Here is a 55,162-nt window from a genome sequence, read left to right on the forward strand (position 1 = left end):
CCGCGGCGAAGGCCTCGGGGTTCAGGTCGTTCGGCGGGGTGTTGATGAGGTCGCGGGCGCGGTTGAGCTCCTCGGACACGGCGATGGCGCGCTCGACGGCGGCCTTGTACGCCTTGTCGCGGGGCTTGCCGCCGAGCAGGGCGATCTCGGCGAGCGGACCCTTGGCGTCCTTGCCGCTCTTGCCGTCCTTGCCCTTGGCGGAACCATTCTCCTTGTACGCGTCGAAGGAGTACGCGCCGAGCAGCGCGCCCTCGGCGATCGCGCCGATGTCGTCGGCGTCCTCGGCGGGCAGCGCGAACGCGGCCTTCTTCGAACCGGACAGGGCGCGCGCCGCGGTACCGGCGGCGCGGCGCAGGGCGTCGGTGGCGTACGTCTCGTCCTTCTCCGGCACCGGGCCGAGACCGACCGCGACGACGACCGGCGCCTTGAAGCCGGAAGGCGCGGGGAGCTTGGTCACCTCGCCCTCGCCGCCCGTGGCGCCGAGGGTCTCCAGGACGGACGCGAGCTTGCCGTCGTACGCCTTTTCCACGGCTTCGGCGCCGGGCGCGACAACCGGGCCCTTGGCGCCCTTGGCGACGCCGACGACGATCGCGTCGGCTCGCAGGCCGGACGCGGCGGCGGTGCTGAGAGTCAGAGCAGTCACGGTGGTGAATTCTCGCTTCCGTTGAGTTCTTTGGCCGATGGGTGGGTCGACCCGGCCCGACGCCAGCCTAGAACGGGCCGGAAAAGGGCCGAACATGAGCCTACGCGCGTCGTGCCCATTCGATTGTGTTGGCGGAGATTCATCCGTTCGTGGCTCCGCTTTTGTGTTTCAACAGTCAGCCGAGCGCCAGGACCACCAGCGCCGCCGTGGCTGCGGTCTCGGCGAGCGCGCCGAAGACGTCGCCGGTGATGCCTCCGAAGCGGCGGACGCAGTGCCTCAGGAGGAGTTCGGCGGCGCAGACCGCCAGGACGACGGCAGCCGCGTACCGCACGATCTCGTACGTTCCCAGGGGCGCGGCGGCGATCGCGGCCACCGCGGTGACGAGCGCCCCCGCGAGCAGGGCGGAGCCCTGGGGAACGGTCCCGGCCACCGCTGCCCCCAGTCCCTCCGGGCGGGCCGCGGGGATGCCCTTGCGGGCGGCAAGGGTGAGGGCGAGGCGGGCGGCGCTCGCCGAGACGACCGCGGCGAGCGCACCCCGGGCCCATGAGGCTTCGTACAGCTGGAAGAGGACGGCCACTTGGGCGAGCAGGGTGAAGAGCAGCGTGATGACGCCGAAGGGGCCGACGTCGGACTGTTTCATGATGCTCAGGGCCTGGTCGGCGGGTTTGGCGCTGCCGAGGCCGTCGGCGGTGTCGGCGAGGCCGTCCAGGTGGAGGCCGCGGGTGAGGATGGCGGGGACGGCGGTGCTCGCGACCGCGGCGAGCAGCGGTCCCGAGCCGAGCGCCATGAGCAGGCCGCCGAGCCCCGCCGCGCACAGGCCGACCACCAGGCCGGCGAGGGGAGCGCAGAGCATCCCGGCGCGGGCCGCGTCGCGGTCCCACTTGGTGACGTGGACCGGGAGCGCGGTGAGGGTGCCGAAGGCGAAGCGGAGTCCGTCGGCGGGGGAGGTTCGGGGCACCGCGGAAGATTACCCGGGGTCGGCGGGGCCGAAGCGCTCACCCGTCGCCCGCAGCGAATGCGGCAAGCGGGACCCCGGCCCAGGATGGCCCCATGGCCGACTGGTGGTACCGGAACATCACGGAGCCGGGAAAGCTGCCGCTCCTCCTGGCCCTGCTCTCCTTCGTGGGGTCCTTCCTCGTCACCCGGACCATCACGCGCCTCATCCGTGCGGGGAAGGGCCCTTTCCGGAACATCAGTTCGGGGGACGTGCACATCCACCACGTCGTACCGGGCATCTTCCTCATGCTCGTCGGCGGATTCTGGGCGGTCGCGGCAGGCAGGCACAGCCTCGCCGCGATGTTCGCGGCGGTCTTCTTCGGCGTGGGCGCCGGTCTCGTACTCGACGAGTTCGCGCTGATCCTCTACCTCGACGACGTCTACTGGAGCGAGCGGGGCCGCAAGAGCGTCGAGGTCGTGATGCTGACCGCGGCCCTGGTGGTGCTCGTGCTCACCGGCTTCACCCCGCTCGGGGTGGACGACCTGACGCCCGAGGAGCGGAACAACCGCGCGGGCCTCGCCCTGAACATCGCCGTCAACTGCTGCTTCGCCCTGATCGCCCTGGTCAAGGGCAAGTTGCGGACGGCCCTGATCGGCGTGGTGATCCCGCTGGTCGCGATGGTGGGCGCGATCCGCCTCGCCCGCCCCGGATCGGCGTGGGCCAGGCGCTTCTACCGCAACCGGCCCCGCGCCCGCGCCCGCTCTGGCCTGCGCGCTTTCCGCCACGACCGCCGCTGGGCGGGCCCGCGCCGCAAGGTTCAGGACTGGATCGGCGGCAAACCGGACCCGGAACTCGCGCGCCCGCGCCGCTGACGCACCACCGAGCAGGCGCACAGCACGAGGACAGCGGCGATCGCCGCCAGATGTTCCCTCCCCGCGAGATTGTTCTTGACGAACACCTCGACGACCATCAGGGCGGTCACGAACGCCGCCGTGAACCATGCCCGGTAGCGCCAGCACACGTAGACCGCGAGCCCGACCACCGCGGCGGAAGGACCGGCGTCGACGACCTGCGCGTCGGACGCGGGGAGCCCCAGCGGGCTGTCAGGACCCCACGCGATGCCCACGCGCGCGTAGAGCGTGCCCGCCAGGGTGGCCACGTAGGCGATGACGAGCGTGCGCCACCAGCCGACGCAGATCTCCGCGATGCCGAACACCAGCAGGATCTGCGCGAGCGCGCCCCAGACGGGCAGGTCGAGCGCGGGCACGAAGAGCGAGAGCGGAGTGCGGAGCAGGGCGAGCCAGAGCGGCTCCTCGGCCCGTACGGAGCCGATGTTCTGCACGAACTGGTAGCCCCAGGACTGGTTCTGGACGAACTGGAGGAGAGCGGTGAGGCAGACGGCGGCCAGCGTCATGGGCGCCGCCCGCCACCGCCGCTCGGCGATGCCGCCGCGCACAGCGGCGTACAGCGGCCCCCACTCGCGCCGGGCCAGCCGGGTGAGGCGGGCCGGGACCGGGGTGCTCATCGTCGGGACTCCAGGTGCTTGCGGTGCAGCCACTTCGGCAGGCCCGGCGCTTCGAGGAAGCCCTCCGCGCGGGCCGACGCGATGCCGATGCGCGGTAGGTCGCCGCTCTTCTCGAAGAGAAGGAAGCGCGGCTCCCAGATCGGGCGGTACTTCGCGTTGGCGCGGTACAGCGACTCGATCTGCCACCACCGGGAGAAGAAGGTGAGCAGTGAGCGCCACAGCCGCAGGACCGGGCCCGCGCCGAGCCGCGAGCCACGTTCGAAGACCGACCTGAACATCGCGAAGTTCAGCGAGACCTGAGTGATCTTGATCTCGGCGGCACGCTGGAGCAGCTCGATGACCATGAACTCCATCAGGCCGTTCTCGGAGTCGCGGTCGCGCCGCATCAGGTCGAGCGAGAGCCCGTGCGGCCCCCAGGGGACGAAGGAGAGCACCGCTCTCAACACGCCGTCCCCGTCGGTGCATTCGAGCATCACGCACCGCCCGTCGCCCGGGTCGCCGAGCCTGCCGAGGGCCATGGAGAAGCCGCGCTCGGTGGCCCCGTCACGCCAATCGTCGGCCCGCTCGAGCAGGTACGCCATCTCGTCGGCCGGAATGTCCTCGTGGCGGCGGATCCGCACTTCGTACCCCGCCCGCTGGACCCGGTTGTAGGCCTGGCGGACCGTCCGCATGGCCCGCCCCTGGAGCGTGAACTCACTGGTCTCGACAATGGCTTCGTCGCCCAGTTCGAGCGCGTCGAGGCCGTGCCGGGCGTAGATGGTGCCCGCCTCCTCGCTCGCGCCCATCACGGCGGGGAGCCAGCCGTGCTCGCGGGCGTCGGCGAGCCAGGGTTCGATGGCGCCGGGCCAGGCCTCCGGATCCCCGATGGGGTCACCGGAGGCCAGCGAGACGCCCCCGATCACCCGGTAGGCGACCGCCGCCTTGCCGCTCGGCGACCACACGACGCTCTTCTCGCGGCGCAGCGCGAAGTAGCCGAGCGAGTCGCGCTCGCCGTACTTGTCGAGCAGCTCGTGCAGCTTGTGCTCGTCGTCCTCGGTGAGCGGGTCGACGGCCCTGCGCGAGCGGAACGCGGCGTACAGGACGGCCAGGAGGAGGAGCGTGCTGAGCACGTTGATGGTGACGTTGACCCAGCCGGGCGTGGTGATGCCCTCGAACCGCGTGTCGTCGGCGGCCAGCGAGACAAGGCGCATCGTGCCGTAGCGCCAGCGGTCGAGGAACGTCGAACGGTATTCGTCGTGCGCGCGGTTGGTGAGGGCCACCAGGAGCGCGGCGATCAGCGAGGTCACCAGGAGACCGCCGACCGCGACGGCCGCGGCGAGCTTGGGGTTGGAGCGGTCGCCCTTGGCGTAGAACTCCCGCCGCCCGACGATCAGTGAGGCCACGAAGGCGGCGGTCAGGGCGAGGGAGATCCAGTTCTGCGCGTACCGGCGGATCTCCGGGAAGACCATCGCGAACGCGAAGAGGAGCAGAAAGAGTCCGCTGAGTACGAGGTTGAGGATCCAGGCGGCGCGTTTGCGGCGGCGCATCGTGATCGCCAGGAACATGGTGAACGCACCGGAGGCGAAGCCCGCGGTGAGCATGTACGGCGTGAAGTAGTTCTCGGTGTTGTGCCGCCGCAGATCCTGCCCCAGGGAGACCCAGACCGCGCTCAGAAAGTTGATGAAGGTGACGGCGCGTAGGTACCAGACACTGAAGGCCGCGGCGAGACGCTGACGGCGCCCGGCAGCAGCAGTTTGCTCATCTCCCATGAAAAGGGATCATATGGGCCATGTCGGTCCATACCGGGCCAGCCTTGGCTGCGTGCGACCGCGCCGCCTACTCCGCTTCGGCGTCACCTTCGGGCTCCGGCTCGGCGCCAGCCTCGTGCTCCGCCTCCGCCTCGGCCTTCCGCTCGGGCAGTTCGGCGGAGAGTGCCGCGGCGGCCCGCACCAGTGGCAGCGCGAGGAGTGCCCCCACGCCCTCGCCCACCTGCACGCCCTGCTCGAGCACGGGGTCGAGCGCCATCCGGTCGAGGGCCTTGGCCTGCGCGGGCTCCCCGCTGCTGTGCCCCGCCAGCCACCAGTCCGGTGCCCGGAAGGCGACCCGCTGGGCCACGAGCGCCGCCGCCGAGGCGACGACGCCGTCCAGGATGACCGGCGTACGCCGCACGGCGCTCTGCAGAAGGAAGCCGGTCATGGCGGCGATGTCCGCACCGCCCACCGTCGCGAGCAGCTCCAGCTGATCGCCGAGTACGGGTCGCGCGCGCCGCAGCGAGTCCCGGACCGCCGCGCACTTGCGCATCCACGCCAGGTCGTCGATCGGCGCGCCGCCGCGCCCGGTCACCACGGACGCGTCGGTCCCGCACAGCGCGGCGACAAGCGTCGCCGCGGGCGTCGTGCCGCCGACGCTCACGTCGCCGAGCACGACCAGGTCGGTCCCGGAGTCGGCCTCCTCGTCCGCGACGGCCATCCCGGCCCGCACCGCGGCCTCGGCCTCCTCGGCGGTCAGCGCGTCCTCGATGTCGGTCCGCCCCGAGCCGCGCCGCACCCGATGCCCCGTCACCTGCGCGGGAAGCTCGGCCGGATCGCAGTCCAGGGCCACGTCGACGACCCGGACGGGCACGTCGAGGCGGCGCGCGAGAACGGCGACGGGGCTCGCCCCGGAGAGCACGGCACGCACGAGCTCGGCGGCGCTGCCCGCGGTCCTGGCGGACACATCGAGCTCCGCGACCCCGTGGTCGCCCGCGAAGAGGATCACGCGTGGCCGCTCGATCGGCTTGACCGGCACCGAGGACTGGGCCGCGGAGAGCCACTCGCCAAGGTCGTCCAGACGGCCGAGCGCCCCGGGTGGCACGCTCTGCCGCTCCCTGCGCTCCTCGGCGTCGCGGCGGATCCCGCCGTCGGGCCGCTCGATCAGGTCGGTGAAGTCGTCGAGATTCAGCGAGCTCATTCGCCGAACAGTACCGGCAGGGCCCGGGCCCGGGTCGGACGGCCCGGCAGCAGGCATCCGGGCCACCTCCACGGTGTCGTTGCGCCGGTGCCGATGTCCCTTTACGTACCGTGATGATCCTTTACGTACGATGTGAGGAGACCGTCACGTCCATGGACGCCGCCCAGGCCGCCGCCGCCCAGGCCGAGAAGATCCTCACCGTCCCGCGGGCCGCCCGCCGTCACCGGGCGCGGGCCAGGGCGATGGGCCGGTTCATCGAGGCCGAGAGCTGGCTGGACATCGAGACCGGGCACGGGCACTTCCCCGCCGTCGCGCGGGAGGTGCACCCGTACACCGCCTTCGACGGCCTCGACCTGACCGAGCGCGTGGAGGAGGGCCGCAGGGCAGGCCGCGTGGAGGAGGCCCACCGCGGGCTGCTCGCCGATCTGGCGCCGAAGCTCGCGGGGCGCTACGACGCGCTGAGCATGTTCCACTACCTGGAGCGCAGCGCCGACCCGCGCATCGAACTCATCGCCGCCCGCACGGTGTTGCGGCCCGGCGGCCATCTGATGATCGAGGTCCCCGTACCCGAGAGCCGGTACGCCAGACTCCTCGACAAGGGATGGCTGCGGACCGAGCCCCACCACCGCATCCCGCTCTCCACCCTCCGCCGAGAGTTGGAGAGCCTCGGCTACACCGTCGTGGCCACCGACCGGCGTGAGCCGCACATCCCGTTCGACCTGAGCGCGGGCCTGGCCCTCGCGCTCGGCCGCGTCCGTGCCGTGGCCCGCGTCGCGGCCCCGCTCCTTGCCGCCGCGGCCCTGGCCGACCGGCTCCTCGCCCCCCTGATCAGCCGCACCCGGTTCTCCAACGCCTTCCGGGTCATCGCCCGCAGGAACCCCGACGCCTGAGGCCAGAGGAGGCCGGGTCAGTCCCGCAGGGTGAGCGCCTGGCCCGCCACGACCATCAGCACGTGCTCGCACTCCGCCGCGAACGCCACGTTGAGGCGGCCCAGTTCATCGCGGTAGCGGCGGCCCGACGCGGTCGCGGGCACGATCCCGGAACCGACCTCGTTCGACACGGCGACGACCGTGCGCCGAGTCGCGCGCACCGCGTCCGTGAGCTCGGTGACGCGCTTGCGCAGCGCCCGCTCGCCACCGCCCGCCCATTCGGCGTCGTCCCACGCGTTCACCTCGTCCATGGCGTACGTCAGCCACAGCGACAGGCAGTCGATGAGCAGGGGAGGGCCGCTCTCGGCGAGCAGCGGCACGAGGTCACAGGTCTCGGTGGTGCCCCACGACCCGGGCCGCCGTTCACGGTGGGCGCTCACCCGGTCCGCCCACTCCGAGTCGCCGTTCCTGGTCCCGCCCGTGGCCACGTAGAGCACCTCGGGGAAGGCTTCGAGGCGCCGCTCGGCCTCCACCGACTTACCCGATCTGGCGCCGCCGAGGACGAGGGTGCGGCGCGGCACGTCCGGTACGTCCTCGTAGGCGCCGACCGTCAGGGTCGTACCGTCCGGCACGGCCCGCGCACCGGCGGCCGCCAGCCTGCGGGTCAGCTCCGCGCCCGGCGGCACCTCATGGCCCAGATGGACGGCGATGATGTCCGTGGTCGGCCCGATCGCACCGGCCGCCCGCAGCCGTGCGAGTCCGTCGGGGCGCCCGATGACATCGGCGACGACCATCTCGTAGCCGGGATGCTCGTCCGGCAACCCGGCGGGCGCACCGCCGGGCGGCAGATACAGCAGCCGCTCCCCGTCGGTGCCCACCACCTCGTACCCCGTGCCCGGATGGTCCATCGCCACCGCCCGCACCCGGTGCCCGGTGAGCAGCGCGAGCTCCCGCCCGTCGGGCACCCGGCCCGGCTGCGGAAGCCCTGCCGGTACCTCCACCGAGGGGCCGTCGTGCGGATGGGAGAGCAGAACCTGGCGTACGCCGCCGAGCGAGTGCCCCGAACGGGCGGCAGCGAAGGCGGCGCCAGGAGTGAGGTCGAGCAGCAGGACGCCGTCCACCAGGAGCGCGGTCGCGGCGCGCGCGCCGACGCCGAGCGCGGTCGCGCAGGCGGCGCAGGGGCAGCCGGGGCGGGGCAGGCCTTCGGGAGAGCCGGTGCCGAGCAGAGTCAGTTCCACGAGAAGATCCTCCCGCGTCACCGCGAGCGCCGCTCGCCCGGCTACGCTTCAAGCGGCTTCACACAGCTGTCGGACCATCGGGAGGCTGGCATGGCGGCATGGACGTGGCGGTTCGAGAAGGCGGACGGGACGGAGGTCCAGCCCGCTCTGACGCCCGAAGAGTTCACGACTCAAGGGGACGCGGAGTCCTGGGTCGGCGAGTACTGGAAAGAGCTCGCCGAGGGCGGCGCCGACCAGGTGTCGCTCTTCGAGGACACGAACAAGATCTACGGGCCGATGAGCCTGCACGCGGAGGACGCGGCGCAGGGGTGAGTGACGCCTGAGCGAGAGGGGGTGGCCGCAGTTGCGGCCACCCCCTCACGTCGTGCTCGTGATGCCTAGGTCTACATCTCACCCAGCGTGAGGTCGGCGGTCTTGTCGGCGCCGTCCCGGGTGTACGTCACCTTCGCCTTGTCGCCCGGCTTCTCCCCGGCGAGCGTCTCGGAGAGCGAGGTGATGGTGGTGATCTCCGTGTCCCCCAGCTTGGTGATGATGTCGCCGGCCTCGATGCCCGCCTCGGCCGCGCCGCCGTCCTTCTGCGCCTCGACGACGGCGACACCCGCGGGCTTGTAGTCGTCACCGAGGACCGTGCGCCCCGTGATGCCGAGGGCGGCCCGGCCCGAGTCGGTGACCTTGCCGTCCTTGATGATCTGATCGGCGACCGTCTTCACCATCGAGGAGGGGATCGCGAACCCGATGCCGGGCGCCGCGCTGCCGCCCATGTCCGGGTCGGTGGCGGCGAGCGTCGGAATGCCGATGACCTCGCTGTCGAGGTTGACCAGGGCGCCGCCGCTGTTGCCCGGGTTGATCGCGGCGGACGTCTGCACCATGTTCGCGATGGTGGCGCCGGGGGAGCCCTCCGAGCGGCCCTCGCTCACGGTCCTGCCGGTGGCGGAGACGATGCCCTGCGTGACACTGGACGACAGGCCGAGCGGCGAACCCATGGCGAGCATGATCTGCCCCACCCCGGCCTTCGTGGAGTCCCCGAACTTCGCGGCCTTGAGCCCGCTCGGGGGGTTGTCGATCTTGATCACGGCGAGATCCTGCTCGGGGTAGGAGCTGACCAGCTTCGCGCTGAGCTCCTGCTCCCCGGTGGCCGTCGTGACCTTGAAGGTCCGCTCCTTGCCCACGACGTGGGCGTTGGTGACGACATGGCCCTTGTCGTCGTAGACGACGCCGGAGCCGAGGCTGTCGGAGGCGTCGATCTGGACGACCGACGGCAGGACGTTCTTGATCACCTGCTGGTAGTCGCCCTGCAGATCGTTCGCCGCCATGGGGGCGGCCTGCGTGGTGGACTCACCGGAGTTCCCGGAGCCGGAGCTCGAGCAACCACTCATGAGAAGCCCGGCGACGAGAGCGGCGGCGGAGGCGTTACGGGTACGCGAGACGTTCATGCCCCGAGTGTCGCGTTCGCCCCCCTACGTCGCCCTGAGATGCGGGGCAATCGGGTGGGTGGGTGGGAGAACACCCGCCGCGAAGCGGCGGTTCAGTCAGTCCCGCACGCCGCAGACATGCAGCAACGCGGCCACCCGCCGATAGGGATCGGTCCGCCCGGCCCGCTCCTCGGCGGCAAGCAGCGCCGCCAACTCCGCGTCCTTGGGCGGAACCGCGTCGTCCGCCGCGCCGTCGGTGAAGACCCGCACGCCGTACCAGGCATGCAGCGGCGCGGCGATCCCCGCGAGCGACGCGGTCACCGCGTCGAGCCGGTCCGCCCGCGCCTCGATACCGAGCCGATTGCGGTACACCGTGGAGTCGAAGGCGCCCATCGCCCCCGCCCAGTCCCCGGCGAGCCCCGGCCGCATGGCAAGGGCGTCCGCGTTCCGCACGAGGAGGGAGAGCAGCCCGCCGGGTGCCAGCATCCGGGCGAGGCCGGCGAGCAGCGCGTCAGGCTCCTCGACGTACATCAGCACGCCGTGGCAGAGCACGACGTCGAAGCTGCCCGGCAGGAAATGCACCCCGGTGTCGCGCCCGTCGCCCTCGACGATGCGCACGCGCCCCTGGATGCCCTCGGGCTCGGCACCGAGCGCGGCACGCGCCGCTGCCACCATCGACGAGTCCTGCTCGACGCCGGTCACCTTGTGCCCGGCACGGGCGAGCCGCAGGGCCTGCGTGCCCTGGCCCATGCCCACATCGAGCACGCGCAGCCGCTGCCCCACGGGGAAGCGCCCGGCTATCTGCTCGTCGAGCTGCCGGGTCACCAGCTCCTGGCGTACGGCGTTGCGAAGGCCGCCCAGTATCTCCAGCCACGCGGCGGCCCCGCCGGCGAAACCGCTCAGGGCCGCTCTCCGCGCTTGACCTGCGGCTTCGGCAGACGCAGTCGGCGCATCTGGAGCGTACGCATCAGGGCGTAGGCGACGGCGCCGTTCTTGCGCTCGCTCGGGAAGCGCTCGTTCAGGCGCTTCTTCAGGCGGACCGCCGTCGTCACCGAGTCCACGATGATCAGGACGATCACGAAGAGCCAGAGCAGCAGGGCGATGTTCTGCAGCTGCGGGATCCGGACCATGCTCAGTACGAGGATGATCACGGCGAGCGGCAGGAAGAACTCGGCGATGCAGAACCGCGAGTCGACGAAGTCGCGGGCGAACTTGCGCACCGGACCCTTGTCGCGGGCCGGCAGATAGCGCTCGTCACCGCTGGCGAGCGCCTGACGCTGCTTGTCCATCTGGACGCGGCGTTCACTGCGCTGCCGCTTCGCCGCCTCCTTGCGCGTCACAGGCGTGTTGGCCACGCTGCGGCGCTGGGTCTGGGCCTCACTGCGCTTGGGCGTGGGGCGGCCCTTGGGGGCCTCGGGGTCACGGGGCTGCTGGGAGTCGGTCACCGGGGCCTTGCTCGCCGGGGCCTTCTCGTCCTTGGATCGGCTACGGAACACAAAACCCAAGGGTACGGGGTGCGAACGTGTGGACCCCCGCCCGATGGGGAACGATCCGGCAACACCGAGCGTCTTGATTGTGTGTCTAAAGGGACGTTCCGTGTGGTTTACAAGCGGTTTTCCGGCGGTTCCCGGGGGTGCACCTACTCCCTACGCCGGAGCCGGGCCGGACGCAGTCGTCCTTGGGGATGAGCGCATCCGCCCGCGAACAGTGCGGTAATGGATGCAGGGCCCGTACTGTGGGTTCTGGCAGTACCTGGAGCTGGAAGTCCGTCAGAAGGGGGCGCGCGAAGCCCATGAGCGGTGTCATGAAGCGTATGGGGATGATCTTCCGCGCGAAGGCGAACAAGGCCCTTGACCGGGCCGAGGACCCGCGCGAAACCCTCGATTACTCGTACCAGAAACAGCTTGAGCTGCTGCAGAAGGTGCGCCGCGGTGTCGCCGACGTGGCGACCTCGCGCAAGCGACTCGAGCTGCAGTTGAATCAGCTTCAGAAGCAGTCCTCCACTCTTGAGGACCAGGGCCGCAAGGCCCTCGCCCTCGGCCGTGAGGACCTGGCCCGCGAGGCGCTCTCGCGCCGTGCGGCGCTTCAGCAGCAGGTGACCGACCTGGAGACCCAGCACCAGACGCTCCAGGGCGAGGAGGAGAAGCTCACCCTCGCGGCGCAGCGACTCCAGGCCAAGGTCGACGCCTTCCGTACGAAGAAGGAGACGATCAAGGCCACGTACACCGCGGCCCAGGCGCAGACCCGGATCGGCGAGGCCTTCTCCGGCATCTCCGAGGAGATGGGCGACGTCGGCATGGCGATCCAGCGCGCCGAGGACAAGACCGCGCAGCTCCAGGCGCGGGCGGGTGCGATCGACGAGCTCCTTGCCTCCGGTGCTCTCGACGACTCCTCCGGGCTCGCCAAGGACGACATCCAGTCCGAGCTGGATCGCCTCTCCGGTGGTACTGATGTAGAGCTGGAACTGCAGCGGATGAAGGCCGAGCTCGCGGGCGGGTCGACGCCGAAGCAGGCCATCGAGCCGGGTCAGGGACAGCCCCAGACCCAGCAGCCGCAGGACACCCCGCGCTTCGACAAGCAGTAGTAGCCCTACGCAGTACACCGCTCACGTCCGAGGAGGGCGACATGATCGTACGGATCATGGGGGAGGGGCAGGTGAAGCTGGCCGACAGCCACTTCACCGAACTGAACAAGCTGGACGACGAGTTGCTCGCCGAGATGGAGAGCGGCGACGAGTCCGGCTTTCGCCGAACGCTCGGCGCGTTGCTGAACAAGGTCCGGGAGCTGGGCGAGCCCCTCCCGGACGACGCCCTCGAACCCTCCGAGCTGATCCTCCCGGGCCCGGACGCGACGCTGGACGAGGTCCGGGAGATGCTGAGCGACGACGGCCTGATCCCGGGTTGACGCGGGGCAATCGGGTGGGTGGGCGGGAAAGATCCGGCGCGAAGCGCCGGGACAGGATCCTGCAGCAGGGCCGAGCGGCCAGACCCGGTCCCAGCAGCCCGCAGGGCCCCGTACCGTTCAAGGCGTGAGCACTCTCGTGCGAGGCCGATGCTGGGCCGAGGCGCACCCCCTGGCCGTGGACGCCGCCCTCGCGGCAGCCGTCCTCGTATGCATGGTCACCGGTTCCTTCGTCGAGCCGTACGGCCACGACGGCGGCCCCAGCTGGGGCGCCCGCACCCCGAGCGCGCTCAGCCTCGTCCTGATGGTGCTCGGCGCCGTCGCGCTGATCTTCCGCCGCCGCGCCCCCTGGGTCGTGCTCGCCACGACCTGCGGTTTCACCGTCGTCGACCTGGTCACCGGCGAGTTCCGCGGCGGCGTCGTCATGAGCGCGGTCATCGCGCTCTTCACCGTCGCCGCCCGCACCAACCGCCCCACCACCTGGCGCGTCGGCCTGATCACCATGACCGGGCTCACCGGAGTCGCGATGCTGGCGGGCCCGCTGCCCTGGTACGCCCAGGAGAACCTCGGCATCTTCGCCTGGACCGGGATGGCCGCCGCCGCCGGTGACGCCGTCCGCAGCCGCCGCGCCTTCGTGGACGCCATACGCGAGCGCGCCGAACGCGCGGAACGCACCCGCGAGGAGGAGGCAAGGCGCCGCGTCGCCGAGGAGCGGCTGCGCATCGCCCGCGATCTGCACGACGTGGTGGCCCACCACATCGCCCTCGTCAACGTGCAGGCCGGGGTCGCGGCGCACGTCATGGACAAGCGGCCCGACCAGGCCAAGGAAGCCCTCTCCCACGTACGGGACGCCAGCCGCTCCGCCCTCAACGAACTGCGCGCCACCGTCGGCCTGTTGCGGCAGACCGGCGACCCCGAAGCGCCCACCGAACCCGCCCCCGGCCTGGCCCGCCTCGACGACCTCGTCGAGACCTTCCGTCACGCGGGCCTCCCCGTGGAGGTGACCAGCGGCGACGCGGCCACGAACCTGCCCGCCGGAGTCGACCTGGCCGCCTACCGCATCATCCAGGAGGCCCTCACGAACGTGCAGAAGCACGCGGGGACGGGCGCCAAGGCGGAGGTCAGCATCATCCGCGTAGGGCCGAACGTCGAGGTCACGATCCTGGACGACGGAACAGGAGACAAGGGCGAGGAAGGCAGGAAGGAAGACGGGGAGAGCGACGGCGGCGGGCACGGGCTCATCGGCATGCGCGAGCGCGTCAGCGCCCTGGGCGGCCGCTGCACCGTCGGACCCCGCTACGGCGGCGGATTCCGCGTCCATGCGATCCTGCCCGTCACGGCAAAGCCGGTCACCCCGGCAGAGGGAGGGACCGCGTGACGATCCGGGTGCTGCTGGCCGACGATCAGGCCCTGCTGCGCAGCGCGTTCAAGGTGCTCGTCAACTCCGAGCCCGACATGGAGGTCGTCGCCGAGGCGTCGGACGGCGCGGAGGCCGTCGAGCTCGCCAGGACCCGGGCCGCCGACGTCGTCCTGATGGACATCCGCATGCCCGGCATGGACGGCCTCGCCGCCACCCGCCTGATCAGCGCCGACCCCGCCCTGGCCCACGTACGGGTGGTCATGCTGACGACCTTCGAGGTCGACGAGTACGTGGTGCAGTCGCTGCGCGCCGGCGCCTCCGGCTTCCTCGGCAAGGGCGCGGAGCCGGACGAACTGCTCGGCGCGATCCGGATCGTGGCCGCGGGCGACGCCCTCCTCTCCCCGGTGGCGACGAAGGGCCTGATCGCCAAGTTCCTCGCGCAGGGCGACGGTTCGGACGACGACGGCGGGGTGCGCGGCGAGCGCCTCGACGCGCTCACCGGGCGTGAGCGCGAGGTCCTCGTCCAGGTCGCGGGCGGCCACTCGAACGACGAGATCGCCGAGCGCCTCGAGGTCAGCCCGCTCACCGTGAAGACCCACGTGAACCGCGCGATGGCGAAGCTGGGCGCCCGCGACCGGGCACAACTCGTCGTCATCGCCTACGAATCGGGCCTGGTACGTCCAAGGGTGGAGTGATCGCGGGTGCGACGTACTGCGCCCGCAGTATGCGTCACATAAGAACGGGTCCTCGGAGTGACGATTCCTGCCCTGGACATGGCAGATCGTGTAGGGGGCACCGGCCAGCCGGTGCCCCTTCCTGCGTAGTACGCCACAGAGAGAGACCACCATGTCCTGGCTGTCCCGCTTCAGCCTCGCCCAACGGGCCCTGATCGGGCTGATATCCATCATCGCGCTTGTCTTCGGCGCGATCGCGATCCCTCAGCTCAAGCAGCAGCTGCTGCCCTCCATCGAACTGCCGATGGTGTCCGTCCTCGCCCCGTACCAGGGTGCGTCCCCCGATGTGGTCGAAAAGCAGGTCGTCGAACCCCTCGAGTCCTCGATCGACGCGGTCGACGGCATCACCGGCATCACCTCCACGGCGAGCGAGGGCAACGCCGTGATCATGGCCCAGTTCGACTACGGCAGCGGCTCCAAGCAGCTCGTCGCCGATGTCCAGCAGGCCGTGAACCGCGCCGGGGCCGAGCTCCCCGACGACGTCGACCCGCAGGTCGTCGCGGGCTCCACGGACGACATCCCGACCGTGGTCCTCTCCGTCACCTCCGACAAGGACCAGCAGGCGCTCTCCGACCGGCTCGACCGCACGGTCGTGCCCGCTCTGAAGGACATCGACGGCGTCGCCCAGGTCACCGTCGACGGCGTACGCGACCTCCAGGTCGACGTCACCCCCGACGACAAGAAGCTGGCCAAGGCGGGCCTGACCCCGGCCGCGCTCGGCCAGGCGCTCCAGGCCGGCGGCGCCACGCTCCCCGCGGGCTCCTTCGACGAGGACGGCAAGAACCGCACCGTCCAGGTCGGCGGCGGCTACACCTCCCTGAAGCAGATCCAGTACCTGATGGTCACCCCGGAGGCCAAGCCGGGGGAGCGGCCGGGCAAGCCGGTGCGCCTCGACGAGGTCGCCACCGTCAAGCAGCAGCCGTCGGACGCCACGTCCATCACGCGCACGAACGGCAAGCCCAGCCTCGCCCTCTCGATCACGATGGACCAGGACGGCAGCGCCGTCGCCATCTCCGACGAGGTCAAGGACAAGCTGCCCGACCTGCGCAAGGACCTGGGCGCCGGATCGGACCTGACGGTCGCCAGCGACCAGGGCCCGGCGGTCTCCAAGTCCATCGACGGTCTCACCACCGAGGGCGCGCTCGGCCTGGTCTTCGCCGTCCTGGTCATCCTGGTCTTCCTGGCGTCGATCCGCTCGACGCTGGTCACCGCGGTCTCCATCCCGCTCTCGGTCGTCCTCGCCCTGGTCGTGCTCTGGACGAGGGACCTCTCCCTCAACATGCTCACGCTCGGCGCGCTGACCATCGCCATCGGCCGCGTCGTCGACGACTCGATCGTGGTCCTCGAGAACATCAAGCGCCACCTCGGATACGGCGAGGAGCGCGAGGCCGCGATCCTCACGGCGGTCAAGGAGGTCGCGGGCGCGGTCACGTCCTCGACGCTGACCACGGTCGCGGTCTTCCTGCCCATCGGCCTGGTCGGCGGCATGGTCGGCGAGCTCTTCGGCTCGTTCTCGCTGACGGTCACGGCGGCGCTCCTGGCGTCCCTGCTCGTCTCGCTGACGGTCGTGCCGGTCCTCTCGTACTGGTTCCTGCGTCCCCCCAAGGACGTGCGCGGCGCCGACCCGGAGGAGGCCCGCCGCAAGGCCGAGGAGAAGGAGGAGAAGAGCAGGCTCCAGCGCTTCTACGTCCCTGTCCTGCGGTTCGCGACGCGGCGCCGTCTCACCAGCCTCGCCATCGCCCTCGTGATCCTCGTGGGTACGTTCGGCATGGCACCGCTCCTGAAGACCAACTTCTTCGACCAGGGCGAGCAGGAAGTCCTGACCATCAAGCAGGAGTTGAAGCCGGGCACCAGCCTCGCGGCGTCCGACGCCTCGGCCAAGAAGGTCGAGAAGATGCTTGACGGCCTGGACGAGATCAAGGACTACCAGGTCACGGTCGGCTCTTCCGGCTTCATGGCGGCGTTCGGCGGCAGCACGGACACCAACCAGGCGTCCTACACCCTGACGCTCAAGGACAAGTCGTCGTACGACACGACGCAGGACAAGGTCGAGGAGGAGCTCGGCAAGCTCTCCGGCATCGGGCAGACGTCCATCTCGGCCGGTGACGGCTTCGGCAGCCAGGACCTGAGCGTGGTCGTGAAGGCCGCCGACGGTGACGTGCTGCGCAAGGCGTCCGAAGAGGTGCGTGACGAGGTCGCGAAGATCGACGACGTCACGGACGTGCAGAGCGACCTGTCGCAGAGCATCCCGCGCATCTCGGTCAAGGCCAACTCCAAGGCGGCGGCGGCCGGGTTCAACGACACCACCCTCGGCCAGGCCGTCGCCCAGACGGTCCGCGGCACCGAGAGCGGCAAGGCGACCCTGGACGACACCGAGCGCGACGTCGTGGTGAAGTCGGCGCAGCCCGCGAAGACGCTCGCCCAGCTGCGCGAGCTGAACCTCGGCTCCGTGAAGCTCGGTGACATCGCCTCGGTCAAGCTGGTCGACGGGCCCGTCTCGATGACCCGCATCGACGGTGCGCGCGCCGCGACGATCACCGCGAAGCCGACCGGCGAGAACACGGGCGCGGTCAGCGCCGACCTCACCAAGAAGCTCGACGCGCTGAACCTGCCGGACGGCGTGACGGCGTCCATCGGCGGCGTCTCCGAGGACCAGGACGAGGCGTTCGCCTCGCTGGGCCTCGCGATGCTCGCGGCGATCGCGATCGTCTTCATGCTGCTCGTGGCGACGTTCCGCTCGCTCGTCCAGCCGCTGATCCTGCTGGTCTCGATCCCGTTCGCGGCGACGGGTGCGATCGGTCTCCTGATCGCCACCGACACCCCGATGGGTGTCCCCGCGATGATCGGCATGCTGATGCTGATCGGCATCGTGGTGACGAACGCGATCGTCCTGATCGACCTGATCAACCAGTACCGCAGGCAGGGCCACGGCGTGGTCGAGGCGGTCATCGAGGGCGGCCGTCACCGTCTCCGTCCGATCCTGATGACGGCCCTGGCGACCATCTTCGCCCTGCTCCCGATGGCCCTCGGCGTCACGGGCCAGGGCGGCTTCATCGCCCAGCCGCTCGCGGTGGTGGTCATCGGCGGCCTGATCACGTCGACGCTCCTGACCCTCCTCCTCGTACCGACGCTGTACGCGATGGTGGAACTCCGCAAGGAACGTCGCCGCGCGAAGCGCGAGGCGAAGCGGGTCAAGAAGACCGGCGTCTCGCCGCAGGCCGACGCCGAGTCGGACGACGTGGAACCGGCTCAGGTCTGACCCTGCGGGCCGGTGGGGGCTGGTCGCGCAGTTCCCCGCGCCCCTACGGGGCCCGGTCTCTCAGCTGACGGGGTGCTCCTCAAACAGAGGGGCACCCCGTCCTCGTACGCCCAGCGCAAGAGCGAGAACCGCAGCCCCGCTGCAAAGAGTCATCCCCAGGAACAGCGGCACCGCGGTGTCGTCGCCGCCGAGCCCCACCAGCGGCGCGACCACCGCGCCCAACGCGCTCTGCGCTGTCCCGAGCAGGGCGGACCCCACCCCGGACGCGTAGGGAACGCGCGCGAGGGCGAGCGCCGCCGCGTTGGCCACGACGAGCCCGAGCCCGCCGCAGACCAGGGCCATCAGCGCCAGGCACACCACGATTCCCAACAGCCCCGCCAGGGTGAGGGCGAGCAGCAGGGACGTACCGGTGAGCATCGCGAGCAGCCCGCTCCGCAGCAGCGCATCGGGAGAGACCCGCCCCACGAGGCGGGCCCCCACCGCACTGGACAGCGTCGCGACCACGGCCCCGCCGGAGAAGGCGACGGACGAGGTTCCCACCCCCATCCCCAGCACGTTCTGCAGCAGGAACGGCGACCCGGCGATGTAGCAGAAGAGCATCCCGAACCCGAAGGTGAAGGCGAGCGTGTACCCCACGTACGCCCGGTCGCCCACGACCTCACGGACCGAGGACACCACCTGCCGCACCCCGCCCTCGTGCCGCCGCTCCTTCGGCAGACTCTCCGGTACGCCGACCAGCACCGCCAGGGTCACCAGGAGCGACACCCCGGCGAGCACCCAGAACACGCCCCGCCACCCCGCGGCCCCGATCACCGCGCCCCCGGCCAGCGGGGCGATGATCGGCGCGATCCCGGCCAGCGTCATGAGGATCCCGAAGAGGCGTGCAGCGGCGGCCCCCCGCAGCCGGTCCGCGACCACGGCCCGGCTGATCACGACCCCCGCCGCCCCGCTGAACCCGGCCACGAACCGCAGCGCGACCAGCCACCCGAGAGAGGGCGCCACGGCGCACAGCGCGGTACCCACGGTGGACGCGGCCGCCCCCGCGAGCAGCGGCCCCCGTCTGCCGTACCGGTCGGAGAGCGGCCCGAACACGAGATGTCCGAGCGTCATCCCGACCAGGAACGCGGTCAGCGTGAGCTGCACCCCGGAGGCGTCGGTGTGCAGTTCGCCGGCCATCCGTGGAAAGGCCGGGAGGTACATGTCGGTGGAGAGCGGACCTATGAACGAGAGCAGCGCGAGCGCGGCGGTGAGCAAGGGCATGACAGAGGAACCCCCGGCAAAATAGAGATAGTTATATATCTATAGGTGACGCTAGCATGGGAGCGTGACCGAGCAGAGGAATGCGCAGAACGACGGGCAGAGGGACGCGGGACGGGGTGCGGAGAGGCGCGCGGAGAGCGTCGATGAGGCCGACCGCAGGCTCCTCCGGCACGCCAGGGAGCTGACCCCCGCGCTGTACGCGCTCTCGCGGGTCCTGCGCTTCCAGGGCATGGAGGAGGCGGGGCTGTGGCGGCTGCCGCCGTCGGAGCTGGAGCTGATGCGCTACGTCCACGCGGAACCGGGTGTGACGGTGGGCGTCCTGGCCCGTGAACTCGGCCTGCACGCCAGCAATGTGAGCGCCACGGTCCGCGGTCTGGTCAACGCGGGACACCTGGAGCGCGAGAAGGACCCGAACGACGGCCGGGTGGTGCGCCTGAAGCCGACCCTCAAGGCGGAGCAGGGCATGGCCCTGATCGAGAACGCCTGGGCGGAGATCTTCGCCGACGCGCTCGCCACGCTCTCCGAGGAGCAGATGACGGCGCTGATCGCGTCCGTACCGGCGCTGGAGGCGCTGGGCGGTGCGCTCAAGGAGCGTAGAACGCGGTAAGGGGCACCCGCAATAGCGGGCGCCCCTTACGCGCGGGACCTACGAGATCAAGGCAGGGCAGGGCTACGGAAGCGTGAGCATCCGCTCGAGCGCCAGCTTCGCGAACTGCTCGGTCTCGCGGTCGACCTCGATCTGGTTGACCAGCTTGCCCTCGGCGAGGGACTCCAGCGTCCAGACCAGGTGCGGCAGGTCGATCCGGTTCATGGTCGAGCAGAAGCAGACCGTCTTGTCGAGGAAGACGATCTCCTTGTCGTCCGCGGCGAAACGGTTCGCCAGGCGGCGTACGAGATTCAGTTCGGTCCCGATCGCCCACTTGGAACCGGCGGGAGCCGCCTCCAGGGTCTGGATGATGTGCTCCGTGGAGCCCACGTAGTCCGCCGCGGCCACGACCTCGTGCTTGCACTCGGGGTGCACCAGGACGTTGACGCCGGGAATGCGCGCGCGCACGTCCTCCACGGACTCCAGCGAGAAGCGCCCGTGCACCGAGCAGTGTCCGCGCCACAGGATCATCTTCGCGTCCCGCAGCTGCTCGACGGTCAGGCCGCCGTTCGGCTTGTGCGGGTTGTAGAGGACGCAGTCCTCCAGCGTGAGGCCCATGTCCCGGACCGCGGTGTTGCGGCCGAGGTGCTGGTCGGGCAGGAAGAGGATCTTCTCGCCCTGCTCGAAGGCCCACTCAAGGGCCCGCTTGGCGTTGGACGAGGTGCAGATCGTCCCGCCGTGCTTGCCGGTGAAGGCCTTGATATCGGCCGAGGAGTTCATGTACGAGACGGGCACGACCTGCTCGGCCACTCCGGCCTCGGTCAGTACGTCCCAGCACTCCGCGACCTGCTCGGCGGTGGCCATGTCGGCCATCGAGCAGCCGGCGGCCAGGTCGGGAAGGACGACCTTCTGGTCGTCGGTGGTCAGGATGTCCGCGGACTCGGCCATGAAGTGCACACCGCAGAAGACGATGTACTCGGCCTCCGGCTTGGCGGCAGCGTCCTTGGCCAGCTTGAAGGAGTCGCCGGTGACATCCGCGAACTGGATGACCTCGTCGCGCTGGTAGTGGTGGCCGAGCACGAAGACCTTGTCGCCGAGCTTCTCCTTGGCGGCGCGGGCGCGCTCCACGAGGCCGGGGTCGGAGGGCGACGGCAGATCGCCGGGGCACTCGACGCCGCGCTCACTCCTGGGGTCGGCCTCGCGGCCGAGCAGCAGCAGGGCGAGCGGCGTCGGCTGGACGTCGAGATCCACGGGGGACTGGGCGGTGGTCACGAGACACGCACCCTTTCTTCTCTGCAGACGACTTTTCGTCTAATTGACGTTATCTATCATAACCGCTTCACGTCAGTTTGACGATGGCCATAGTGTCGATGTGACGCGTTCGCCTTCGACGGGCCGCTGCCCCTCGCGACGGCATGTGCGAGCATGAAGGGACAGACAGTCGAGAGAACAGCACTTGGCCGGGAATGAATCCGCGGCCCTGACGGTTGCAACCGTCGGCAAGCAGTCTCCGTACAACCCGGGAGAGAAGCAGATGTCCGTATCGGACGAGACCACCACCGTGAGCGACGGCATCCTCCTGTCCGACGCCGCCGCGGGCAAGGTCAAGGGCCTTCTTGAGCAGGAGGGCCGGGACGACCTGGCGCTGCGCGTCGCCGTTCAGCCCGGCGGTTGCTCGGGCCTTCGCTACCAGTTGTTCTTCGACGAGCGCTCGCTCGACGGCGACGTGGTCAAGGACTTCGACGGCGTGAAGGTCGTCACCGACCGGATGAGCGCTCCTTACCTCGGCGGCGCCTCCATCGACTTCGTCGACACCATCGAGAAGCAGGGCTTCACGATCGACAACCCGAACGCCACGGGCTCCTGCGCCTGCGGCGACTCGTTCAGCTAGATCTGCCAGATCTGCACAGATAGATCTGCACAGACGAAAGGCGGCCCCCGGAGAACTTCGGGGGCCGCCTTCGTACGTATACGTACTACGGGTCCGCGTGGGTGCTACTTGCGCGGCACCGTCCCGCCGCCGTCCGCGTCCACGACCTTGCGGTCGCCGAGCGCCTTGTCCAGGGTCACGGTCTGCGTGAACTCCTTGGCCATCATGATGCAGACCTCGCCCTTCTTGCGGGTCTCGGTCACCTTCACGCGCACGCTGTCCTTGCCCTCGTCGGCCGACGCCGAGTACTTACTGCAGGCGCCGCCCCAGAAGTGCACCGTCAGGGACTTGCCGTCCGCGCGGTAGGACTCCACGTGCAGGGTCGGGTCCTTGGGGTCCTTCTGGCCCGCGCCCGGCTCATCGCTCGGCTTCGAGGTGGGCGTGGGGTCGGACGGCGGTGTGCTCGGCGAGGTGATGAACTTCGGCTCCACCGCCGGATGCGTCACCGTGAAGGTGTCCTTCACGCCCTGCGGCTTCACGTCGAACAGCCAGGAGGGCACGAGCGTCTGGCGCCCGTCCACGAAGTGCGTCGCGAGTCCGAACGTGGCGCCCTTCACCGTGACCGGCTGCGGCTTCGGAGGCGCGGACGAGGGCTCGCACGGAGCCTGCTTCTTGCCTTCCTTGCCCGACGCGTCCTCGGGCATGGCCGTGGCGCAGCCGCCGACACCGACGCGATCATCGCCGCCGCCCGACTCGTTGAGCTGCTTCAGCGTCTCGGCGGCGCTGATCACCGGGTACGTCGCGCCCTTCTCCGGCGCCTTCAACTGGCCGCTGCCGCCGACCACTTGGCCGTCCGAGCCGACCTGGATGCCGGTCGACCAGCCGTACGTCGGGAGTCCGCCCACCTTCGGGTCGGCGTTCACCACCCGTACGCCGCCCATGAGTTGGCCCGCGTCCAGCTTCGCGTCGTCCTGGCCCGCGGCCTTCAGGACCGGGGCCGCCGCCTTCTTCGCCGCGTCCGCGCCGACCGGGTCACCCGCGCCGTTCGGGGCGGTGGACGTCTCCGAACAGCGCTTGCCCTTCGCGCAGTTGTCGCTGCCACCGGTGGCGTACCGCGAGAAGGTCCAGGTGCCCGGCGCCTGCTTGCTCACCTGGAGCGAGGGTCCTGAGCCGTCCTTGGCGGGGCCGATCTTCCAGGCGCCGCCCTCTGAGGCGGGCTTTCCCTTGACGCCGAGTGCTTTCGCGAGATCGGTGACCTGGTCCTCGGCGACGGTGCCCCGCGCGTGGTACACGGCCGCCGATTCGGGGCCGCCGGGCAGCTTGCCCTCGGCGCGGTAGGTGGCGCCGCTCGGGTCGGGCTCTCCAGGGGCGATGCCCTCGGTGCCGCCTTCGGTGCCGCCCTTCTGCCGGTCGCCGTCCGTGTGCCCGTCGAGGGCGAGTGGCGGTGGCGCGCCGCCGCCGGCGGGAGAACTGCCGTTGCCGCCGCTGCCGCCTGAGGCGGTCGCGGCGAAGTAGGCGCCGCCGCCACCGACGAGCAGCACCGTGGCCGCCACCGACGCGACGGCGAGGCGGGAACGCCGCCGGTGCTGCTCGGCCGCGTCATGGTCGGATCGCTCGGTGCTCACCGCATCGCTCCTTTGACTGCACTGCTGTCCCTGGAGGCCCGCGTGTGGGCCTCGTTCGTATTCCGCGTCCCCTTTACGGGGGACAGCGGTGGGACGCAGCGGGGGAGCGCACGGTTCCCTCGGTATGCGCCGAGGGGCGTCGCCTCAGTCGCCGTATCCGGTCGCCGTACTCAGTCGCCGTACTCGGACATGCCGTCGATCAGTCGCGCGGACGCGGGCGGGACGCTGATGCCGTGGATCAGCGCGGGCGACACCGGGGCGGTCGCGGCGGACGCGGGGGACACCCAGTGCGGGGCCATGCGGGCGCAGTCGCCGCGCAACGTCTCCAGGGACTCGGAGGGCAGCTCGACGGGACGCGCGCGGACGACATGCTTCGAGATAACGGCCATAACCGCACCGTACGCATCGCAGACCTCGCGAAAAAAGACCTACTAACGGGTAGTTTGGCCTCTTCAGCGGGGGTGCACCGACCCGGTAGCGTGAAGTGTCAACCCCTCGCCTCTCCTCCACAGGAGCATGCCGTCGTGCGTATCGCAGTCACCGGCTCCATCGCCACCGACCACCTGATGACCTTCCCCGGCCGCTTCGCCGACCAACTGGTCGCGGATCAGCTGCACACGGTTTCTCTCTCTTTCCTGGTCGACGCCCTAGACGTACGCAGGGGAGGTGTCGCCGCCAACATCTGCTTCGGCATGGGCCAGCTCGGCTCCGACCCGATCCTGGTCGGCGCCGCGGGCTCCGACTTCGGCGAGTACCGCGCCTGGCTCGACCGGCACGGCGTGGACACGGCATCGGTCCGCATCTCCGAGACGCTGCACACGGCCCGCTTCGTGTGCACCACGGACGCCGACCACAACCAGATCGGCTCGTTCTACACGGGCGCGATGAGCGAGGCCCGCCTCATCGAACTGAAGACCGTGGCCGACCGCGTGAGCGGCCTCGACCTGGTTCTCATCGGTGCGGACGACCCCGAGGCGATGATGCGCCACACCGAGGAGTGCCGGGCGCGCGCGATCCCCTTCGCCGCGGACTTCTCCCAGCAGATCGCGCGCATGGAGGGCGAGGAGATCCGTACGCTCCTCGACGGCGCCACGTACCTCTTCTCGAACGAGTACGAGAAGGGGCTCATCGAGTCCAAGACCGGCTGGACCGACGCCGAGATCCTCTCGAAGGTCGGCCACCGCGTGACGACCCTCGGCTCGCGCGGCGTACGCATCGAGTCCGTCGGCCAGGACCCGATCGAGGTCGGCACCCCCGAGGAAGACGCGAAGGTCGAGCCGACCGGCGTCGGCGACGCCTTCCGCGCGGGCTTCCTCTCGGGCCTCGCCTGGGGCGTCTCCCACGAGCGCGCGGCGCAGGTCGGCTGCATGCTCGCCACCCTGGTCATCGAGACCGTCGGCACGCAGGAGTACGAGCTGCAGCGCAGCAACTTCATGGACCGCTTCACCAAGGCGTACGGCCATGCGGCGGCGTCCGAGGTCAAGGGCCACCTGGTCTAGTTCGCAGACCCGGATCCCCGGGCCCCACCCGGCCCGGTCAGGAGCTCCGGCGGACCACATAGGCGCAGCCGTGGTCCGCCGGCTCCTCGCCCACGTACTCCTGCCCCCGCATCTCGCACCACGCCGGGATGTCGAGCCGCGCCGCCTCGTCGTCCGCGAGGACCGTGACCGTGCCGCCCACCGGGACGTCCCCGATGACCTTCGCGAGCTCGATGACGGGGAGCGGGCAGCGCTTGCCGAGCGCGTCCACGACGAGCGAAGCGGACTCCGCACGCGCCACCGGCGCCACCGGCGCGCCCAGTTGTTCACGTACCGAGGCCACCACGCCCGGCAGCACCTCCAGGAAACGCTCCACGTCCGCCTCCTGGGTCCCCCGTGGGAGTGAAACGCGGACGTTGCCCTCGCTCAGTACGCCCATCGCCTTCAGGACGTGGCTCGGGGTCAGCGTCGAGCTGGTGCAGGAGGAGCCGGACGAGACCGAGAAGCCGGCCCGGTCCAATTCGTGCAGCACGGTCTCGCCGTCGACATAGAGACACGAGAACGTCACCAGGTGGGGCAGGCGCCGCACCGGGTCGCCCACCACCTCCACGTCCGACACGAGCCCCGGCACCCGCGCCCGGATCCGCTCCGTCAACTCCCGCAGCCTGGCGCCCTCCTCGGCGGCCTCGGCCTGTACGGCACGGAGCGAGGCCGCCGCCGCGACCACCGCCGGAATGTTCTCGAAGCCGGGTGCACGCCCCGACTCCCGCTCGTCGGCGGGGCCCTGCGCGGCGAACCGCACCCCCTTGCGCACGACGAGCAGCCCGGCTCCCGCGGGCCCACCCCACTTGTGGGCGCTCGCGGCGAGCAGCGACCACTCCCCGTCCACCCTGCCCCACGGCAGCGACTGCGCCGCGTCCACGAGGAGCGGCACCCCGGCGGCGCGACACGCCGAGGCGACCTCGGTCACCGGCTGCTCGGTGCCCACCTCGTGGTTGGCGGACTGGAGGCAGGCGAGGGCCGTGTCGGGGCGCAGACCGGCGGCGTACGCGACCGGGGACACCGCGCCCGACCGGTCCACCGGGATCTCCGTCACCGTCCCCCCGTCGGCTTCGAGGGCCGCCGCCGCATGGAGCACCGAAGAGTGTTCGACCGCGGACGCCACCAGATGCCGCCCGACACGCCGACGCCCGGCGAGGGCCCCGGCGATCCCGGAGTGCACGGCCCGCGTACCCGAAGAGGTGAAGGAGAGCTCGTCGGGGCGGCACCCGACCGCCTCCGCGGCGGCCTCCCGCGCGGCGTCGAGCAGCATCCTGGCCCGCCGCCCCTCGCGGTAGAGCCGCGCCGGATCGGCCCACCCCTCATCGAGCGAGGCCTGCAGCGCCTGCCGGGCCACGGGGTGGAGGGGAGCGGAGGAGGCGACATCGAAGTAGGACACGGCCCAACGCTAGAACGTCAGCCCTAGGAAGCACCCCGGGGGAGCGCCCCGAAGGGGCGCGAGGAACGGCGCGACAAGCCGCAGCGAACCCGCAGCCGCGCATCAACAGGCCGCCCCGAGCCATCGGGCGGCCAGACCCCCCGTCAGAAAGCAGCCGCAGGCCCCGCTTAACACCCTTCGGAGTGACCCGCGGCGCGTTAGGCACCCTCCCCGCGCGACCCCAAATAGCGTCCAGTAAGGTTTGGCCCGCATAAACATCCAAACCCCTGCCCGCCGCAGGGCGGCGACCGACGACCGAGAAGGCCGCACCCGACCGCGCGGGCCGAGACTCTCGGGAAGGCGCTACGTGAGTCCCAACGGCTCCGACCGCTCGTCGCGGCGCCCGATGCGGCGGAAGCTGCCGCAGGTGCTGACTGCGGGCCTGATCCTTGCGACCGCTACCGGTTGCACCTACAAGGATTTCCCCCGCCTTGGAATGCCGACCCCGGTAACGGAAGAGGCACCTCGGATCCTCTCCCTCTGGCAGGGCTCGTGGGCGGCAGCGCTCATCACGGGCGTGCTGGTGTGGGGGCTGATCATCTGGAGTGTCATCTTCCACCGGCGCAGCCGCACCAAGGTGGAGGTACCTCCGCAGACGCGTTACAACATGCCCATCGAGGCGCTCTACACGGTGGTCCCCCTCATCATCGTCTCGGTGCTCTTCTACTTCACGGCACGTGATGAGTCGAAGCTCCTCCATCTCGACGCGAAGCCTGCCCACACGGTCAACGTGGTCGGCTATCAGTGGAGCTGGGGCTTCAACTACATCGAGGACGTGAAGGGTTCCGACAAGGACGACGCGAAGTCGGCCAAGGAGCTGGAGGCCATCCCGGACAAGTTCCGCGATGCGTTCCCGTCCAACGCCGGCGGTGTCTACGACGTCGGTACGCCCGGCCAGCGGAACCCGCAGAACAACAACCCCGGTCCGACCCTCTGGCTCCCCAAGGGCGAGAAGGTCCGGTTCGTACTGACTTCGCGTGACGTCATCCACTCCTTCTGGGTGGTGCCGTTCCTCATGAAGCAGGACGTCATCCCGGGCCACACGAACGCCTTCGAGGTGACTCCCAACCGGGAGGGCACCTTCATGGGCAAGTGCGCCGAGCTCTGCGGTGTCGACCACTCCCGGATGCTCTTCAACGTCAAGGTCGTTTCCCCCGAGCGCTACCAGAAGCACCTCGAGGACCTGGCGAAGAAGAACCAGACCGGTTACATCCCGGCCGGCATCGAGCAGACGAAGCACGAGAAGAACCGGGAGACGAACAACCTGTGAGCATCCTCAACGAACCTCAGGGTGCCTCGGCAGCGGAAGACTCGTCCGAGAACGAGCTGCCGGTACGGCGCGCACAGCCGGGCGCTGTGGTCATCAAGTGGCTGACCACCACTGACCACAAGACGATCGGCACGCTCTACCTGGTCACGTCGTTCGCGTTCTTCTGCATCGGCGGAGTGATGGCGCTCTTCATGCGCGCCGAACTCGCTCGCCCCGGCTCGCAGCTCATGTCGAACGAGCAGTTCAACCAGGCGTTCACGATGCACGGCACGATCATGCTGCTGATGTTCGCGACGCCGCTGTTCGCCGGATTCGCGAACTGGATCATGCCGCTGCAGATCGGCGCGCCCGACGTGGCGTTCCCGCGGCTGAACATGTTCGCGTACTGGCTGTACCTCTTCGGCTCGCTCATCGCGGTGGCCGGCTTCCTCACCCCGCAGGGTGCGGCCGACTTCGGCTGGTTCGCCTACTCCCCGCTGTCGGACGCCGTCCGCTCGCCGGGCATCGGCGCCGACATGTGGATCATGGGTCTGGCCTTCTCCGGCTTCGGCACGATCCTCGGCTCGGTCAACTTCATCACCACGATCATCTGCATGCGTGCTCCTGGCATGACGATGTTCCGGATGCCGATCTTCGTGTGGAACGTCCTGCTGACCGCCGTACTGGTCCTGCTGGCCTTCCCGGTCCTGGCCGCCGCGCTGTTCGCCCTGGAGGCGGACCGTAAATTCGGTGCCCATGTGTTCGACGCGTCCAACGGCGGCGCGCTGCTATGGCAACACCTCTTCTGGTTCTTCGGCCATCCAGAGGTGTACATCATCGCTCTACCATTCTTCGGAATCATTTCCGAAGTGATCCCGGTCTTCTCCCGGAAGCCGATGTTCGGCTACATGGGCCTGATCGGCGCGACGATCGCCATCGCGGGTCTCTCCGTGACCGTGTGGGCGCACCACATGTACGTCACCGGTGGCGTGCTCCTACCGTTCTTCTCCTTCATGACGTTCTTGATCGCCGTGCCAACGGGCGTGAAGTTCTTCAACTGGATCGGAACGATGTGGAAGGGCTCACTGAGTTTCGAGACACCGATGCTCTGGGCCGTCGGCTTCCTGATCACCTTCACCTTCGGTGGTCTGACCGGCGTCATCCTGGCCTCGCCGCCGATGGACTTCCACGTCTCCGACTCGTACTTCGTGGTCGCGCACTTCCACTACGTCGTCTTCGGCACCGTGGTCTTCGCGATGTTCTCCGGCTTCCACTTCTGGTGGCCGAAGATGACCGGCAAGATGCTGGACGAGAAGCTCGGCAAGATCACCTTCTGGACGCTGTTCATCGGCTTCCACGGCACGTTCCTGGTGCAGCACTGGCTGGGTGCCGAGGGCATGCCGCGTCGTTACGCGGACTACCTCGCGGCCGACGGTTTCACCGCGCTGAACACGATCTCGACGATCTCCTCGTTCCTGCTCGGTCTGTCGATCCTGCCGTTCTTCTACAACATCTGGAAGACCGCCAAGTACGGCAAGAAGGTCGAGGTCGACGACCCGTGGGGCTACGGCCGTTCGCTCGAATGGGCGACGTCCTGCCCGCCGCCGCGGCACAACTTCCTCACCCTGCCGCGGATCCGTTCCGAATCCCCGGCGTTCGACCTGCATCACCCTGAGATCGCGGCTCTCGACCAGCTCGAGAACAGCGGCCACGGTGACAAGGCGCTCGCGGGCGGCAAGGAGGCCGGCAAGTGAAGGTCCAAGGCAAGATGTTCATCTGGCTGAGCGTCTTCGTGCTCGTCATGGCGATCGTCTATGGCGTGTGGTCGAAGGAGCCGGCCGGTACGACCGCGCTGTTCCTGGCTTTCGGTCTGTGCATCATGATCGGCTACTACCTGGCCTTCACGGCCCGGCGTGTCGACGCTGCCGCACAGGACAACAAGGAGGCCGACGTAGCGGACGAGGCCGGCGAGGTGGGCTTCTTCAGCCCGCACAGCTGGCAGCCGCTCTCGCTGGCCATCGGTGGCGCGCTCGCCTTCATGGGCGTCGTCTTCGGCTGGTGGCTGCTGTACTTCTCGGCCCCCATCCTGATGATCGGCCTCTTCGGCTGGGTCTTCGAGTACTACCGGGGCGAGAACCAGACTCAGTGAGTCTGTGATTCACCGCACCACTGCTCCACCGCTTCACCGAGGGGCCCGGATACTCCGTCAGGAGCATCCGGGCCCCTCGTGTGTGGGGTCCTCACCCTCGGACGGGTCACTCGGCGCGCCGAGGCCGGTGAACCTTCATACCGTGTGTTCATGAACCACTCACCGCGAATCCGTACGGTACTGAGCTGCACCATGCTGGTGGCCGCCCTCGGGGTGGGAACCACTGCCTGTGGTGCCTCCGACAGCCATCCGCTCTCGGCGAAGCCGTACGACGCGGCGGGCCAGATCGCCTTCAACGGGCCTGTGGGCAGCCAGAAGGCGGATCCGGACAAGCCCCTGGAGGTCACGTCCCAGGGCGACGAGGGGCGCATCACCGATGTGACGGCCACCGACGAGATGGGCCGTTACGTGGCCGGTGAACTCTCCGCCGACGGCGCCCGTTGGCACAGCACCACGCCCCTCGCGGCGGGCGAGCACTACACGGTGCGGGTCAGCGCCGAGGACGAGGAAGGTTCGCCGGGCCGCAAGGTCATGACGTTCGACACGAACGCCCCGCAGAAGAAGAAGCGCCTCGACGTCACCTTCGGCCCCGACTCGGGCAAGTACGGCGTCGGGCAGCCGGTCACGGCCAAGCTCAGCGCCAAGGTGAAGAACAAGAAGGCCAGGGCGATCGTGGAGCGCGCCCTGAAGGTCGAGACGATGCCCGCCACGGACGGCGCCTGGCACTGGGTGGACAGCAAGACGCTGCACTACCGGCCCAAGGAGTACTGGCCCGCGGGCGCGAAGATCAACGTACGGAGCAACCTCGAAGGCATCAAGGTCCGCGAGAAGCTCTGGGGCGGCGACGCCAAGCCCCTGAAGCTGACCATCGGCGACCGCGTCGAGGCCGTGACGGACGCCGGTTCGCACTACATGACGGTCTATCGCAACGGCGAGGAGATCAACTCCATGCCGGTGACGACCGGTAAGCCCGGCTACTCCACGCGCAACGGCGTCAAGGTGGTGCTCGGCAAGGAGTACTCCGTACGCATGACCAGTGCCAGCATCGGCGCATCGGACTTCTACGACAAGATGGTCTACTACGCGACGCGGGTCACCGACTCGGGTGAGTACGTGCACGCCGCTCCCTGGTCGGTCGGCTCGCAGGGGTACGCGAACACGAGCCACGGCTGCACCGGCATGAGCACCGACGACGCCGCCTGGTTCTACGAGACCGTCCGGCAGGGTGACATCGTGAAGGTCGTCAACAGCGCCGGAGCGGACATGGATCCGTTCGGCAACGGCCTGGGCGACTGGAACGTGGGCTGGAAGGACTGGCGGGACGGCAGCGCCCTGTTGGGCGGCGTCAAGAAGGGCCCCACGGCGGTCGACGCGGCCCGGCTGCGGCCGCAGGTCTAGCGGCCTGCGCGGAGCGGCGCGGAACAGCACAGGAGGCCCCACACCGAGGTGTGGGGCCTCCTGTCGTGCCGTCAGGCCTGGATGGCGAGCCTGTCGCGCAGCAGAGCGGCCAGAGAGCCCGCGAACTCGACGGGATCGACCGGAAGGGTCACCGCCGCCTCCGCGCGGCTCCAGGTGGCCAGCCAGGCGTCCTGCGGGCGTCCCATGAGCAGGAGCACGGGCGGGCACTGGAAGATCTCGTCCTTGAGCTGACGGCAGACTCCCATGCCGCCGACGGGCGTCGCCTCGCCGTCCAGGACGCAGACGTCGACTCCGCCCCGGTCGAGTTCCTTCAGCACGGCGGGCAGTGTCGCGCACTCGATGAACTCGACCGCGGGAACGTCCGTCGCCGGCCTGCGTCCGGTGGCCAACCGGACCTGCTCGCGGGTGCTCGCGTTGTCGCTGTAGACCAGCACCGTGGCGGTCGGCTGCATTGTTCCTCCGCTTCGTTGAGGGCATTCGGCCGGGGACCGATGCGCGGATGCTACTCCTCCGGACACCCCGTCAACAGCGGTTCGGACAGCCCTTCGATGGGCCATACGGGCAGGACACACCCCTCAGACACTCCGAACGGCACCCCCCGGGGTGAGGGCGGGATAAGCGACCGACATAATGTCGGTCGTGGCGACAGCAACGACAGTAGATACCGGGCACGCGCACCCGCCGGTCAATCGGCCGAACCTCACCAGCGTCGGAACCATCATTTGGCTGAGTTCCGAGCTGATGTTCTTCGCGGCCCTCTTCGCGATGTACTTCACCCTGCGATCGGTGACAGGACCTGAGCACTGGAAGGAAATGGCGTCCGCGCTGAACTTCCCGTTCTCGGCGACGAACACCACGATCCTGGTGCTCTCCTCCCTCACTTGCCAGCTAGGCGTGTTCGCCGCTGAGCGTGGTGACGTGAAGAAGCTCCGGATGTGGTTCATCGTCACCTTCATCATGGGTGCGGTCTTTATTGGTGGTCAGGTGTACGAGTACACCGAGCTGGTCAAGCACGAGGGCCTCTCGCTCTCGTCAGACCCGTACGGCTCGGTCTTCTACCTGACCACCGGCTTCCATGGCATGCACGTGACAGGCGGGCTCATCGCCTTCCTGTTGGTCCTCGGCAGGACGTATGCGGCCAAGAGGTTCACCCATGAGCAGGCGACCGCAGCCATCGTCGTGTCCTACTACTGGCACTTCGTCGATGTTGTCTGGATCGGTCTCTTTGCCACGATCTACATGATCAAGTAAACGGAGCCGGGCTCACGACGGGCCCGACAATCCGACTCATTCCAGAAGCATCGACGCAGAAGATCCTGACACCGGGGTAATCCGTGAAAAAGCTCTCCGCACGACGACGCCACCCGCTGGCGGCGGTCGTCGTCCTACTCCTCGCGCTGGCGGCCACCGGGGGGCTGTACGCCGCGTTCGCGCCGGCGGACAAGGCGCAGGCCGACGACACCGCCCAGTCCCTCGCTATCGACGAGGGCAAGAAGCTGTACTCCGTGGGCTGCTCCAGCTGCCACGGAACCGGCGGTCAGGGGTCCTCCGACGGTCCTAGCCTGGTGGGCGTCGGCGCAGCCGCCGTCGACTTCCAGGTCAGCACCGGCCGCATGCCGCTGCAGCAGCCGGGCGCCCAGGCGCCGAAGAAGAAGGCCATCTACAACCAGGCCCAGATCGACCAGCTCGCGGCGTACATCGCCTCGCTGGGCGCGGGCCCGACCGTCCCCACCGAGAAGCAGTACAGCCCGGACGGGGCGGACATCGCCAAGGGTGGCGAGCTGTTCCGCACCAACTGCGCGCAGTGCCACAACTTCACCGGTGAAGGCGGCGCGTTGACGAAGGGCAAGTTCGCTCCTTCGTTGGAGGATGTCTCCCCGAAGCACATCTACGAGGCCATGCAGACCGGCCCGCAGAACATGCCGTCCTTCCCCGACACGACGATGCCGGAGAAGAACAAGAAGGACATCATCGCGTACCTCGACGCGGTCAACGGCGAACAGACCGAGAGCCCTGGCGGTCTCAAGCTGGGTGGCCTGGGTCCGGTCAGTGAAGGCCTCTTCGGCTGGATCTTCGGTCTCGGCACGCTGATCGCGGTCGCCGTGTGGGTCGCCGCTCGGACCGCAAAGGCCAAGAAGTCATGAGTAGCAAAGAGAATCCAGAAGAGAACCTGCCCAGCGTGCAGGAGACCGAGCACGGCTCGGTGGCGGTGGCGGACGAGAACCCGTTCGCCGACCCGGGGCTCCCGCCCCACGAGCATCGTGTCCAGGACATCGACGAGCGGGCCGCAAGGCGTTCCGAGCGTGCGGTCGCCTTCCTGTTCACGCTGTCGATGCTGGCCACGATCGGCTTCATCGCCTCGTACGTGGCCTTCCCGGTCGACAAGAGCGTCTACATCTTCCCGATCGGCCACATCAGTGCGCTGAACTTCTCCCTGGGCATGACCCTGGGCGTGGCGCTCTTCTGCATCGGCGCGGGCGCGGTCCACTGGGCCCGCACCCTGATGTCCGACGTGGAGGTCGCCGACGAGCGACACCCGATCGAGGCCGAGCCCGAGGTCAAGGCCAAGGTCATGGCCGACTTCAAGGCCGGTGCCGCGGAGTCGCAGTTCGGTCGGCGCAAGCTGATCCGCAACACGATGTTCGGCGCGCTCGCCATGGTGCCGCTCTCCGGCGTCGTCCTCCTGCGTGACCTCGGTCCGCTGCCCGAGGACAAGCTGCGGCACACGCTGTGGTCCAAGGGCAAGCTGCTCGTGAACATGAACACGAACGAGCCGCTGCGCCCGTCGGACGTACAGGTCGGCTCGCTGACCTTCGCCAAGCCCGAGGGCCTGGAGGAGCACGATCACGACTTCCAGGTGCAGATCGCCAAGGCGGCCCTGATGATCGTCCGGATTCAGCCGGCGGACATCAAGGACAAGCAAGAGCTCGAGTGGTCGCACGAAGGTGTCGTCGCCTACTCGAAGATCTGCACCCACGTCGGGTGCCCGATCTCCCTGTACGAGCAGCAGACGCACCACGTCCTCTGCCCGTGCCACCAGTCCACCTTCGACCTCTCCGACGGTGCCCGAGTGATCTTCGGCCCGGCCGGTCACGCGCTGCCGCAGCTGCGCATCGCCGTGAACGAAGAGGGCTACCTCGAGGCGCTCGGCGACTTCGCCGAGCCCGTCGGTCCTGCATTCTGGGAGCGCGGATGAGCACTACGACGACTGATACGCGTAAGAAGGAGGCGCCCGCCGGTGAGCGGGTCGCCGACTGGGCCGACGGCCGCCTGGGGATCTACTCCCTGGCCAAGGCCAACATGCGCAAGATCTTCCCGGACCACTGGTCCTTCATGCTGGGTGAGGTCGCGCTCTACAGCTTCGTCATCATCATCCTCACGGGTGTGTACCTGACGCTGTTCTTCCACCCGTCGATGAACGAGGTGGAGTACCACGGCAGCTACATCCCGCTGCAGGGTCAGCTGATGTCCGAGGCCTTCAACTCGACCATGCACATCAGCTTCGACGTCCGCGGCGGTCTGCTCATCCGGCAGATCCACCACTGGGCGGCGCTGATCTTCGTCGCGTCGATGATGGTCCACATGATGCGCGTCTTCTTCACGGGCGCGTTCCGCAAGCCGCGTGAGATCAACTGGCTCTTCGGCTTCCTGCTGTTCGTCCTGGCGCTGTTCACCGGCTTCACCGGTTACTCGCTCCCGGACGACCTGCTGTCGGGTACGGGTGTCCGGTTCATCCAGGGTGTGCTGCTGTCCATCCCGGTCGTCGGTACGTACATCTCGATGTTCGTCTTCGGCGGGGAGTTCCCGGGCGGCGACTTCGTGGCCCGGTTCTACTCGGTCCACATCCTGCTGCTGCCCGGCATCATGCTGGGCCTCCTGGTGGCGCACCTGATCCTGGTCTTCTACCACAAGCACACGCAGTTCGCGGGCCCCGGCAAGACGAACAAGAACGTCGTCGGCATGCCGCTGCTTCCGGTCTACATGGCGAAGGCGGGAGGCTTCTTCTTCCTGGTCTTCGGCGTCATCGCGATCATCTCGGCGATCGCGACGATCAACCCGATCTGGGCGATCGGCCCCTACCGTCCGGACCAGGTGTCCACCGGCGCCCAGCCCGACTGGTACATGGGCTTCGCCGAGGGTCTGGTCCGCGTGATGCCGGGCTGGGAGATCAACGCCTGGGGTCACACGCTCGTCCTGGGCGTGTTCATCCCGATCGTGATCTTCCCGCTGGTGCTCGTGGCGATCGGCGTCTACCCGTTCATCGAGTCCTGGGTGACCGGCGACAAGCGCGAGCACCACATCCTGGACCGCCCGCGCAACGCCCCGACCCGTACGGCCTTCGGTGTCGCATGGCTGACCGCGTACTTCATCATGCTGGTCGGTGGTGGCAACGACCTGTGGGCCACCCACTTCCACCTGTCGATCAACGCGATCACCTGGTTCGTCCGTATCGGCTTCTTCGTCGGACCGGTCCTCGCCTTCATCGCCACCAAGCGGATCTGCCTGGGTCTGCAGCGGCGCGACAAGGACAAGGTCCTGCACGGACGCGAGTCCGGCATCATCAAGCGCCTGCCGCACGGTGAGTTCATCGAGGTCCACGAGCCGCTCAACCAGGAGCAGCTGCACACGCTCACCGCGCACGAGCAGTACGCGCCGGTCGAGATCGGCCCCTCGGTCGACGAGAACGGCGTCGAGCGCAAGGTGTCGGGGTCGCAGAAGCTCCGGGCCAAGCTCTCCAAGGGCTACTACGGGGAGGACAACCAGATCCCCAAGCCCACCACCGAGGAGTACAAGGAGATCACGAGCGGCCACGGCCACCACTGATCGTCTGACGTACTGAGGTACGTACTGAGGTACTGACCACAAGGTCGCCACGGCGAGAGCCCCGTCTCATGCATCCAGTGCATGGACGGGGCTCTTTGCCGTCCCCAGGGCTGGATAAGGTGTTCCTGTCCTACGCCTATACGAACCCAGGAGCGGCAGATGAGCGCTGTGACCCCCGCAGGAGGCAACACCGCGGCGGCCCGTTCCTGGCCCGGTGTACTGAACGGTCTTCTTGAGGGACGCGACCAGAGCACCGACGACACGGCCTGGGCCATGGACCGCATCATGCGCGGCGAGGCGTCCGACGCGCAGATCGCGGGCTTCGTGGTCGCGCTGCGGGCCAAGGGCGAGACCGTGGAGGAGATCTCCGGCCTCGTCCGCACGATGTACGAGCACGCCAATGTGATCGAGGTGCCTGGCCGGACGGTCGACATCGTCGGCACCGGCGGCGACGGCGCCAAGACCGTCAACATCTCCACGATGTCCGCGATCGTGGCCGCCGGCGCGGGCGCGAAGGTCGTCAAGCACGGCAACCGCGCCGCCTCCAGCGCCTCGGGCGCCTCCGACGTCCTGGAGAAGCTCGGGGTGAACCTGGAGCTGCCGCTGAAGCGGGTCGTCGAGGTGGCCGAGGAAGCCGGGATCACCTTCTGCTTCGCCGTGAAGTTCCACCCGGCACTGCGACACGCCGGTGCGGCGCGCAGCCAGCTGGGGATCAGGACCGTCTTCAACGCCCTGGGTCCGCTCACCAACCCGGCCAAGGTACGGGCCCAGGCGGTCGGGGTCGCCGACGCGCGGATGGCGCCGATCGTGGCCGGGGTCTTCGCCGAGCGCGGGCACTCGTCCCTCGTCTTCCGCGGCGACGACGGGCTCGACGAGCTGACGACCACGGCGACATCGCGGGTCTGGGTCGTGCGGGACGGCGCCGTGCGCGAGGAGGCCTTCGACCCGCGGGACGTCGGCATCGACCTGGTCCCCGTGGAGGCGCTGCGGGGCGCTGACGCCTCGTACAACGCCGAGGTGGCCCGGCGCCTCCTGGACGGGGAGAGCGGCCCTGTGCGGGACGCCGTGCTGCTCAACACGGCGGCGGCCCTGGTGGCCCTCTCGCCGGGCGAGGGGAGCCTCGTGGAGCAGATCGGCGCCGGTATCGCCAGGGCGGCGGAGTCGATCGACTCCGGGGCCGCGAAGAAGTCCCTGGAGCGCTGGGTGGCGGCCAGCAACAGGTGAGCGCGGCGTGAGCGTGGCTTGAGTGTGGCTTGAGTGTGGCGTGAGTGTGGCGTGAGTGTGGTGCACACCGCAGTCCGGATCGCGGACTGCGGTGTGCACCGAGAAGTTCGTGTGGCAAGATGCTGAGCAGGTCATGAGTGACAGCGATTAGGCCCCGGCTCGCTGTCCGGCAACCCTCCGTCCGTGGCGGGGTGCCCCGGGTGAAGACCAGGCCGTACGCAGCAAGGCGTATGGCAAGCGCGGACCCCTGCGCACTCGATGAGTGTCGTATCCCTGGGGTCCTGGTCCTCAAGGGAGCAGTCTCGTGAGCAAGCGAATGCGATAGGGCTTCCCGGCCCCTTTTCCGCACCCCCTTTTCTTTCATCACTGCGAGCGCCCTATGTGCGCGCTCGCAGTGAACTCGCCTGCCTTCCCACGGGAGTTCGCCATGTCTGTTCCCACCGCTGTCGCCGACCGATCCGTCTGTGCCGAGCCGCTGCCCGTCCTCGGCCGTGACGTCACCGTGCCGCTCGTCACCGGCGGTGAGGTGACCTACGCGGCGCTCGACTACGCGGCGAGCGCCCCGGCCCTGCAGCGCGTGTGGGACGACGTGGCCGCGTACGCGCCGTACTACGGCAGCGTGCACCGGGGTGCCGGGTACCTCTCGCAGCTCTCCACCGACCTCTTCGAGAACAGCCGCGTCACCGTCGCCGAGTTCCTCGGCTGCCGCGAGGACGACCAGGTCGTCTTCACCCGGTCCACCACCGACTCGCTGAACCTGCTCGCCGCCGCCCTGCCCGCCGACTGCCAGGTCTTCGTCTTCGAGACCGAGCACCACGCCTCGCTACTGCCGTGGCGCGACGCCCGCGTGACGTACCTGAACGCCCCGCGCACCGCCGAGCAGGCCGTCGCCACCCTGGAGCGCGCCCTCGCAGAGCGCGATCCCTACGGACCCGCCCTGGTGTGCGTGACCGGCGCGTCGAACGTCACCGGTGAGCTGTGGCCGGTCAAGGAGCTCGCCGCCGCCGCCCACGCGCACGGCGCCCGCATCGTCCTCGACGCCGCGCAGCTCGCGCCTCACCACCCCGTCTCCATCGACGACCTCGACGTCGACTGGGTCGCCTTCTCGGGTCACAAGCTGTACGCGCCCTTCGGCTCGGGGGTCCTCGCGGGCCGCTCCGACTGGCTGCGGGCGGCCGAGCCCTACCTCGCGGGCGGCGGCGCATCGCGCAAGGTCGCGCGGCGTGAGGACGGCGGTGTGGACGTGGAGTGGCACGACACCGCCGCGCGGCACGAGGCCGGTTCGCCGAACGTCATCGGCGTGTACTCGATCGCCTCCGCCTGCAAGGCGCTGACCGATGCGGGCTTCGACGAGCTCGTGGCCCGCGAGCGCCACCTCATCGCGAAGGTGCAGGAGGGTCTCGCCGATGTGCCCGCCGTGAAGGTGCTCTCGCTCTTCGGCGACGACGCGCCGCGCGTCGGCGTCATCTCCTTCGTCGTCGAGGGCTGGAACAGCTCGCACTTCGCCGCCGCGCTCTCCGCCGAGTACGGCATCGGCGTGCGCGACGGCCTCTTCTGCGCCCACCCGCTGGTGCGCACCCTCCTCGGCAGTGACCCGCAGACCCAGGGCGAGTGCGGCGCACCCGAGGCCGCGCCCGGCGAGAAGTCCCTCAACGCGATCCGCGTGAGCTTCGGCGCGGGCACCCCCGACGAGCACGTGGAGCGTTTCGTGCGCGCCGTGAAGGAGCTGGTGGCGGACGGCGCGCGCTGGAACTACCGCACGGAGGAGGGGCGCTGCGTCCCGGACACCACGGCCGCCTGAGCCTTGCTCCCCTTGGTACGTCCCTTCAGCCTTGACCCCAGAACGATCATCCGCAGGGCCCGCTCGGTCGCGTCGGTGAGGAACTCACCGCCACGGCCGAGCGCCTCGGTGAGCGAGACCGGGGCGGGCAGGATCGCGCTGTAGGCGTCCACGCCCTCCGCCCGTACGTGGTGCGCGCCCTGGCCGATCGTGCCCGCGAGGACAAGGACGGGGCGGCCGAACCGCTTGGCGCGCCGTGCCACCTCCGCGGGGACCTTGCCGCGCGGCGTCTGGTGGTCGAGGGCGCCCTCGGCGGTGACGACCAGGTCGGCGCGGGCCAGGCGTGCGTCCAGGTCCAGATGGTCGAGCAGGACGTCGAAGCGGGGGAGCAGTTGGGCGCCGAGCGCCGCGAGACCGGCGCCAAGTCCGCCGGAGGCGCCCGTTCCGGGGCCTAGGGAGAGGTCCGCCGTGACACGCAGGTCGCGGGTCAGGACGTACGCCCAGTGTTCGAGGGCCGCCGCGAGCTGTTCGACCTGCGTGGGCGTCGCGCCCTTCTGGGGGCCGAAGACGCGGGCGACGCCGCGCTCGCCGGTCAGGACGTTGAAGGGGTTGCAGGCGACGCGGATCTCGGTGTCCTTCAGGCGGGGGTCGAGGCCCGAGGGATCGATACGGCTCAGGCGTGTCAACTCCCCGCCCCCGCGAGGGAGTTCCCAGCCGTCCGCGTCAAGGAGCCGGGCGCCGAGCGCCTGGAGGGCCCCCGCGCCCCCGTCCGACGTGCCGGAGTCGCCGCAGCCCACCAGGATGCGGCGGGCGCCCGCGTCGAGCGCGGCGCTGATCAGCTCGCCGACGCCGTACGTCGTCGTGGCCCCCGGGTCGCGCAGATCGCGCGGGACCAGTGACAGTCCGGCGACCGCGGCCATCTCGACGACCGCCGTGCCGTCCGGAAGCAGCGCGAAGTGCGTGCCGATCCGCTGGCCGACGGGCCCTGTGGCGGGCAGCGCGACGAGACGGCCGCCGCCGGTGATGGCCAAAGCGCGGGCTGTGCCCTCGCCGCCGTCCACCAGGGGGATCAGATCGGTCTCGGCGCGTGGGACGACACGGCGTACTCCTGCGGCGATGGCCTCGGCCGCGGACTGCGCGGAAAGGGACTCCTTGAAGCCGCTGGGGGCGATGGCGAAACGGGTCAGCATGAGGGTCTCCAGTGCGGGCGGGGATCAGCGGACGGGTACGCCGAGCAGCGGCCAGAGCGTGACGGCGAAGAGCAGGACGAGCGCGGCGGTCAGCGGCGCCAGGACCGCGGAGAGGCGAAGCAGGTCGCGCGGGGTGTAGGTGGGGGTGCCCGGGATCTCGGCGAAGAGCGTGACGGGCTTCGCGGACGCGGGCAGGGTGTGGCAGAAGCCGGCGGCCGCCGTGGAGGCGAGGGCGGCGGCGACCGGGTTGACGCCCGCGCCGACGGCCGCCGCGACGACCAGGGGTACCAGGACGGACGAGCGGGCCGAACGGGACTGCAGGACCAGGTGCGCGGCCGTGCTGACCGCGATGACGACGGTCAGGAAGAGCCAGGGCGGCACATCGAGCGGAACCCCGCTCACCAGCCACTTCGCCGCCCCCGAATCGGCGAGCGCGACCCCCATCGCCATCGTCGCCGCCATGAAGAGCAGCAGCGACCACGGCACCGTCTTCAGCGCGTCCTTCAGGCGTACGGTCCCGAGGGCGGGGGACGAGGCGACGACCGCGCCGATCAACGCGACCACGGCGGGCGGCACCTGGTGCAGCGGTTCGCTGCACCAGAGCGCGACGACCGTGGCGAGCAGGAGGGCGCAGCGGGTCTCGGCGGGCTCCCAGGCTCCGGTGACCGGCTGCTCGCTGTGCTCCTGGAGCTGCTCGACGGTGATGTGGACGGGGCCCTCGCGGTCCGTACGGCGTGTCGTCGTCAACAGGACGGCCTCCGCCGCCAGATGGGACGAGGCGACGGCGAGCGGCAGGCCGAGCAGCATCCACTGCGTGAAGCCGATCCGCTCCCCGGTGGCCTCCCACAGCACGGACACCGTGATCAGATGGGCGCCCGCGCCGATCAGGGTCGCGACGGCGGAGAGCAGGATCACGGTCGGGAACAGCAGGGCGAGCATCACCACGAGGCGCCTGCGCTCTGCGAGGACCTTGGCGAGCGCGAGGAAGACGGGAAGGGCGAGCGCGGCGCGGCCCGACGTGGCGGGCACCGCGAACGCCGTCACGACCAGGGCGGCCGTCGTCAGATGCGTCAACTGCCGCACGCTGCGCGCCCCGCTGACGAGAAAGGCGGCAGCCCGCCCCGCGAGACCGCTGCGGGCCACCGCCGCCGCGAGCACGAAGGCGCAGATCAGCAGCCAGACCGTCTCGTCACCGAGGGTGCCGAAGAGCGTGTCGCTGCTGATCACTCCGGTCGCGGTGAGCGCGAGCCCGGCGCCGAGCGCGATGTACGTGTCGTCGATCGGCGTACCGATCCACGCGCAGGTCGCCAGGGCGAACACGCCGAGGGTCAGGCGTGCGTCGCCGCTCAGGCCGGGGAAGTTGCCGGGCACCAGGAGCAGCGCGCACAGGCTGAGCGCGATGCAGAGGGTGATGCCTTGCCGGGGATTCAGGGTCACGCAATGAGCCTCGGGCCCGGCCGTGAGCCCTCAATGAGCCGCGGATGAAAGGAAATTCACCGTGGCCCCGTTGGTCACCCCGGCAGCCGGTACCCCATCCCGCGCACCGTCTCCACCCGCTCCGCGCCCAGCTTCTTGCGCAGCGCCCGTACGTACACGTCCACGATGTTGGACCCGGGGTCGAAGTCGTAGCCCCACACGTGCGAAAGGATCTGTTCCCGCGAGAGCACCTGGCCCGGATGGCGCAGGAAGAGTTCGAGCAGCACGAACTCACGTGCGGTCAGATCCACCGTGCGCTCGCCCGCACGTGCCCTGCGCGTGCGCAGATCCAGCGTCAGATCCCCGCCGCGAAGAACCGTCACCTCCGGTGCCCCCGCCGCTGTACGCAGCCTCAGGCGCACCCGTGCCAGCAGCTCCTCGAAGCGGAACGGCTTGGTCATCCAGTCGTCGGCGCCGCCCTCGAGGCCCGCCACCGTGTCCCTGACCGAGTCGCGCGCCGTGAGCACGATGACCGGTGTGCTCACACGGGCCTCGCGCAGCTGCCGCAGGACGGTGAAGCCGTCCTTGCCCGGCAGCCCGATGTCCAGGACGACCAGGTCGAAGCCGCCGGTCAGGGCGTAGTCGTAGGCCGCTTCGCCGTCGCCGACGACGCTGGTCGTGAAGCCGTTGGCGCGCAGGCCCTTCTCGACGAAGGAGGCGATGCGCTCCTCGTCCTCGACGATGAGTATCCGGTTCATTGCTGCCCCGATTCCTGTTCCGGCAGTACGAGTACGAAGGTGGCGCCGCCGCCTTCCGTGGACCGCGGTTCGACCTGCCCGCCGTGACCTTCGGCGATCGCCCGCACGATGGCGAGACCGAGTCCCGCGCCGGTGGCACGGGCGCCCCGGCGCGCGGTGCCGCGCCGGAACCGCTCGAAGATCACCGCGACGTCCTGCGCCTGGACGCCGGGCCCGCTGTCGGCGACGTACAACTCGATCCGTCCCGCCGAGCCGCGCGAGCCGATGCCGATGTGTTGGCCGGGGACGGTGTGCTGGACGGCGTTCTGGGCCAGTTGCACCATCGCCTGGGTGATGCGCTGCGGGTCGAGCGCGGCTTCGCCGTCTGCCACCTCGGCCAGCTTCCAGTCGCGGTCGCCGAGCGCCCGCGCCTTGACGAAGACGTCCGCGGTCAGCTCGGCGAGCTGCACCGGCTCCGGGGTGACGAAGTCGGGGCGCTCGGCCTTGGCGAGGAGGAGGAGGTCCTCGACGATCCGGCTCATCCGGTCGAGTTCCTCCATGACGATCCGGGTCGTCTCCTCGCGCTCGCCCGGCTCGTCGCCCATCAGCTCCAGATGGCCGCGGACGATGGTGATGGGGGTGCGCAGCTCGTGCCCCGCGTCGTCGACGAACTCGCGCTGCGCCGCGAACGCCCGCTCAAGGCGGTCGAGCATGCCGTTGAACGTCTCGGCGAGCGCCGCGACGTCGTCCCTGCCCTGCACCGGGATGCGCCGGGTCAGATCCTGCTCGGTGATCTTGGCCGCCGTCGTACGCACCAGGCGTACGGGCTTGAGGATGCGGCCCGCGACCGCCCAGCCGATGCCGGTCGTCATCAGGAGCGCGACCCCGGAGATGGCGAGCAGCATCGTGAACACGTCGCCCGCCTTGGCCTGTTCGCCCGCCGGATGGAAGGCGACGACGAACGCCGCCCCCGGCTGCCCGCCGCTCGCCCCGATCTCCACCTTCGCCCAGCGGACCTCGCCCTGGTCGCGGTGCAGGGTGCCGGTGGCGGCGGGGGAGTCGAAGACGGCGGACAGGGCCGCGGTGTCCTTGGCGAGCGGATGGTCGATGCGCAGCTCGCGGGACTGCTCCTTCTTGGCGGGGGCGCCGCCGGGGCGTTCGACAAGGCCGAGGAGCTCCTCGTCGGGATCGGCGTACTGCCGCTCCAGGAAGAGGCGCAGGAGCGGGTCGGGGGCGGTGAACTTCTTCCCGGTGTGCGGGTCGACCCCTTGGTCCACGAAGTTGGTGAACTCGCCGGTCTCCTGGGCAAGGAGCCGGTCGATGCGGTGGTCCACGTCGCGCAGGAGCACCGAGCGCGTGGTGGCGGCCACCGCGGCGAGAGCGACGGCCATCACGAAGAGGAGCCACAGCAGGATGCGGACGCGGGCGGAGACCCAGCGGCGCGCCGACTCAGCCGTCGTCACCGGGGCCGTCGTCGTCGTTGTCGCCCTGGCCGTCATCGTTGTCGTCGTCCGAGGGGTTCTCGCTGACCGGGGGCGGCGACACCGTCTCGTCGCTCGGCGTCGGCCGGGGGGAAGAGGGCTTCGTGGAGGGCGAGCCGCTCTCCAGCTCCACCTTGGGCGGCACTTTGGGGGGCGCGGGGCTGTCGGTCAGGGCGTAGCTGGTGGCGGCGATGCCGAGGGGTATCGCCACGACGGCGGCCAGGGCGGCCATGCGGTGGGAGAAGACCATGAGGGCGAGCGTGCGGGGCGAGGTGCGTCGGCAGCATGAGCGGCGGATGAAGAAACCCTCATCAGGCGCCCGGCGACAAGTGCCGGGCGACGGCTCAGGAGTCGAGGCCGATGGCGAACGCCGCTTCGAGGTCGTGCTGGGAGTACGTGCGGAACGCGACGTGCGTGTCCGTGCCTTCCACACCCGGGATCTTGCTGATCTTGCCGGGGATGACGTCGGCCAGGTCGTCGTGGTGCGCGACACGCACCATCGCGATGAGGTCGTACGTGCCGGTCACCGAGAAGACCTCGCTGACGCAGTCGAGGGCGGCGATCGACTCGGCGATCTCCGGGATCCGGTCCACGCTGGTCTTGATGAGCACGATCGCGGTGATCACGGCTGACTGTCTCCCTCGATGACGGGTGCTGGCTTCTTCACTCTAGCCGTCCTGACATACCGCACCCACGCGTAGAGAAAGCCCAGCGAGAACCCCACGATATGGGCCAGATAGGCGACACCGGGGCCCTGCCCGCCCTGTAGGGCCGCGAGCCACTGCAGCGCCACCCAGAACGGAAGCACCACCCACGCGGGGAAGCGCAGCGGCAGGAAGAAGAGGAACGGGAAGAGGCTGGTGACCCGCGCCTTCGGGAAGAGCCGCAGGAACGCGCCGAGCACCGCGGAGATCGCCCCCGACGCGCCCACCAGGGTCTGGTCGGAGCTCGCGTGCGCGAGCGCGTAGGCGAACAGGGCGAGATAGCCGCAGCAGAGGTAGAAGAGCGCGAACTGGAAGTGCCCCATCCGTTCCTCGGCCATCGCCCCGAAGACGAAGAGGAAGAGCATGTTGCCCAGGAGGTGCAGCCAGCTGCCGTGCACGAAGAGCGCGGTGGCCGGGGCGAGCACCGGCCGCAGCGCCCCGCTGAACAGCTCCGAGGGGACCACGCCCCAGCGCTCGAAGTAGGCCTGCTGGGCGGCGATCAGCTTGTCGCCGGTGCCGTACGTGGGATTGAAGCCGGACATCGGTGAGATCAGGAACACCAGACAGCAGACGGCGATCAGTCCGTACGTCACCGGGGCCGACTGCCCCCTGAGCATCCGGCCCGCCGTCGTACCCCACGTCTTGATCATGAACAGAGCATGACGTAACGGCGGCAAACCGTACAGAGCGCCCCGCCGCGTGGGAGGCCGCCGCATGGAGCCCCTTACAGGCCGTAGGGTTACGGGCACCACGCACCATGGAATTCCGAAGGAAAGCGATCAGCCACGATGACGGTTCCTCTGCCGACCGACACCACCCGGTGGCGCTGCGCGCTCTGCGGCAACCTCACGCGCTTCGACGTGACCCGCAGTTCGAAGGTTGTCGAATATGTGCACCTCGACCTGGCCGGTGAGTCGAACATCGAGGAACGCGAGGTGGTCAGTGAGACCATCGAGTCGGTGCGCTGCCGTTGGTGCAACGCGGTGGACCAGGTGGAACTCGTGGACAGGCCGGGTGCCGGCTCCTGAGGGAGCGGGGCCCGCACAGCTAGTGGGGTGACGGATGGTGGAGAGCGCGAGCGGGGAGCCGGACGACGGCACCGCTGAGGTGCTCGACCGTCCGCTGCCGGACGGAGTGCGTCGGCGGGTCGTCCAGATCGTCTCGGACGGCTTCGGTGGCCTCACGGTCAGCGAACTGCCCGCACAGCTGAGGCAGTACGCCCGCTTCACGCCGACCCGGCGCACGAAGTTCGCGGGCAACGCGATGGCGACGGCCCTGGAGGGCGACGCGCTCTTCCGCCAGCGCATCGGCGAACGTCTCAGAGAGGCGCAGCCCGAGCTCACCGGCGCCCTGGACGCGGGATCACCACCCCCGGCCGCGGACCCCCTCGATGTGGCGGCCGCGGCCTATGTACTGCGCCCCACGGGGTGGGTGAAGCTGGTGACCGCCGCGGGCGAGGAAGCCCTGCGGGCGGACGCCGAGCGCGTGGACGACGAGACGCGGGCCGAGCTCGAACGGCTGCGCGAGGAACTCTCCGCGGCGCGCGGCCAGACGAAGGCCGACACCGAACGGCTGCGCGCGGAGATGGAGTCGGCGAAGAAGGAAGCCGAATCGATGCATCGCAAGCTGCGCGGTGCCCTCAGCGACGTCAAGCGCGGCGAGGCGGCCCTGCGCAAGGCCACCGCCGAGTTCGACGCGTCACGCGCCGACGGCCAGGCGCAGCTGTCCGCCGCCGAGAGCGAGTCCCGGCGGCTCAAGGCGCGGCTCAGCGAGACCGAGGCCGCCCTCGAGGCCAGCCGCAGGGCTGCGCGCGAGGGCCGCAGCGTCGAGGACATGCGCGTGCGTCTGCTGCTCGACACGGTCCTGGAGTCCGCCCAGGGGCTGCGCCGTGAACTGGCCCTGCCGCCCGTCTCCGTGCGGCCCGCCGAGACCGTGGACGCCGTCGAGCCGGGCCGGATGACGCCCAAGGACATCGCCGCCCGCGCGCTCTCCGAGAACGACCCGGCGATCCTGGATCAGCTGCTCGCGCTGCCGCAGGCGCACATGGTCGTGGACGGCTACAACGTCACCAAGACCGGCTATCCGACGATGCCCCTGGAGAAACAGCGGCTGCGGCTCCTCGGCTCGCTCTCGCAGCTCGCCGCGCAGACCGGCGCCGAGATGACCTGTGTCTTCGACGGGGCCGAACTCGCCGCGCCCGTCCTGCTCGCGCCGCCGCGCGGGGTCCGTGTGCTCTTCTCCAAGCCCGGCGTCACCGCGGACGAACTGATCCGCCAACTGGTGCGCGCGGAGCCTCCAGGGCGCCCTGTGGTCGTCGTGTCGACCGACCGAGAGGTGGCCGACGGGATCGCGAAGGCGGGGGCGCGTCCCGTCGCTTCGGTCGTGCTCCTGAAGCGGCTCTCGCGCGGCTGACGCAAGGGGCTCGCGCACGGCTGACGTGCGCCCCGTTCGCGCCGCAAAAGATGCGCAAGTAACTCCTGTTCCGTATGCCCGAATTGGGGCGTCGGCTACGCAACGTAGCGTCAATTGATCATTACAGCCTGTGCGTTATCGGTAAAATATGCGCCCGGCACCCCTCTTTTTACCCGTCAGGATTTGAACTGATCACAAGAAGGTCACTAGGGTCTCGCCTCGAACCTCCGCTCGGTTGATCACCCATCCGGGGTGACAGCGGTGGTACCCGCCGACCGGGTCTCGGTAGGCGGCTGGAGGAAGAAGGAGCCGCCTTCGTGGCGTCCCACCGTCGACCCAAGCAGCCGAGCCGCGCCCGCGTGACCGTGCTCACCGCGACCGCCGCAGCTGCCGTCGCACTCACTTCCCAGGCGGCCAACGCGGCGCCGAGCGAGAAGCCGAGCAAGGACGAGGTCAAGTCCAAGGTCGACAAGCTCTATGAGGACGCCGGTCGGGCCACCGACCACTACAACGGCGCCAAGGAGAAGCAGGAGAAGCTCGAGAAGGAGATCGGCGAGCTTCAGGACAAGGTCGCCCGCGGCCAGGAGGGCCTCAACGACCTGCGTGACGGCCTCGGTTCGATGGCCAGCGCGCAGTACCGCTCCGGCGGCCTCGACCCCTCCGTCCAGCTCTTCCTCTCGGCCGACCCGGACGACTACCTGGACAAGGCGTCGACCATGGACCAGCTGAGCGGCCAGCAGGTCGAGGCGCTCAAGAAGGTCCAGGAGAAGCAGCGGACCCTCGCGCAGGAGCGCAAGGAGGCTTCCGACAAGCTCAAGGACCTCGCCGACACGCGCAAGGAACTGGGCAAGAAGAAGAAGGAAGTCCAGAGCAAGCTCGGCGCCGCCCAGAAGCTGCTCAACACCCTCACCGCCAAGGAGAAGGCGGCCCTCGCCCAGAAGGAGACGCGCGCCAGCCGCGACGCCGGCGACCGCGTGGACCTCGGCAAGGAGGTCCCTGCCTCGCAGCGCGGCCAGGCAGCGCTGAGCGCCGCCGCCACGCAGGTCGGCAAGCCGTACGTCTCCGGCGGCAGCGGCCCCAACTCCTACGACTGCTCCGGCCTCACGCAGTGGGCGTACAACCAGGCCGGTGTCCAGATCACCCGGACCACGTACACCCAGCAGAACGACGGCACGAAGATCGGCCGCGGCGAGCTGAAGCCCGGCGACCTGGTGTTCTTCAACAGCCTCGCGCACGTCGGCTTCTACGCGGGCAACGGTCAGGTGCTCCACGCCCCGAAGCCGGGCGCCGTGGTGCGCTACGAGTCGATGTCCACCATCGGCTCCTTCCAGTTCGGCGTCCGCATCTGAAACGACCGGAACACCGCCCAAACGGGCGAATTCCGGTAACTCCCGCTGACCCCGCGCCCCGTCGGTGACCTGCGTCTCCGGCGGGGCGTCACACTGTGTACACGGCAGGGTCTTTGGCCGTGACGTGATCCCAGGGCTACTGTCGCGCGCATTCCCCCGACGCATCGGGGGACTTTCCCCCGGGCTCGCCCGGGGGTCCGTCATGCGGAGGGAGAGCGGCTTCCCGTGGGGTCCCATCGTCGTCTCGCGCTGTCCGGCCTGGACCGGAGCACGCGCGTCACCATCCTTTCGGCCGCTGCGGCCACCGCCGCCGCGGCACTCGGCGCCGCACCGGCGGGCGCCGCGCCGCACGACACCCCGGCCACCACCAAGGCCAAGGTGGACCACCTCTTCGAGCAGGCCGAGCAGGCCACCGAGCTGTACAACAAGGCCGATGAGCGCGCGGACACCCTGCGCGGGCAGGTCGCGCGGGCCAAGGACAGCGTCGCCCGCGGCCAGGAGCGCATCAACACGATGCGCGGCGCGCTCGGTTCGCTCGCCGGAGCCCAGTACCGCTCGGGCGGCATCGACCCCTCCCTGGCCCTGCTGCTCTCCTCCGACCCGGACGGCTATCTGGACAAGGCGGCGGCGCTCGACCGCATCAGCGTCCGGCAGGCCGGTGAACTGACCGACCTCCAGAAGGCCCAGCGCAGCCTCGACCAGGAGCGCACGGAGGCCGGCCGCAAACTCTCCGAGCTGGAGAAGAGCCGCACCGCCGTGGCCCGCCACAAGCGCGGCGTCGAGCACAAGCTCGCCAAGGCGCGCAAGCTGCTCAACTCGCTGTCCTCGCGGGACCGGGAGCAGTACGACAGGGCGTCGCGCTCGGGACGCGGCGACATGCCCGACCTCGGGAACGCAGCCCCGGCCTCGTCGCGGGCCGCCGCCGCCATCGCCGCGGCACGCTCCGCGGTGGGCCGCCCCTACGTGTGGGGTGCCAACGGTCCTTCCGGCTTCGACTGTTCGGGCCTCATGCAGTGGTCGTACGGGAAGGCGGGCGTGGGCCTGCCGCGCACCTCGCAGGCGCAGCGGTACGCCGGGCAGCAGGTGCCCCTGTCCCAGGCCGAGCCCGGTGACCTGGTCGCCTACCGCGACGACGCCAGCCACATCGGGATGTACGTGGGCAACGGCCAGGTCGTGCACGCGCCCTACCCCGGAGCGGCCGTGCGCTACGACCCGGTCGGCATGATGCCGGTGTCGTCGGTGACCCGGGTCTGACCGGCGCTCCGCGGCGCGCTGGCCGTACGATCTGAAACGTGGCTGGTCGAGGGCGTGGCTCGTGGGTGCCGGGGATCTGTGTCGCCCTGCTCGTCGGCTGCGGCCTCGTCGGGTGCGGCGGTCCTTCGGCGTCCGATGCCGCGCCCGCGGAGGTGCGCGGCCTGCTCGACCGGCGCGCGGACGCGGTGCTCGACCGGGACGCGAAGGCGTACCGCGCGACGGGCCGGGAGACTGAGGCCTACAACAACCTCCGCGCGGTGCCGTTGAAGTCCTGGGAGTACCGCCTGACGGCCTTCGAGCGCAGCGGCAAGCGGGCCACGGCGACCGCGGACCTCCGGTACCGGATCAAGGGCTACGACAGCGAGCCGCTCACCACGTCACGCGCGCTCACGCTCAAGCAGCGCGACGGACGGTGGTACGTCGCCGCTGAGCGCCCCGCGGAGAAGGCGTCGGAGCAACTCTGGGACCAGGGGCCCGTCACGTCCGTACGGGGCGCTCACAGCCTTGTGCTCGGTGTCGGGCGCGGCGAGCGGGACGAGAAGACGCTGCGCGGGTACGCGGACCTCGCCGACCGCGCGGCGCCCCTGGTCTCGGACGCCTGGCCCGGGAAGTGGCCGGGGCGCGTCGTCGTCCTGGTGCCCAAGTCCCTCGACGGCATGGCGGGGCTGCTCGGGGCGCCCGCGTCGGGCTACAAGGGGATCGCGGCGGTGACCACGGGGGAGGCGGGCGGATCCGGGGCCGCGCCCGCGGACCGGATCATCGTCAACCCCGAGGCGTACGACCTGCTCGGCGACTTCGGGAAGCAGGTCGTCCTGACCCACGAGACGGCCCATGTCGCGACCCGCGCGCGCACCTCACCGGCGACCCCGCTCTGGCTCTCCGAAGGCTTCGCCGACTGGGTGGGCTACCGCGGCACGGGCCGCACCGCCGTACAGGCCGCTCCCGAACTGCGCCGCGCCGTCCAGCGGGAGCGACTGCCCGGCGAGCTCCCCGATGACGCGGCCTTCGGCTTCAGCGGCGAGGCGGGGAAGCTGGCGCAGGCGTACGAAGGGTCGTGGCTGGCCTGCCGGATGATCGCGGACCAGTGGGGCGAGGAGAAGCTGACGGGCTTCTACGAAGAGGTCGGCGAGCACAAGAAGAGGCCCGGTGCGGTGGAGGATGCGCTGAGGAGCGTCCTGGACACCACGCCGCAGGAGTTCACGGCGCGGTGGCGTACGTATCTGCGCGAGGAGCTCGGCTGACCTCCTGGGGCGTCGACTCGCGCTCACGGGCCCGGGGTTCGGACACCGTCTGCCGCCACAGGTTGCGGCAGCCGAGCAGCGCCGCCGCGACGAGCAGACCGTTGCGCACGAAGAGCAGCGTGATGCCCAGCGGATCGCTCGCCACCACGTGCGAGAACCAGAGGGGGAACTCCAGGAACGTGACGAACGTGGCCGCGAGCACCAGACACACGGGCACCACCATGTGGCTCGCGCGAAACGCCAGGCACACGGCGGCGATCCCGACCAGCCACAGTAGGTACTGCGGGCTGATCACCCGGCTCGTCGCCGTGAACAGCAGCACGGTGACGAAGGCCGCGTCCGCGACCGTGCTCGCCGACCAGGCCCGCGCGCGCAGCCGCCACACAAGCAGCCAGCAGAACGCCGCCACGGAGAGCCCCTGCGCCACCGTGCTGACCAGCGAGACGTACGGGCCGAGGAACTCCACCGAGCCGTAGTTGAGCTGGACGTCGCCCTGCCAGCCGAGGTGGCGCGCGACATGGAAGACGAGCGCGCCGAGCGACTCGATCTCGGTGCCGCGGTCGCGCTGGAAGGTCAGGAAGGCGAGCGCGCCGGGCATCGTCACGAGGAAGGCGAGGGTCAGGCCGGCGGCGGTGGCGAGGGCCGCGCCCCAGGAACTCCGGGTGGCACGCGCGCGTGGCGTGCCGATGAGCAGCAGGGCGGGCCACACCTTGAGCAGCGCGCCGAACCCCGCGAGCGCCCCCATCGTGCGGGGGTGCCGGGCCCCTGCGAGCAGCGCGGCGACCGCGACGGCCGTCACCATCACGTCGTAGCGGGCGTAGACGGTCGGCCCGAGCAGCGCTACGCCCACGACCCACACCCAGGCTCCCCTCAGGGACTTGCCCGGCCGTGAGCCCGCGTACAGGAGCAGCCCGCAGGCGAGCGTGTCGGCGAGGAACGCGAGGACGAAGAAGGCCGACGTGTAGCCGAGGAAGGGCAGCAGGGCGGGGGAGAGGATCGCCAGCGCGGCGGCGGGCGGGTACTGCCAGGTGACGTCGTCGAGGGGGAAGGTGCCCGTGCGCAGGACCTCGTACCAGCCCTGGTAGATGACGGAGACATCGCTGGTCACGTCCGGGCCCGGGGCGGTGAGCACATGGAAGACGCAGAGCAGCAGCACGGTCCTGGTCAGGACCCAGGCGGTCAGGACCCGGACGGTCGGTGTCCGTGCCACGCGCATCACGCCCCTTTTCGGATACTTCATTGTGGTTCGGTAAACCATGATGCCGGGCGCGGCTGTGAATGGGCCATGAGGCGGGGCCGTCCAGAAGGCGAGGCCGTTCGGCGCTCCGGCGGGCTTTCGGTACTGTCGGGCGACGATGCACAAGACCCTGATCGTCACGAACGACTTCCCGCCCAGGCCCGGTGGCATCCAGGCGTTCCTGCACAACATGGCGCTGCGCCTGGACCCCGAACAGCTCGTCGTCTACGCCTCCACGTGGAAGCGGGGTCGCGAGGGCGCCGAAGCGACGGCCGCCTTCGACGCGGAGCAGCCCTTCAAGGTCGTACGCGACTCCACGACGATGCTGCTCCCGACCCCGCGCGTCACGCGGCGCGCGGTCTCGCTCCTGCGGGAACACGGCTGCGAGTCGGTGTGGTTCGGAGCGGCGGCGCCGCTCGGCCTGATGGCACCCGCGCTGCGGAAGGCGGGCGCGAGGCGCCTCGTCGCCACGACGCACGGGCACGAGGCGGGGTGGGCGCAGCTGCCCGCCTCACGCCAACTGCTCGGCCGTATCGGCGAGTCGACGGACACGATCACCTATCTGGGCGAGTACACGCGCTCGCGCATCGCCGCCGCGTTGTCGCCTGCGGCGGCCGGGCGGATGGTCCAACTGCCGCCGGGCGTCGACGAGAAGACGTTCCACCCGGGATCGGGCGGGGACGCTGTTCGGGCCCGCCTCGGCCTGACGGACCGGCCGGTCGTGGTGTGCGTGTCGCGCCTTGTGCCGCGCAAGGGGCAGGACACGTTGATCCTGGCCATGCCGAGGATTCTGGCTCGGGAGCCTGAGGCGGTGCTTCTGATCGTCGGGGGCGGCCCCTACGAGAAAGACCTGCGCAAGCTCGCCGCCGAGACGGGGGTCTCGGACTCCGTGCGGTTCACGGGGTCCGTGCCGTGGGAGGAACTTCCCGCGCACTACGGGGCGGGGGACGTCTTCGCGATGCCGTGCCGTACGCGGCGGGGCGGGTTGGACGTGGAGGGCCTCGGGATCGTCTACCTGGAGGCTTCCGCGACCGGCCTGCCCGTCGTCGCCGGGGACTCCGGCGGGGCGCCGGACGCGGTGCTCGACGGGGAGACGGGATGGGTCGTCCGGGGTGGCTCCCCGGAGGCCGCCGCCGACCGGATCGTCACCCTGCTCGGTGACGCGGAGTTGCGTCGGCGCATGGGGGAGCGGGGCCGGGAGTGGGTGGAGGAGCGGTGGCGCTGGGATCTCTTGGCAGAGAAGCTGCGGGAGCTGCTGTAGCGCCTAGTGGGGTGCCGCTGGGGGTTGGTGCGCGACTGACCGCCGTCATCGGCTGGTCGCGCAGTTCCCCGCGCCCCTAAGACGGGGCTGCGCCCCGCCAGGGGCGCGAGCGAACGGGGCTTGGCCCCGTAAGGGGCGCGAGGAGCTGCGCGAGCAACCAGACGCGACCGGCAGTCGCGAGAAGACAGCAACGCCCACGGCGAGTGAGGCGCCCCTGCCACCGCTACCCGCGGTAGATCGCCTCGATCTCGTCCGCGTAGTCCTTGGCCACCACGTTCCTCTTCAGCTTCAACGACGGAGTCAGATGTCCGGACTCCTCCGTGAACTGCGAACCAAGGACACGGAACTTGCGCACGGACTCCGCCTTGGAGACCGCCGCGTTGCCGTCGTCCACCGCGCTCTGGATCTCCGCGAGGAAGTCCGCGTCGTCCCGCAGTGACGCCGCCGTGGAGTCGGCGGGCTTCCCGTGGTCCAGGGCCCACCGGCCCACGAATTCGTCGTCCACCGTGACGAGCGCGCCCACGAAGGGGCGGCCGTCGCCCACGACCATGCACTCCGCGACGAGCGCGTGCGCGCGGATACGGTCCTCGATCACCGCGGGAGCGACGTTCTTGCCGCCCGCCGTCACGATGATCTCCTTCTTGCGGCCGGTGATCCGGAGGTAGCCGTCCTCGTCGAGCGTCCCTATGTCGCCCGTGTGGAACCAGCCGTCGGCGAGCGCCTCTTCGGTCGCGCCCTCGTTGTTCCAGTACTGCGTGAACAGGTGCTCGCCGTGCAGCAGCACCTCGCCGTCGTCGGCGATCCGGACTACCGATCCCGGCAGCGGCTGGCCGACCGTGCCGATCTTCTGGCGGTCCCAGGGGTTGAAGGCGGTGGCCGCGCACGACTCGGTGAGGCCGTAGCCCTCGAGGACCGTGAAGCCGATGCCGCGGAAGAAGTGGCCCAGGCGCTCGCCGAGCGGCGCGCCGCCCGAGATCGCGTACTCGCCGCGCCCGCCGAGCACGGCCCGCAGCTTGCTGTAGACCAGCTTGTCGAACGTCTTGTACTTGATCTTCAGGCCGAGCGAGGGACCGCTCGGGGTGTCGAGGGCGCGGCTGTACGCGATCGCCGTGTCCGCGGCCTTGTCGAAGATCTTGCCCTTGCCGTCGGCCTGCGCCTTGGCGCGCGCCGAGTTGTAGACCTTCTCGAAGACGCGCGGCACGCCCAGGATCATGGTCGGCCTGAACGACGCGAGCTCGTCCGTGAGGTTCTTGACGTCGGGCGCGTGGCCCAGCTTGATCGGCGCCATCAGCGCGGCGACCTCGACCAGGCGTCCGAAGACGTGCGCGACGGGAAGGAAGAGGAGCACCGAGCACTCGCCGGTGCGGAAGAGGGGCTTGAGGCGCTCCACCACGTTTCCGCACTCCGCGAAGAAGCTGCGGTGCGTGAGGACACAGCCCTTGGGGCGGCCCGTGGTGCCCGAGGTGTAGACGATGGTGGCCGGGTCGTCGGCGCCCGCGACCGCGCTGCGCTCGTCGACGGTCTCCTCGGGGATGTCGGCGCCCGCGCGGTTCAGCTCGGCGACTCCGCCGCGGTCGATCTGCCAGATGTTGACCAGGTCGGGAAGCCGGTCGCGCACGGAGTCGACGGCTGCGGTGTGCGCGTCGAGTTCGACGACGATGCCGACGGCGCCGGAGTCACCCAGGATCCACTGGATCTGCTCGGCGGAGCTGGTCTCGTACACCGGCACGGTGACCGCGCCCGCGCTCCAGATCGCGAAGTCCAGGAGCGTCCACTCGTAGCGGGTGCGGGACATCAGGGCGACGCGGTCGCCGGGGCGCACGCCGGAGGCGATGAGCCCCTTCGCTGCCGCGCGCACCTCTACGAGGAAGGTCTTGGCGTTGACGTCCTGCCAGGTGCCGTTCACCTTGCGGCCGATGACGGCGACATCCGGGTGCTGCGCGGCATTTCTGCGGACGATGTCGGTCAGATTGCCGTCCGCGGGGACCTCGTACAGGGCCGGAAGGCTGAACTCGCGCAAGACTGCTGCTCCTACATAGGGCGCCGGCGCCACGACGTTGTGCGATGCGACGGTGCGGTCCAAGATCGGGCAGGTGCTCCGTGGAAATGGGGGGAAAGGCGGCTGGAGCACTA

General features: G+C 70.0%; 51 protein-coding genes and 1 riboswitch (1 of these 52 only partly in view). Of the genes, 27 read left to right on the plus strand and 24 right to left on the minus strand.

Going from position 1 to position 55,162, the window contains the following annotated elements; genetic code table 11:
* Together ACWFRJ_RS10735 and ACWFRJ_RS10740 are read right to left on the minus strand one after the other, a co-directional pair.
* Positions 1-643: the start of a leucyl aminopeptidase gene (locus ACWFRJ_RS10735; protein ID WP_453526932.1), read on the minus strand. It extends 899 nt beyond the left edge of the window; the window shows 643 of its 1,542 coding nt (coding positions 1-643); the start codon lies at positions 641-643; the stop codon falls past the left edge of the window.
* 175 nt (positions 644-818) lie between these two features.
* The gene (locus ACWFRJ_RS10740) at positions 819-1,601 is read right to left on the minus strand and encodes an adenosylcobinamide-GDP ribazoletransferase (protein WP_453526935.1); all 783 of its coding nucleotides are present in this window, start codon (positions 1,599-1,601) and stop codon (positions 819-821) included.
* A 92-nt stretch (positions 1,602-1,693) separates the two neighbouring features.
* Here ACWFRJ_RS10740 and ACWFRJ_RS10745 point away from each other — a divergent pair, with 92 nt between their 5' ends.
* Positions 1,694-2,452: a hypothetical protein gene (locus ACWFRJ_RS10745; protein WP_453526938.1), complete on the plus strand. Its 759-nt coding sequence runs from the start codon at positions 1,694-1,696 to the stop codon at positions 2,450-2,452.
* Here ACWFRJ_RS10745 and ACWFRJ_RS10750 read toward each other — a convergent pair.
* From ACWFRJ_RS10750 to cobT, 3 genes are all read right to left on the minus strand, one after another.
* Complete coding sequence (locus tag ACWFRJ_RS10750) at positions 2,398-3,105, minus strand: hypothetical protein (protein ID WP_453526941.1); 708 nt, start codon at positions 3,103-3,105, stop codon at positions 2,398-2,400. The genes ACWFRJ_RS10745 and ACWFRJ_RS10750 overlap by 55 nt on opposite strands.
* On the minus strand, positions 3,102-4,853 hold the full coding sequence (locus ACWFRJ_RS10755) for a phosphatidylglycerol lysyltransferase domain-containing protein (protein WP_453526944.1): 1,752 nt from the start codon (positions 4,851-4,853) through the stop codon (positions 3,102-3,104). The genes ACWFRJ_RS10750 and ACWFRJ_RS10755 overlap by 4 nt, the downstream gene beginning before the upstream one ends.
* 67 nt (positions 4,854-4,920) lie before the next feature.
* A complete protein-coding gene (cobT, locus tag ACWFRJ_RS10760) occupies positions 4,921-6,033 on the minus strand; it encodes a nicotinate-nucleotide--dimethylbenzimidazole phosphoribosyltransferase (RefSeq protein ID WP_453526947.1) in 1,113 nt (370 codons plus the stop codon).
* Between the two features lie 152 nt (positions 6,034-6,185).
* Between cobT and ACWFRJ_RS10765 the strand changes: the two genes are divergently transcribed.
* Positions 6,186-6,923 (plus strand): class I SAM-dependent methyltransferase, encoded by a 738-nt coding sequence (locus ACWFRJ_RS10765; RefSeq protein WP_453526950.1) that lies wholly within the window; start codon positions 6,186-6,188, stop codon positions 6,921-6,923.
* A gap of 17 nt (positions 6,924-6,940) precedes the next feature.
* Here ACWFRJ_RS10765 and ACWFRJ_RS10770 read toward each other — a convergent pair whose 3' ends face one another.
* Positions 6,941-8,140 (minus strand): bifunctional adenosylcobinamide kinase/adenosylcobinamide-phosphate guanylyltransferase, encoded by a 1,200-nt coding sequence (locus tag ACWFRJ_RS10770; RefSeq protein ID WP_453526953.1) that lies wholly within the window; start codon positions 8,138-8,140, stop codon positions 6,941-6,943.
* Between the two features lie 90 nt (positions 8,141-8,230).
* On the opposite strand from ACWFRJ_RS10770, the gene ACWFRJ_RS10775 reads away from it, so the two are divergent.
* Entirely contained in the window at positions 8,231-8,452 is a 222-nt protein-coding gene (locus ACWFRJ_RS10775; protein WP_453526956.1) for a hypothetical protein, read from the plus strand.
* 71 nt (positions 8,453-8,523) lie between these two features.
* Here the strand turns inward: ACWFRJ_RS10775 and ACWFRJ_RS10780 are convergent, their stop codons facing one another.
* From ACWFRJ_RS10780 to ACWFRJ_RS10790, 3 genes are all read right to left on the minus strand, one after another.
* Positions 8,524-9,573, minus strand: coding sequence for a S1C family serine protease (locus ACWFRJ_RS10780; protein WP_453526959.1), 1,050 nt, complete (start codon positions 9,571-9,573; stop codon positions 8,524-8,526).
* Between the two features lie 96 nt (positions 9,574-9,669).
* Positions 9,670-10,377 carry a class I SAM-dependent methyltransferase gene (locus ACWFRJ_RS10785; RefSeq protein WP_453526962.1) on the minus strand — a complete coding sequence of 236 codons (708 nt, stop codon included), beginning with the start codon at positions 10,375-10,377 and terminating at the stop codon, positions 9,670-9,672.
* A gap of 74 nt (positions 10,378-10,451) precedes the next feature.
* Positions 10,452-11,126: a DUF3043 domain-containing protein gene (locus ACWFRJ_RS10790; protein WP_453527234.1), complete on the minus strand. Its 675-nt coding sequence runs from the start codon at positions 11,124-11,126 to the stop codon at positions 10,452-10,454.
* 218 nt (positions 11,127-11,344) lie between these two features.
* Here ACWFRJ_RS10790 and ACWFRJ_RS10795 point away from each other — a divergent pair, with 218 nt between their 5' ends.
* The 5 genes from ACWFRJ_RS10795 to ACWFRJ_RS10815 all read left to right on the plus strand — a co-directional run bounded on the left by ACWFRJ_RS10795 (position 11,345) and on the right by ACWFRJ_RS10815 (position 17,806).
* Positions 11,345-12,136: a PspA/IM30 family protein gene (locus tag ACWFRJ_RS10795; RefSeq protein ID WP_453526965.1), complete on the plus strand. Its 792-nt coding sequence runs from the start codon at positions 11,345-11,347 to the stop codon at positions 12,134-12,136.
* A 41-nt stretch (positions 12,137-12,177) separates the two neighbouring features.
* Positions 12,178-12,456, plus strand: a complete 279-nt coding sequence (gene pspAA, locus ACWFRJ_RS10800) for a PspA-associated protein PspAA (RefSeq protein ID WP_453526968.1) — start codon at positions 12,178-12,180, stop codon at positions 12,454-12,456.
* A 124-nt stretch (positions 12,457-12,580) separates the two neighbouring features.
* Complete coding sequence (locus ACWFRJ_RS10805) at positions 12,581-13,831, plus strand: sensor histidine kinase (protein ID WP_453526971.1); 1,251 nt, start codon at positions 12,581-12,583, stop codon at positions 13,829-13,831.
* Positions 13,828-14,508, plus strand: a complete 681-nt coding sequence (locus ACWFRJ_RS10810) for a response regulator transcription factor (RefSeq protein WP_453526974.1) — start codon at positions 13,828-13,830, stop codon at positions 14,506-14,508. Before ACWFRJ_RS10805 ends, ACWFRJ_RS10810 begins: the two co-directional genes overlap by 4 nt.
* A 151-nt stretch (positions 14,509-14,659) precedes the next feature.
* Entirely contained in the window at positions 14,660-17,806 is a 3,147-nt protein-coding gene (locus tag ACWFRJ_RS10815) for an efflux RND transporter permease subunit (protein ID WP_453526977.1), read from the plus strand.
* Positions 17,807-17,866: 60 nt separating this feature from the next.
* On the opposite strand, the gene ACWFRJ_RS10820 is transcribed toward ACWFRJ_RS10815, so the two are convergent.
* Positions 17,867-19,066 carry a multidrug effflux MFS transporter gene (locus ACWFRJ_RS10820; RefSeq protein ID WP_453526980.1) on the minus strand — a complete coding sequence of 400 codons (1,200 nt, stop codon included), beginning with the start codon at positions 19,064-19,066 and terminating at the stop codon, positions 17,867-17,869.
* 64 nt (positions 19,067-19,130) lie between these two features.
* Between ACWFRJ_RS10820 and ACWFRJ_RS10825 the strand changes: the two genes are divergently transcribed.
* Positions 19,131-19,673, plus strand: coding sequence for a MarR family winged helix-turn-helix transcriptional regulator (locus tag ACWFRJ_RS10825; RefSeq protein ID WP_453526983.1), 543 nt, complete (start codon positions 19,131-19,133; stop codon positions 19,671-19,673).
* 63 nt (positions 19,674-19,736) lie between these two features.
* Here the strand turns inward: ACWFRJ_RS10825 and nadA are convergent, their stop codons facing one another.
* Positions 19,737-20,924: a quinolinate synthase NadA gene (gene nadA / locus ACWFRJ_RS10830; RefSeq protein WP_453526986.1), complete on the minus strand. Its 1,188-nt coding sequence runs from the start codon at positions 20,922-20,924 to the stop codon at positions 19,737-19,739.
* A gap of 262 nt (positions 20,925-21,186) precedes the next feature.
* Between nadA and ACWFRJ_RS10835 the strand changes: the two genes are divergently transcribed.
* Positions 21,187-21,543: a HesB/IscA family protein gene (locus ACWFRJ_RS10835; protein ID WP_249590357.1), complete on the plus strand. Its 357-nt coding sequence runs from the start codon at positions 21,187-21,189 to the stop codon at positions 21,541-21,543.
* A gap of 104 nt (positions 21,544-21,647) precedes the next feature.
* Here the strand turns inward: ACWFRJ_RS10835 and ACWFRJ_RS10840 are convergent, their stop codons facing one another.
* Positions 21,648-23,147 carry a hypothetical protein gene (locus tag ACWFRJ_RS10840; protein WP_453526989.1) on the minus strand — a complete coding sequence of 500 codons (1,500 nt, stop codon included), beginning with the start codon at positions 23,145-23,147 and terminating at the stop codon, positions 21,648-21,650.
* Positions 23,148-23,317: 170 nt separating this feature from the next.
* The gene (locus tag ACWFRJ_RS10845; RefSeq protein WP_453526992.1) at positions 23,318-23,536 is read right to left on the minus strand and encodes a hypothetical protein; all 219 of its coding nucleotides are present in this window, start codon (positions 23,534-23,536) and stop codon (positions 23,318-23,320) included.
* Positions 23,537-23,671: 135 nt separating this feature from the next.
* Between ACWFRJ_RS10845 and ACWFRJ_RS10850 the strand changes: the two genes are divergently transcribed.
* Complete coding sequence (locus tag ACWFRJ_RS10850) at positions 23,672-24,646, plus strand: carbohydrate kinase family protein (protein WP_453526995.1); 975 nt, start codon at positions 23,672-23,674, stop codon at positions 24,644-24,646.
* A gap of 37 nt (positions 24,647-24,683) precedes the next feature.
* Here the strand turns inward: ACWFRJ_RS10850 and ACWFRJ_RS10855 are convergent, their stop codons facing one another.
* Positions 24,684-26,063 carry an aminotransferase class V-fold PLP-dependent enzyme gene (locus ACWFRJ_RS10855; protein WP_453526998.1) on the minus strand — a complete coding sequence of 460 codons (1,380 nt, stop codon included), beginning with the start codon at positions 26,061-26,063 and terminating at the stop codon, positions 24,684-24,686.
* Positions 26,064-26,409: 346 nt separating this feature from the next.
* Here ACWFRJ_RS10855 and ctaC point away from each other — a divergent pair, with 346 nt between their 5' ends.
* The 4 genes from ctaC (at position 26,410) to ACWFRJ_RS10875 (ending at position 30,898) form a co-directional block, all read left to right on the plus strand.
* Entirely contained in the window at positions 26,410-27,372 is a 963-nt protein-coding gene (gene ctaC / locus ACWFRJ_RS10860) for an aa3-type cytochrome oxidase subunit II (RefSeq protein WP_389909806.1), read from the plus strand.
* Positions 27,369-29,105, plus strand: a complete 1,737-nt coding sequence (ctaD, locus tag ACWFRJ_RS10865; protein WP_389909809.1) for an aa3-type cytochrome oxidase subunit I — start codon at positions 27,369-27,371, stop codon at positions 29,103-29,105. Before ctaC ends, ctaD begins: the two co-directional genes overlap by 4 nt.
* The gene (locus ACWFRJ_RS10870; RefSeq protein WP_389909811.1) at positions 29,102-29,500 is read left to right on the plus strand and encodes a cytochrome c oxidase subunit 4; all 399 of its coding nucleotides are present in this window, start codon (positions 29,102-29,104) and stop codon (positions 29,498-29,500) included. Before ctaD ends, ACWFRJ_RS10870 begins: the two co-directional genes overlap by 4 nt.
* Before the next feature lie 150 nt (positions 29,501-29,650).
* The gene (locus ACWFRJ_RS10875) at positions 29,651-30,898 is read left to right on the plus strand and encodes an Ig-like domain-containing protein (protein ID WP_453527003.1); all 1,248 of its coding nucleotides are present in this window, start codon (positions 29,651-29,653) and stop codon (positions 30,896-30,898) included.
* Positions 30,899-30,969: 71 nt separating this feature from the next.
* Here ACWFRJ_RS10875 and ACWFRJ_RS10880 read toward each other — a convergent pair whose 3' ends face one another.
* Positions 30,970-31,371 (minus strand): hypothetical protein, encoded by a 402-nt coding sequence (locus ACWFRJ_RS10880; RefSeq protein ID WP_453527006.1) that lies wholly within the window; start codon positions 31,369-31,371, stop codon positions 30,970-30,972.
* Between the two features lie 178 nt (positions 31,372-31,549).
* Here ACWFRJ_RS10880 and ctaE point away from each other — a divergent pair, with 178 nt between their 5' ends.
* The 6 genes from ctaE (at position 31,550) to ACWFRJ_RS10910 (ending at position 38,768) form a co-directional block, all read left to right on the plus strand.
* Positions 31,550-32,170, plus strand: a complete 621-nt coding sequence (ctaE, locus tag ACWFRJ_RS10885) for an aa3-type cytochrome oxidase subunit III (protein WP_160504601.1) — start codon at positions 31,550-31,552, stop codon at positions 32,168-32,170.
* Positions 32,171-32,253: 83 nt separating this feature from the next.
* Positions 32,254-33,063: a cytochrome bc1 complex diheme cytochrome c subunit gene (gene qcrC, locus ACWFRJ_RS10890; protein WP_389909819.1), complete on the plus strand. Its 810-nt coding sequence runs from the start codon at positions 32,254-32,256 to the stop codon at positions 33,061-33,063.
* Positions 33,060-34,115: a cytochrome bc1 complex Rieske iron-sulfur subunit gene (gene qcrA / locus ACWFRJ_RS10895; RefSeq protein ID WP_453527010.1), complete on the plus strand. Its 1,056-nt coding sequence runs from the start codon at positions 33,060-33,062 to the stop codon at positions 34,113-34,115. Before qcrC ends, qcrA begins: the two co-directional genes overlap by 4 nt.
* The gene (gene qcrB, locus ACWFRJ_RS10900) at positions 34,112-35,743 is read left to right on the plus strand and encodes a cytochrome bc1 complex cytochrome b subunit (protein WP_453527013.1); all 1,632 of its coding nucleotides are present in this window, start codon (positions 34,112-34,114) and stop codon (positions 35,741-35,743) included. Before qcrA ends, qcrB begins: the two co-directional genes overlap by 4 nt.
* Positions 35,744-35,902: 159 nt before the next feature.
* Positions 35,903-36,967 carry an anthranilate phosphoribosyltransferase gene (gene trpD, locus ACWFRJ_RS10905; protein ID WP_453527016.1) on the plus strand — a complete coding sequence of 355 codons (1,065 nt, stop codon included), beginning with the start codon at positions 35,903-35,905 and terminating at the stop codon, positions 36,965-36,967.
* 129 nt (positions 36,968-37,096) lie between these two features.
* Positions 37,097-37,213, plus strand: a riboswitch (SAM riboswitch).
* 181 nt (positions 37,214-37,394) lie between these two features.
* Complete coding sequence (locus ACWFRJ_RS10910; RefSeq protein WP_453527019.1) at positions 37,395-38,768, plus strand: aminotransferase class V-fold PLP-dependent enzyme; 1,374 nt, start codon at positions 37,395-37,397, stop codon at positions 38,766-38,768.
* Here the strand turns inward: ACWFRJ_RS10910 and ACWFRJ_RS10915 are convergent.
* The 7 genes from ACWFRJ_RS10915 to ACWFRJ_RS10945 form a co-directional block, all read right to left on the minus strand.
* Positions 38,720-39,937 (minus strand): glycerate kinase family protein, encoded by a 1,218-nt coding sequence (locus ACWFRJ_RS10915; RefSeq protein ID WP_453527022.1) that lies wholly within the window; start codon positions 39,935-39,937, stop codon positions 38,720-38,722. The genes ACWFRJ_RS10910 and ACWFRJ_RS10915 overlap by 49 nt on opposite strands.
* A gap of 24 nt (positions 39,938-39,961) precedes the next feature.
* Entirely contained in the window at positions 39,962-41,374 is a 1,413-nt protein-coding gene (locus tag ACWFRJ_RS10920) for an SLC13 family permease (protein ID WP_453527025.1), read from the minus strand.
* A gap of 74 nt (positions 41,375-41,448) precedes the next feature.
* Positions 41,449-42,111: a response regulator transcription factor gene (locus ACWFRJ_RS10925; protein ID WP_453527028.1), complete on the minus strand. Its 663-nt coding sequence runs from the start codon at positions 42,109-42,111 to the stop codon at positions 41,449-41,451.
* Positions 42,108-43,589, minus strand: coding sequence for an ATP-binding protein (locus tag ACWFRJ_RS10930; protein WP_453527031.1), 1,482 nt, complete (start codon positions 43,587-43,589; stop codon positions 42,108-42,110). Before ACWFRJ_RS10930 ends, ACWFRJ_RS10925 begins: the two co-directional genes overlap by 4 nt.
* Positions 43,540-43,821 carry a small secreted hydrophilic protein gene (locus tag ACWFRJ_RS10935; RefSeq protein WP_453527034.1) on the minus strand — a complete coding sequence of 94 codons (282 nt, stop codon included), beginning with the start codon at positions 43,819-43,821 and terminating at the stop codon, positions 43,540-43,542. Before ACWFRJ_RS10935 ends, ACWFRJ_RS10930 begins: the two co-directional genes overlap by 50 nt.
* 94 nt (positions 43,822-43,915) lie before the next feature.
* A complete protein-coding gene (locus ACWFRJ_RS10940; protein WP_389909837.1) occupies positions 43,916-44,197 on the minus strand; it encodes an Lrp/AsnC family transcriptional regulator in 282 nt (93 codons plus the stop codon).
* Positions 44,194-44,925 (minus strand): rhomboid family intramembrane serine protease, encoded by a 732-nt coding sequence (locus ACWFRJ_RS10945; RefSeq protein WP_453527037.1) that lies wholly within the window; start codon positions 44,923-44,925, stop codon positions 44,194-44,196. The genes ACWFRJ_RS10940 and ACWFRJ_RS10945 overlap by 4 nt, the downstream gene beginning before the upstream one ends.
* A 138-nt stretch (positions 44,926-45,063) precedes the next feature.
* Here ACWFRJ_RS10945 and ACWFRJ_RS10950 point away from each other — a divergent pair, with 138 nt between their 5' ends.
* The 5 genes from ACWFRJ_RS10950 to ACWFRJ_RS10970 all read left to right on the plus strand — a co-directional run bounded on the left by ACWFRJ_RS10950 (position 45,064) and on the right by ACWFRJ_RS10970 (position 50,531).
* Positions 45,064-45,303, plus strand: coding sequence for a hypothetical protein (locus ACWFRJ_RS10950; RefSeq protein WP_383270441.1), 240 nt, complete (start codon positions 45,064-45,066; stop codon positions 45,301-45,303).
* A 34-nt stretch (positions 45,304-45,337) separates the two neighbouring features.
* The gene (locus ACWFRJ_RS10955; RefSeq protein ID WP_453527041.1) at positions 45,338-46,687 is read left to right on the plus strand and encodes an NYN domain-containing protein; all 1,350 of its coding nucleotides are present in this window, start codon (positions 45,338-45,340) and stop codon (positions 46,685-46,687) included.
* A gap of 317 nt (positions 46,688-47,004) precedes the next feature.
* A complete protein-coding gene (locus ACWFRJ_RS10960) occupies positions 47,005-48,036 on the plus strand; it encodes a C40 family peptidase (protein WP_453527043.1) in 1,032 nt (343 codons plus the stop codon).
* Between the two features lie 225 nt (positions 48,037-48,261).
* On the plus strand, positions 48,262-49,290 hold the full coding sequence (locus tag ACWFRJ_RS10965; RefSeq protein WP_453527046.1) for an NlpC/P60 family protein: 1,029 nt from the start codon (positions 48,262-48,264) through the stop codon (positions 49,288-49,290).
* Positions 49,291-49,328: 38 nt separating this feature from the next.
* Positions 49,329-50,531, plus strand: a complete 1,203-nt coding sequence (locus ACWFRJ_RS10970) for a hypothetical protein (RefSeq protein ID WP_453527049.1) — start codon at positions 49,329-49,331, stop codon at positions 50,529-50,531.
* On the opposite strand, the gene ACWFRJ_RS10975 is transcribed toward ACWFRJ_RS10970, so the two are convergent.
* Positions 50,488-51,747, minus strand: coding sequence for a glycosyltransferase 87 family protein (locus ACWFRJ_RS10975; RefSeq protein WP_453527237.1), 1,260 nt, complete (start codon positions 51,745-51,747; stop codon positions 50,488-50,490). The two genes, ACWFRJ_RS10970 and ACWFRJ_RS10975, sit on opposite strands and share 44 nt — an antisense overlap.
* 139 nt (positions 51,748-51,886) lie before the next feature.
* Between ACWFRJ_RS10975 and ACWFRJ_RS10980 the strand changes: the two genes are divergently transcribed.
* A complete protein-coding gene (locus tag ACWFRJ_RS10980; RefSeq protein ID WP_453527052.1) occupies positions 51,887-53,029 on the plus strand; it encodes a glycosyltransferase family 4 protein in 1,143 nt (380 codons plus the stop codon).
* 223 nt (positions 53,030-53,252) lie between these two features.
* Here ACWFRJ_RS10980 and ACWFRJ_RS10985 read toward each other — a convergent pair whose 3' ends face one another.
* Positions 53,253-55,049: an AMP-dependent synthetase/ligase gene (locus ACWFRJ_RS10985; protein WP_453527054.1), complete on the minus strand. Its 1,797-nt coding sequence runs from the start codon at positions 55,047-55,049 to the stop codon at positions 53,253-53,255.
* Positions 55,050-55,162: the final 113 nt, after the last annotated feature.

Source organism: Streptomyces sp. NPDC055239, from assembly GCF_053606205.1.

Bases quoted from the DNA above. Each gene is read 5' to 3' on its own strand.
- ACWFRJ_RS10765 (WP_453526950.1), top strand. From the start codon at position 6,186: ATGGACGCCGCCCAGGCCGCCGCCGCCCAGGCCGAGAAGATCCTCACC.
- ACWFRJ_RS10980 (WP_453527052.1), top strand. From the start codon at position 51,887: ATGCACAAGACCCTGATCGTCACGAACGACTTCCCGCCCAGGCCCGGT.
- ACWFRJ_RS10935 (WP_453527034.1), bottom strand. From the start codon at position 43,821: ATGGTCTTCTCCCACCGCATGGCCGCCCTGGCCGCCGTCGTGGCGATA.
- ACWFRJ_RS10820 (WP_453526980.1), bottom strand. From the start codon at position 19,066: ATGCCCTTGCTCACCGCCGCGCTCGCGCTGCTCTCGTTCATAGGTCCG.
- ACWFRJ_RS10795 (WP_453526965.1), top strand. From the start codon at position 11,345: ATGAGCGGTGTCATGAAGCGTATGGGGATGATCTTCCGCGCGAAGGCG.
- ACWFRJ_RS10875 (WP_453527003.1), top strand. From the start codon at position 29,651: ATGAACCACTCACCGCGAATCCGTACGGTACTGAGCTGCACCATGCTG.
- pspAA (WP_453526968.1), top strand. From the start codon at position 12,178: ATGATCGTACGGATCATGGGGGAGGGGCAGGTGAAGCTGGCCGACAGC.
- ACWFRJ_RS10925 (WP_453527028.1), bottom strand. From the start codon at position 42,111: ATGAACCGGATACTCATCGTCGAGGACGAGGAGCGCATCGCCTCCTTC.
- ACWFRJ_RS10910 (WP_453527019.1), top strand. From the start codon at position 37,395: ATGTCTGTTCCCACCGCTGTCGCCGACCGATCCGTCTGTGCCGAGCCG.
- ctaE (WP_160504601.1), top strand. From the start codon at position 31,550: ATGTCGGTCGTGGCGACAGCAACGACAGTAGATACCGGGCACGCGCAC.
- ACWFRJ_RS10955 (WP_453527041.1), top strand. From the start codon at position 45,338: ATGGTGGAGAGCGCGAGCGGGGAGCCGGACGACGGCACCGCTGAGGTG.
- qcrA (WP_453527010.1), top strand. From the start codon at position 33,060: ATGAGTAGCAAAGAGAATCCAGAAGAGAACCTGCCCAGCGTGCAGGAG.
- trpD (WP_453527016.1), top strand. From the start codon at position 35,903: ATGAGCGCTGTGACCCCCGCAGGAGGCAACACCGCGGCGGCCCGTTCC.
- ACWFRJ_RS10775 (WP_453526956.1), top strand. From the start codon at position 8,231: ATGGCGGCATGGACGTGGCGGTTCGAGAAGGCGGACGGGACGGAGGTC.
- cobT (WP_453526947.1), bottom strand. From the start codon at position 6,033: ATGAGCTCGCTGAATCTCGACGACTTCACCGACCTGATCGAGCGGCCC.
- ACWFRJ_RS10780 (WP_453526959.1), bottom strand. From the start codon at position 9,573: ATGAACGTCTCGCGTACCCGTAACGCCTCCGCCGCCGCTCTCGTCGCC.
- qcrB (WP_453527013.1), top strand. From the start codon at position 34,112: ATGAGCACTACGACGACTGATACGCGTAAGAAGGAGGCGCCCGCCGGT.
- ACWFRJ_RS10745 (WP_453526938.1), top strand. From the start codon at position 1,694: ATGGCCGACTGGTGGTACCGGAACATCACGGAGCCGGGAAAGCTGCCG.
- ACWFRJ_RS10835 (WP_249590357.1), top strand. From the start codon at position 21,187: ATGTCCGTATCGGACGAGACCACCACCGTGAGCGACGGCATCCTCCTG.
- ACWFRJ_RS10845 (WP_453526992.1), bottom strand. From the start codon at position 23,536: ATGGCCGTTATCTCGAAGCATGTCGTCCGCGCGCGTCCCGTCGAGCTG.
- ACWFRJ_RS10930 (WP_453527031.1), bottom strand. From the start codon at position 43,589: ATGACGGCCAGGGCGACAACGACGACGACGGCCCCGGTGACGACGGCT.
- ACWFRJ_RS10815 (WP_453526977.1), top strand. From the start codon at position 14,660: ATGTCCTGGCTGTCCCGCTTCAGCCTCGCCCAACGGGCCCTGATCGGG.
- ACWFRJ_RS10915 (WP_453527022.1), bottom strand. From the start codon at position 39,937: ATGCTGACCCGTTTCGCCATCGCCCCCAGCGGCTTCAAGGAGTCCCTT.
- ACWFRJ_RS10950 (WP_383270441.1), top strand. From the start codon at position 45,064: ATGACGGTTCCTCTGCCGACCGACACCACCCGGTGGCGCTGCGCGCTC.
- ACWFRJ_RS10750 (WP_453526941.1), bottom strand. From the start codon at position 3,105: ATGAGCACCCCGGTCCCGGCCCGCCTCACCCGGCTGGCCCGGCGCGAG.
- ACWFRJ_RS10755 (WP_453526944.1), bottom strand. From the start codon at position 4,853: ATGGGAGATGAGCAAACTGCTGCTGCCGGGCGCCGTCAGCGTCTCGCC.
- ACWFRJ_RS10945 (WP_453527037.1), bottom strand. From the start codon at position 44,925: ATGATCAAGACGTGGGGTACGACGGCGGGCCGGATGCTCAGGGGGCAG.
- ACWFRJ_RS10975 (WP_453527237.1), bottom strand. From the start codon at position 51,747: ATGCGCGTGGCACGGACACCGACCGTCCGGGTCCTGACCGCCTGGGTC.
- ACWFRJ_RS10880 (WP_453527006.1), bottom strand. From the start codon at position 31,371: ATGCAGCCGACCGCCACGGTGCTGGTCTACAGCGACAACGCGAGCACC.